The 57,671-nt window shown below is 64.0% G+C and carries 41 protein-coding genes, 4 tRNA genes and 1 pseudogene (1 of these 46 running past the window's edge); 8 read left to right on the forward strand and 38 right to left on the reverse strand.

The genetic code is table 11. The features are described from left to right. The first annotated feature begins 439 nt into the window (after nucleotides 1-439). Both BG22_RS02120 and glgX read left to right on the forward strand, forming a co-directional pair. On the forward strand, nucleotides 440-1,603 hold the full coding sequence (locus BG22_RS02120) for an ROK family transcriptional regulator (RefSeq protein WP_140492676.1): 1,164 nt from the start codon (nucleotides 440-442) through the stop codon (nucleotides 1,601-1,603). Next, nucleotides 1,600-3,912, forward strand: a pseudogene (glgX, locus tag BG22_RS02125) (glycogen debranching protein GlgX); the annotation flags it as partial. The gene BG22_RS02120 and the pseudogene glgX, both read left to right, overlap by 4 nt. 677 nt (nucleotides 3,913-4,589) lie before the next feature. Here glgX and rpsI read toward each other — a convergent pair. The 16 genes from rpsI to BG22_RS02205 form a co-directional block, all read right to left on the reverse strand. Beyond that, complete coding sequence (gene rpsI, locus BG22_RS02130; RefSeq protein WP_094666719.1) at nucleotides 4,590-5,081, reverse strand: 30S ribosomal protein S9; 492 nt, start codon at nucleotides 5,079-5,081, stop codon at nucleotides 4,590-4,592. A 22-nt stretch (nucleotides 5,082-5,103) separates the two neighbouring features. After that, a complete protein-coding gene (gene rplM, locus BG22_RS02135; protein ID WP_140492679.1) occupies nucleotides 5,104-5,553 on the reverse strand; it encodes a 50S ribosomal protein L13 in 450 nt (149 codons plus the stop codon). 462 nt (nucleotides 5,554-6,015) lie between these two features. Then, on the reverse strand, nucleotides 6,016-8,181 hold the full coding sequence (gene malQ, locus BG22_RS02140; protein WP_140492684.1) for a 4-alpha-glucanotransferase: 2,166 nt from the start codon (nucleotides 8,179-8,181) through the stop codon (nucleotides 6,016-6,018). A gap of 191 nt (nucleotides 8,182-8,372) precedes the next feature. Beyond that, a complete protein-coding gene (locus tag BG22_RS02145) occupies nucleotides 8,373-9,110 on the reverse strand; it encodes an AbrB family transcriptional regulator (RefSeq protein WP_258186167.1) in 738 nt (245 codons plus the stop codon). A gap of 9 nt (nucleotides 9,111-9,119) precedes the next feature. Continuing rightward, nucleotides 9,120-9,761, reverse strand: coding sequence for a YigZ family protein (locus BG22_RS02150; protein ID WP_140492689.1), 642 nt, complete (start codon nucleotides 9,759-9,761; stop codon nucleotides 9,120-9,122). Nucleotides 9,762-9,893: 132 nt separating this feature from the next. Then, nucleotides 9,894-10,934 (reverse strand): NAD(P)-dependent oxidoreductase, encoded by a 1,041-nt coding sequence (locus BG22_RS02155; RefSeq protein ID WP_140492692.1) that lies wholly within the window; start codon nucleotides 10,932-10,934, stop codon nucleotides 9,894-9,896. Between the two features lie 101 nt (nucleotides 10,935-11,035). Further along, a complete protein-coding gene (locus BG22_RS02160) occupies nucleotides 11,036-12,418 on the reverse strand; it encodes a CapA family protein (RefSeq protein ID WP_140492695.1) in 1,383 nt (460 codons plus the stop codon). 621 nt (nucleotides 12,419-13,039) lie between these two features. After that, nucleotides 13,040-13,525 (reverse strand): hypothetical protein, encoded by a 486-nt coding sequence (locus tag BG22_RS02165; RefSeq protein WP_258186168.1) that lies wholly within the window; start codon nucleotides 13,523-13,525, stop codon nucleotides 13,040-13,042. Nucleotides 13,526-14,850: 1,325 nt separating this feature from the next. After that, nucleotides 14,851-15,528: a hypothetical protein gene (locus BG22_RS02170; RefSeq protein WP_140492698.1), complete on the reverse strand. Its 678-nt coding sequence runs from the start codon at nucleotides 15,526-15,528 to the stop codon at nucleotides 14,851-14,853. A gap of 226 nt (nucleotides 15,529-15,754) precedes the next feature. After that, complete coding sequence (locus tag BG22_RS02175; RefSeq protein ID WP_140492701.1) at nucleotides 15,755-17,179, reverse strand: hypothetical protein; 1,425 nt, start codon at nucleotides 17,177-17,179, stop codon at nucleotides 15,755-15,757. Further along, a complete protein-coding gene (locus BG22_RS02180) occupies nucleotides 17,173-17,814 on the reverse strand; it encodes a hypothetical protein (protein WP_140492704.1) in 642 nt (213 codons plus the stop codon). The genes BG22_RS02175 and BG22_RS02180 overlap by 7 nt, the downstream gene beginning before the upstream one ends. Beyond that, nucleotides 17,811-18,113, reverse strand: coding sequence for a hypothetical protein (locus BG22_RS02185; RefSeq protein ID WP_140492707.1), 303 nt, complete (start codon nucleotides 18,111-18,113; stop codon nucleotides 17,811-17,813). The genes BG22_RS02180 and BG22_RS02185 overlap by 4 nt, the downstream gene beginning before the upstream one ends. A 4-nt stretch (nucleotides 18,114-18,117) precedes the next feature. After that, nucleotides 18,118-18,333 carry a helix-turn-helix domain-containing protein gene (locus BG22_RS10775; protein ID WP_181163339.1) on the reverse strand — a complete coding sequence of 72 codons (216 nt, stop codon included), beginning with the start codon at nucleotides 18,331-18,333 and terminating at the stop codon, nucleotides 18,118-18,120. A gap of 433 nt (nucleotides 18,334-18,766) precedes the next feature. After that, the gene (locus BG22_RS02195; RefSeq protein ID WP_140492714.1) at nucleotides 18,767-20,239 is read right to left on the reverse strand and encodes a site-specific integrase; all 1,473 of its coding nucleotides are present in this window, start codon (nucleotides 20,237-20,239) and stop codon (nucleotides 18,767-18,769) included. A 210-nt stretch (nucleotides 20,240-20,449) separates the two neighbouring features. Further along, nucleotides 20,450-20,537: transfer RNA gene (locus BG22_RS02200), tRNA-Ser, on the reverse strand. Between the two features lie 153 nt (nucleotides 20,538-20,690). Continuing rightward, nucleotides 20,691-21,632: a DMT family transporter gene (locus BG22_RS02205; RefSeq protein ID WP_140492717.1), complete on the reverse strand. Its 942-nt coding sequence runs from the start codon at nucleotides 21,630-21,632 to the stop codon at nucleotides 20,691-20,693. Between the two features lie 408 nt (nucleotides 21,633-22,040). Between BG22_RS02205 and dinB the strand changes: the two genes are divergently transcribed. Then, a complete protein-coding gene (dinB, locus tag BG22_RS02210; protein WP_140492720.1) occupies nucleotides 22,041-23,315 on the forward strand; it encodes a DNA polymerase IV in 1,275 nt (424 codons plus the stop codon). 149 nt (nucleotides 23,316-23,464) lie between these two features. Here the strand turns inward: dinB and dapC are convergent, their stop codons facing one another. The 9 genes from dapC to BG22_RS02255 all read right to left on the reverse strand — a co-directional run bounded on the left by dapC (nucleotide 23,465) and on the right by BG22_RS02255 (nucleotide 30,703). Then, a complete protein-coding gene (gene dapC / locus BG22_RS02215; RefSeq protein WP_140492722.1) occupies nucleotides 23,465-24,670 on the reverse strand; it encodes a succinyldiaminopimelate transaminase in 1,206 nt (401 codons plus the stop codon). Nucleotides 24,671-24,799: 129 nt separating this feature from the next. Continuing rightward, entirely contained in the window at nucleotides 24,800-25,120 is a 321-nt protein-coding gene (fdxA, locus tag BG22_RS02220) for a ferredoxin (protein WP_094666703.1), read from the reverse strand. Nucleotides 25,121-25,203: 83 nt separating this feature from the next. Next, nucleotides 25,204-26,730 carry an amino acid permease gene (locus BG22_RS02225; protein WP_140492724.1) on the reverse strand — a complete coding sequence of 509 codons (1,527 nt, stop codon included), beginning with the start codon at nucleotides 26,728-26,730 and terminating at the stop codon, nucleotides 25,204-25,206. A 238-nt stretch (nucleotides 26,731-26,968) separates the two neighbouring features. Then, nucleotides 26,969-28,207: a UDP-N-acetylmuramate dehydrogenase gene (locus BG22_RS02230; RefSeq protein ID WP_375137679.1), complete on the reverse strand. Its 1,239-nt coding sequence runs from the start codon at nucleotides 28,205-28,207 to the stop codon at nucleotides 26,969-26,971. Nucleotides 28,208-28,817: 610 nt separating this feature from the next. Next, nucleotides 28,818-28,985, reverse strand: a complete 168-nt coding sequence (gene rpmG / locus BG22_RS02235; protein ID WP_007053013.1) for a 50S ribosomal protein L33 — start codon at nucleotides 28,983-28,985, stop codon at nucleotides 28,818-28,820. Between the two features lie 63 nt (nucleotides 28,986-29,048). Next, nucleotides 29,049-29,122, reverse strand: a tRNA-Met gene (locus BG22_RS02240). Nucleotides 29,123-29,126: 4 nt separating this feature from the next. Continuing rightward, a tRNA-Thr gene (locus BG22_RS02245) sits at nucleotides 29,127-29,198 on the reverse strand. A gap of 1 nt (nucleotide 29,199) precedes the next feature. Next, nucleotides 29,200-29,281: transfer RNA gene (locus tag BG22_RS02250), tRNA-Tyr, on the reverse strand. 342 nt (nucleotides 29,282-29,623) lie between these two features. Next, nucleotides 29,624-30,703, reverse strand: coding sequence for a histidinol-phosphate transaminase (locus BG22_RS02255; protein ID WP_140492731.1), 1,080 nt, complete (start codon nucleotides 30,701-30,703; stop codon nucleotides 29,624-29,626). Between the two features lie 120 nt (nucleotides 30,704-30,823). Here BG22_RS02255 and BG22_RS02260 point away from each other — a divergent pair, with 120 nt between their 5' ends. Then, entirely contained in the window at nucleotides 30,824-32,056 is a 1,233-nt protein-coding gene (locus BG22_RS02260; protein ID WP_140492734.1) for a PLP-dependent aspartate aminotransferase family protein, read from the forward strand. 19 nt (nucleotides 32,057-32,075) lie between these two features. Here the strand turns inward: BG22_RS02260 and BG22_RS02265 are convergent, their stop codons facing one another. From BG22_RS02265 to BG22_RS02305, 9 genes are all read right to left on the reverse strand, one after another. Next, nucleotides 32,076-36,566, reverse strand: a complete 4,491-nt coding sequence (locus tag BG22_RS02265; RefSeq protein ID WP_258186170.1) for a transglutaminaseTgpA domain-containing protein — start codon at nucleotides 36,564-36,566, stop codon at nucleotides 32,076-32,078. Nucleotides 36,567-36,709: 143 nt separating this feature from the next. Beyond that, a complete protein-coding gene (locus BG22_RS02270; RefSeq protein ID WP_140492741.1) occupies nucleotides 36,710-37,777 on the reverse strand; it encodes a MoxR family ATPase in 1,068 nt (355 codons plus the stop codon). Nucleotides 37,778-37,897: 120 nt separating this feature from the next. Next, nucleotides 37,898-39,028 (reverse strand): 3-deoxy-7-phosphoheptulonate synthase, encoded by a 1,131-nt coding sequence (locus tag BG22_RS02275; RefSeq protein ID WP_094666696.1) that lies wholly within the window; start codon nucleotides 39,026-39,028, stop codon nucleotides 37,898-37,900. Nucleotides 39,029-39,249: 221 nt separating this feature from the next. Further along, nucleotides 39,250-40,596 carry a C1 family peptidase gene (locus BG22_RS02280; protein ID WP_140492744.1) on the reverse strand — a complete coding sequence of 449 codons (1,347 nt, stop codon included), beginning with the start codon at nucleotides 40,594-40,596 and terminating at the stop codon, nucleotides 39,250-39,252. A gap of 177 nt (nucleotides 40,597-40,773) precedes the next feature. After that, nucleotides 40,774-42,273, reverse strand: coding sequence for a cell division protein (locus tag BG22_RS02285; RefSeq protein WP_094666694.1), 1,500 nt, complete (start codon nucleotides 42,271-42,273; stop codon nucleotides 40,774-40,776). A 182-nt stretch (nucleotides 42,274-42,455) separates the two neighbouring features. Next, complete coding sequence (locus BG22_RS02290) at nucleotides 42,456-43,133, reverse strand: pyroglutamyl-peptidase I (RefSeq protein WP_094666693.1); 678 nt, start codon at nucleotides 43,131-43,133, stop codon at nucleotides 42,456-42,458. A gap of 150 nt (nucleotides 43,134-43,283) precedes the next feature. Continuing rightward, nucleotides 43,284-44,114 (reverse strand): IspD/TarI family cytidylyltransferase, encoded by an 831-nt coding sequence (locus tag BG22_RS02295; protein ID WP_094666692.1) that lies wholly within the window; start codon nucleotides 44,112-44,114, stop codon nucleotides 43,284-43,286. A gap of 317 nt (nucleotides 44,115-44,431) precedes the next feature. Continuing rightward, nucleotides 44,432-45,421 (reverse strand): polyphenol oxidase family protein, encoded by a 990-nt coding sequence (locus BG22_RS02300; RefSeq protein ID WP_140492747.1) that lies wholly within the window; start codon nucleotides 45,419-45,421, stop codon nucleotides 44,432-44,434. Between the two features lie 14 nt (nucleotides 45,422-45,435). Continuing rightward, nucleotides 45,436-47,064 carry a U32 family peptidase gene (locus tag BG22_RS02305; RefSeq protein WP_181163343.1) on the reverse strand — a complete coding sequence of 543 codons (1,629 nt, stop codon included), beginning with the start codon at nucleotides 47,062-47,064 and terminating at the stop codon, nucleotides 45,436-45,438. Nucleotides 47,065-47,137: 73 nt separating this feature from the next. Between BG22_RS02305 and trmD the strand changes: the two genes are divergently transcribed. Beyond that, entirely contained in the window at nucleotides 47,138-48,055 is a 918-nt protein-coding gene (trmD, locus tag BG22_RS02310) for a tRNA (guanosine(37)-N1)-methyltransferase TrmD (RefSeq protein ID WP_140492754.1), read from the forward strand. Nucleotides 48,056-48,078: 23 nt separating this feature from the next. On the opposite strand, the gene rsmD is transcribed toward trmD, so the two are convergent. The 4 genes from rsmD to BG22_RS02330 all read right to left on the reverse strand — a co-directional run bounded on the left by rsmD (nucleotide 48,079) and on the right by BG22_RS02330 (nucleotide 54,339). Beyond that, complete coding sequence (rsmD, locus tag BG22_RS02315) at nucleotides 48,079-48,729, reverse strand: 16S rRNA (guanine(966)-N(2))-methyltransferase RsmD (RefSeq protein WP_181163341.1); 651 nt, start codon at nucleotides 48,727-48,729, stop codon at nucleotides 48,079-48,081. Nucleotides 48,730-49,246: 517 nt separating this feature from the next. Next, a complete protein-coding gene (locus BG22_RS02320; protein ID WP_181163344.1) occupies nucleotides 49,247-52,264 on the reverse strand; it encodes an ATP-dependent DNA helicase RecG in 3,018 nt (1,005 codons plus the stop codon). A gap of 119 nt (nucleotides 52,265-52,383) precedes the next feature. Continuing rightward, nucleotides 52,384-52,578 carry a 50S ribosomal protein L28 gene (gene rpmB, locus BG22_RS02325; protein ID WP_140492763.1) on the reverse strand — a complete coding sequence of 65 codons (195 nt, stop codon included), beginning with the start codon at nucleotides 52,576-52,578 and terminating at the stop codon, nucleotides 52,384-52,386. Nucleotides 52,579-52,743: 165 nt separating this feature from the next. After that, nucleotides 52,744-54,339 (reverse strand): PLP-dependent aminotransferase family protein, encoded by a 1,596-nt coding sequence (locus BG22_RS02330; RefSeq protein ID WP_140492765.1) that lies wholly within the window; start codon nucleotides 54,337-54,339, stop codon nucleotides 52,744-52,746. A 677-nt stretch (nucleotides 54,340-55,016) separates the two neighbouring features. Here BG22_RS02330 and BG22_RS02335 point away from each other — a divergent pair. From BG22_RS02335 to BG22_RS02345, 3 genes are all read left to right on the forward strand, one after another. Then, on the forward strand, nucleotides 55,017-55,763 hold the full coding sequence (locus tag BG22_RS02335; protein WP_140492768.1) for a LysE/ArgO family amino acid transporter: 747 nt from the start codon (nucleotides 55,017-55,019) through the stop codon (nucleotides 55,761-55,763). A 441-nt stretch (nucleotides 55,764-56,204) separates the two neighbouring features. After that, nucleotides 56,205-57,233, forward strand: a complete 1,029-nt coding sequence (locus BG22_RS02340; protein ID WP_140492771.1) for a PfkB family carbohydrate kinase — start codon at nucleotides 56,205-56,207, stop codon at nucleotides 57,231-57,233. Between the two features lie 125 nt (nucleotides 57,234-57,358). After that, nucleotides 57,359-57,671: the start of an MFS transporter gene (locus BG22_RS02345; protein WP_094666683.1), read on the forward strand. The gene runs 971 nt beyond the window's last position; 313 of the gene's 1,284 nt are visible here — the first part of the coding sequence; it begins with the start codon at nucleotides 57,359-57,361; its stop codon lies off the right edge, out of view.

Genomic DNA, 57,671 nt, shown 5'->3' on the forward strand with positions numbered 1-57,671 from the left:
GACGAGACGATACAGGCATCGATTCGTGCTGATGGCAAGAAACCGCCGTCACAACTCGTTGTGACCTGAGTCACAATATACCGAAGCGATTTTTGCCCTGCATTCGCACAATTCCAACGGCGTTTCATGTGTGATTATGGAATTTTTTTGTTTGCTTTTGTTCAATAAGCCTTATTTTTGAGGTGAAATACGGCTATTATGGTAACTATTGTTCGCTTTTTTGGTATATGAACAGCACTGCTGAGACGATCTGCCCGCAACTTCTATAAAGTGATTTCCGTAAAGTATCGCATTCTTGCGCAATTATCTAAAACGTGTTTAGATAAGTAAGGTATTTCCCTATAAATGCAACGATAAAGACGGACGGCGAACCGATCGTCGCGTCCCCATCTCCGTTATCTTGCAGTATCCATGCCGATCAGCCAATGGAGGCACCGAAATGAAGGCACTGCCGCCCAGCGAAGTCAAGGCGCACAACCGTAGCGCCATCATCGCCTACCTCTACGCGCACCGGCACGTCACCAAACGGCAGCTGGCGGATGAACTCCAGCTCAGTCTTCCCACCGTCGCGCAAAACCTCCGTGAGCTGGAGGCCGAGCACATCATCGGCAGAGGCGACCTCCAGCAATCCACCGGCGGTCGCAAGGCGCAGTGCTACGAATTCAATCCCGACCACCGTACCGCCATCGGCGTCAGCATGGATGCCCACGAACTGCGGCTGCGCGCCGTGAATCTGCACGGCGGCGTGGTGGCACGGCTGAACAGCGTGGTCCCGTACCGCAACACCAACGTCTATTACCAGCGCATCGGCGGCATCATCGACAACTTCGCAGCCGATGTGGCGCGAAAGCACGGATCGGTACTGGGCGCGGCGTTTTCCATCCGCGGCGTCATCTCGCCCGATGGCGCGACGGTGACGTTCGGGCCCATCATGGGCAACACCGGCCTGACGCTGGACACGATGGGCCAGTCAGTACATCTGCCATGTCTGATGGTCCGGGACGCCGACGCCTCGGCCATGGCCGAACTGTGGTTCGACGCCACACTCCGCGACGCACTATGCGTCTACCTCGACCGCAGGCCGGGAGGCGCGGTCATCATTGGCGGAAGGCTCCATCAGGGGCCGAACCAATGCGACGGCGCAATCGAACATATGACACTGGTGCCGAACGGCCGCTCCTGCTACTGCGGGCGACGAGGGTGCATGGACGCCTACTGCTCACTGGAAACGTTGCCGGAGGATTACGAATCCATCCCCGGTTTCTTCAGCGTGCTCGAGCAGGGCGAGCGCCATCACCGTGAGCGCATGAACGAATGGCTCGACTACGTGGCGCAGGCCATCGCGAATGCACGTTCGGTCATCGCCGGCGACGTGATCATCGGAGGCGAAGCGGCGCCGATGCTCGAGGATGACGAGATCGCGGACCTCAAGGCCCGCGTGGCGCGCCGCAGCCCGTTCGGAACGGACCATTTCACGCTGCGCAGGAGCTACTGCGGCGAGGATCAAGACGCCATAGGCGCGGCGTTGCGGTTTGCGCAGCACTATCTTGACGGAATCAGGGGAATACGGGTCTCAGGCCCCACGTCTACAATGGGTGTATGAGAAATCCACCGTTGCATCGTTATGCCACCCGCCCAGGCTTCTACTTCACCGATGACGGTGGCGCAGACGTCGTAGTCCGTTCCGAAACCGCAGGTCAGGTCTGGCTATGCGTGCTGGAATCCATAGATCGGCCCAGCGCCTTCTTCCAGGACTCCATCCGACTATTCTCTGACCCCGGTTCCTCGTTCATCCGCCAGATTCACGAGTTTCCGGTCTGCACACGCATCATCGAGCATCTGTACCTGCGCGAGACCCTGTTCCGCATGACCGGACCGAACTACGGACTGTGGTACGTGCACCTGCCCAAAGCCTGGGACGGCATGCGCTACGGCTACCGCGTGGACGGGGCATGGGACCCCAAGCATGGCGTGCGGTTCAATCCCTACAAGTTCCTGCTCGACCCGTACGGCAAGGGTGTGGAGGGCTCGATGGAGCTCGATCCGGCCGCCTTCTCGTATGCCTGCGAGGTTCAGGACCGCAAGGTGATTGGCTCGGCCTACGGCGAGATGAGCACCGTGGACTCGCTGGGCCATGTGCCAGTGTCCGTGGCCATCGACGACCGTGATATTCACAAGCACGTAGGCGACCCCGACCATCCGCATGTGCCGTGGCGCAAAACCGTGATCTACGAGCTGCATGTCAAAGGCTTCACCGCCAATGCGCCCTGGCTGCCCGAGGAACTGCGTGGCACCTACGCCGGACTGGCTCACCCGATCACCCTCGCCTATCTGCAGAATCTGGGCGTCACATCCATAGAACTGCTGCCCATCCAGGCCAAACAGGACGAGCTGTTCCTGCAGGAGCACGGTCGGCACAATTACTGGGGGTATTCGACCCTGAGCTACTTCTCCCCCGAGCCTTCGTACGCCACCAAGGCGGCGCAGGCCAAAGGCGCCACCGCGGTGCGTCTCGAGGTCATCAACATGGTCCGCGCGCTGCACGAGGCCGGCTTCGAGGTGATCATGGATGTGGTGTACAACCACACCTGCGAAGGCGGCGTGGAAGGGCCGACCATGTGCTGGCGCGGACTGGACGATCTGGCCTACTACCGTCATCAGAAAGCCAATCCGGGGCGTCTGGAGGACACCACCGGCTGCGGCAACACGTTCGACTTCACCAACACGCATGTGGTCACGTTCGCCGTGGATTCGCTCAGGTATTGGGCCAAGCGCATCGGCATCGACGGTTTCCGCTTCGATCTGGGAGTCACGCTGGCACGCCTCAACGGCGAGTTCACCCAGCATCACCCGTTCCTGTACGCCTTGCGATCCGACCTGCTGCTCGGCAACCTGAAACTCATCATGGAGCCTTGGGATCTGGGCAATCTGGGTTGGCGCACCGGGCAATTCAGCATCCCGTTCGCCGAATGGAACGACCGTTTCCGTGACACGGCACGCACGTTCTGGCTGCAGGATGTGGACGGCAGCACGGACTTCGGCCGAACGAGCCTGCAGGAGATGGCCACGCGACTGTGCGGTTCGGCGGATCTGTTCGCCACCGATCCAGGCCGTGGAGCCACGGCGTCCATCAACTTCGTCACCTGCCATGACGGGTTCACGCTGACCGATCTGACCCGATACAACTCCAAGCACAACGAGGCCAACGGTGAGAACAACAACGACGGGTCCTCGGTGAACCATTCGGCCAACTTCGGCGTGGAGGGCGTGACCGACGCGCCGGAAATCATCGCAGCGCGCGAACAGGCCGCCATGAACCTGACCGGCATGCTGATGCTGTCGCTGGGCACGCCGATGATGCTTGCGGGCGACGAATTCCGCAATACGCAGGACGGCAACAACAACGCCTACTGCCAGGACAACGACATCACATGGATGAGCTGGGATTGGCTGTACTCGCCGCATAAGACGCGCGAGATGCGCCGACTGGAGACGGTCTCGCGTCTGGTCTCGCTGCGCAAGTCGCTTGATTTGTACCATCACGAGGACTTCTTCACACGTCTCACCCAGCTGGGCCTGTTGAAGCCGTCCGACCGCGTGAAGTGGTTCCTGCCGGACGGCACGCCCCCCAAGGAAAGCGACTGGTTCGATCTGGGCGTGCGCAGCTTCACCATGCGGCTGCTGTCCAACAGCGAGGTGGATGTGTGCATCGTGGTCAACGGCGTGGCCGAGGACCGACAGTTCCATCTGCCGTCGGACAGCAAGTGGACTCCCAAATGGTGTTCCGCGGAAATCAATGGACGCTGGCCGGCGCAAGGCGATCGGGCGGCGGAGAACGAGACGTCCGAGGATATCAGCGTGTGGATGCAGCATGTGCAGAACGCCGATGAGACGGTACGCCGACTCGCCGAACAGGCACGGACACAGGAGGAGACCGATCGTCGGCTTCGGGCCGGCTCTAATGCCAGTGCCAGTAACGGAGCCAGCTCCGATGATCGGGGTGATGCCAGTGCCATTCCCGACGATGTGCTCACCACCGAGTTCGGCGTGGTGTCGGCACACGGTGATGATGGCCAGCTTCCCAGCTTCCCTGTCTCCGAACCGGGTTCCGGTTCCGACGCCGTTCCCGGTTCCACCGCGGATGCGTATCAGGCGGCGAACGCGGGCAGCAATGCCAGCACTGATGCCGAATCCCTCGCCGAACACCGCACCATGCAGGTGACGGACGCGCTCCGTGCCGTTGGGCGCGCCGCTGCGGCAGCGGTCAGCGACGATGGAATCGGGCAGATGCCGGGCTTCCAGCGTTCCTCTGTGGATTCTGCTACGGATTCCGTTTCCGGGGCCGGTTCCAGTCTGTCGGGTGACGGGTCGGTCGCCCCCTCCGGAACGTCTGCCGCCGAAGCCGGCACGGGGACCGGTGCCCAGGCGAACGATGTCGGAACGGTCTGGACCATGCCTGCCCTCAGCATCACCCTGATGAAGCAGGTGTGACACTTCCGGGCTCTCAAATACCCTCAGATACAAGGAACCCCTCGCGGATAAGTCCACGAGGGGTTCCTTGTGCTCGGTAGAACGCAGTCGAAGCGAAATTAACGCTTGGAGAACTGCGGGGCGCGACGTGCCTTGTGCAGACCAGCCTTCTTGCGCTCCACGACGCGGGCGTCGCGGGTCAGGAAGCCAGCCTTCTTCAGGGCGGCGCGGTTGGCATCACGATCGATGGCGTTCAGCGCACGGGCCACGCCGAGGCGGATGGCGCCGGCCTGACCGGTGGTGCCACCACCGTCAACGAGGACGATAGCGTCGAACTTGCCTTCGAGCTTGAGCAGCACGATCGGGGAGTTGACCTCACGCTGCAGCAGCTTGGAGGGGAAGTACTCCTCCAGGGTGCGGCCGTTGATGGTCCACTTGCCAGAGCCCGGAACCAGACGAACGCGGGCGACAGCCTCCTTGCGGCGACCGGTGCCGTAGCCCGGCTCGATCGCGGAGGTGCCGGTGCCAGCGCCGGCGTTGGTTTCGGTGGTGTAGTTGGTGAGCTCCTCTTCGGTCTCGACAACCTGGGAGTCGTTGGTGTTTTCAGCCATGATTCTTATCTCCTCTCAGGTTTCACTTGGCCTGCTGCGAGACCTGAGCGATCTCGAAGACCTTGGGCTGCTGGGGGGTGTGCGGGTGCTCGGCGCCGCGGAAGACGCGGAGACGGTCGAGCTGGACCTTGGCCAGACGGTTCTTCGGCAGCATGCCCTTGACGGCGGCCTTGATGATGCGCTCGGGGTTCTTCTCGAGCAGCTCGGCGTAGGAATCACGGCGCAGGCCACCGGGGCGGCCGGAGTGCACGTAGAGTTCCTTGCCCATCTTGTTGCCGGTGAGAGCAATCTTGTCGGCGTTGATGACGATGACGTAATCGCCGAGATCAGCGTGCGGAGCGTAGGTCGGCTTGTTCTTGCCGCGCAGCAGGGTAGAAACCTGGGTGGCGAGACGGCCGAGCACGACGTCGGTGGCGTCGACGATGTACCAGTCGTGAGTCAGATCAGCTGGCTTCGGAGTGAAAGTTTTCACTGGATTACCTTTTCTATTCATTGTGTTCCGGGTTTTCAGCTGCTTGACGTGTGCTTGGTCACAGCGCGCATCCAAGAAGCATCGAACCTCTTTATCCGTGGGCTCCCTGAAAGTCCTCGGTGGCGAGTGGGAAAGCGCTTTGAAGGACCCCTTAGGGAAACACAACAATCCACTAGTATATCGCCGGGCTTGACATACGGCAAAGCGGCGTGGTGCGCCGAATTTCGCGATGCATCATCTCGGTACCGGTCATGGCCGCAACCACGACAGCCATACCCCGGCCGCTCACATCGACTTTGACTTGACTCGGCGCAAGAAACTCCCGCGAAAGCGTGCCACAAAAGCAGCGCCCGGATGTCCCTCGGACATTCCGGGCGCCCATGGTACTTGTCGGATGACCGTCAAACACCAATCAGTCCCGGCGACCATCACCCCGACACCGTCACCAGACGATGCACGGTTTCAGCTGTTGAAAATCTCGGCGAAGCGCTGGGCGCCGGGCGTGTCGAAGAGCGTTTCGAGCGGCACCACGTTGCCCTTGGCATCGGCCAGCGGGATACGCCAGTTCGGGTACTCGTTGTTGGTACCCGGCTGGTTCTGCGCGCGCTTCTCCCCCACCGCATCGGTGATGGAGGCGGCCAGCAGCTTGCACGGCGATCCCTTGAGCGCGCGGTACAGCGCATCGACGATCTCCGCCTCGTGCTGCTCACGATGCTCGGCGAATTCCGGATCAAGGTAGCCCTGCTCAACCAGCATGGCCAGCATGGCATCCTGCTCGGCCTTGGCGGATGCCTCGAATTCCTCGGCCGGACCGGTCAGCAGGCCCAGACGCTCACGAATCTTGACGTGCTCGAATTCGAGGTAGCCGGCTGCCGGCGGCAGGTCGTGCGTGTTGACGGACGCCAGCGCGTAGGGACGCCACTTGACCGGCGGACGGAACACGCCGTCACGCTGCTCGAACCATTCCACGGCGCAGCCCAGAATGCCATGGCTGGACAGCGAATCGGACACGTACTCGGGCACGACGCCCAGATCCTCGCCCACGACCACGCCATTCGCGCGGGAGGCCTCGATGGCCAGAATGCCGAGCATGATGTCGGAATCGTAGTAGACGTAGCCGCCGTCGGTGGCGGGGTGGTTCTCCGGAATCCACCACAGGCGGAACAGTCCGAGGATATGGTCGATGCGCACCGCACCGGCACGGGCGAACATGCCGTGCACCATGTTGCGGTATGTCGTGTAGCCGGTGGCCTCCAGATCGATGGGGCTCAGCGGCGGCTGGCTCCAATCCTGGCCCTGCTGGTTGAACATGTCCGGCGGGGCACCGACGGTAGCGCCCTTGGCGAAGCGCTCGGGATGCCACCATACATCGGCGCCGAGCGGATGCACGCCCACGGCCATGTCGGACATCACGCCGATGCGCATGCCGGCGTCCTTGGCCGCCTGCTGCGCCGCGGCGAGCTGATCGGCGGCGACCCATTCGAGCCAGCGATAGAAGTCCAGAGTGTCCGGGAACTGGGCCTTGAGGTCGGCGACCTCGGGGGACTCACGGTTGTACTTGCGCTCCCAGTTGTCCGGGTCCGCGGTGGGGGCTCCCCACTTGTCGTAGCACAGGCACCATGTGGCGTACGCCTCCAGATCGGAGCCGCAGGTCTGCTTGAACGACTCGAACGCCGCCTGACGTTCGGCGGAGCGGCCGGCCTTGAAGATGATCCACAGCGCATGCATCTTCGTGCGCCACATGGCATCGCGGTCGATGATCTGGGCATCGCCGTTGAGCGGCTCGGCGTCGGCGTGCAGTCCATCCACCTCGGCCTTGGCGTCTGCGGCGAGCGTGGCGTACTCCGGCAGCGACTCGGGGCGGATGTACGTGAAGTTGACCAGACGACGGCTCACCGGCAGGTACGGGGACGGCGTCAGCGGGGAGACGGGCTCGGCGGCATGCACCGGATTGATGAGCACGAAGTCGGCACCGGTCTTGCGCTTGGCGTCCACCAGCAAGTTCTTGAGGTCCTCGTAGTCGCCCACGCCCCAGGAACCACTGGAACGAATCGAATACAGCTGCGCCATCCAGCCCCACAGGCTGCCGCCCTTCATCGGATCAAGCAGTTCGATGTGGTCCGGGGCGCTGATCAGCGTGGCGTCCTGCACGCGGTCCGACACCCTGACGTGCAGCGTGTGATAGCCGACCGGAAGATCGGCGGGGATGATCAGGGCCGCGGTGGAGATGAACGTGCCGTCAAGGTCGTAGGCCTGGGAGCCATCCCCCGGGCCGACTTCGATGGCGCCCTCGTAAGGCTGGCCGTTCTCCAGCGTGATGGTTGCGGACGGCACGTCCAGAATGCCGGTATTGACGTAGACCTTGCCCTCCTTGCCCGCGATGTGCAGCACCGTGGGGGCGACCAGCCGGCTGTGACGCTGGTTCAGGATGCGACGGATGGCGGTCTCTTGTGCGGTTTCGCTGCTGGCATCGATGCCCAACGCAGCAAGCAGGGCTACCAGAACATCATCGGCGATCTCGTGGTAGTCGTGACTCATGCCCACATAGCTGGTTCCTATGCCGACCAATTTGGCCAACCGAATCAGCGGACGGGCCAGACGAACTTCACTCTCGGTACGCTCACTCATAGCCCCCAGTCTAACGCCGACCGGTTACGCCACACCGTATTGAAGGTAAAGCGACACGGCCAAATCAGTACGTTTCAGCGATGCGCCGCCCATATTGATGTCCGGATGACGAACACCGGGTAAACGGTCACGTAACCAGTCAGACGCCACCCGCTTGCCAGCCACTCGCCAGCCAAAGCGTCCGGCCGCGGTCACGCGCGGCGGCGACGCTCCACGGCGTGACGAACCTCCGCCGACGGGTCATCGGCAAGTTTGTCCAACATGGTCTCGGACACGTTGGGGTTGAGCGCCACGGCACGCCGCACCATCGAGGACAGCACCGCAGGGGCGCCCTCCTCGAGTTCGGTGCCGAGCGAGCCGAGAAAGTCAAGCGTTTCAGTATCCACCTCAGGGTTCTGCGCGCCCTCGAGGCGCATCTTCCAGCTGGTGCGCTTGTTTTTGAGCGCCGTATCCCTTACGGCGGGCACCGGGTCCTTGGTCAGGCGGCCCACCAGCCAGTTCTTGTCGTCCGTATTGGCGGCCACGGCTTCGCGCACGGCGGCCTCGGGGTCGGTGGAGAGCTTGACCAGCACGTTCGGGAACGGCATCGTGCTCGCCAGGAACACTCGATCCTCAACCGGGGTGTGCGGGTTACCGGCCACGGCCTCGAGCAGTGCGGTGGCTCGGGAGAACGCCGCCTGATCGGAACGGTCCGGCAACGGTCGGCGGGCGAATTCGGAGAGTTCCGCCGGGTCCGTGGAGTGGCGCAGACGCTCGTACGTGGCGGTCAGCGGTTCGAAATCGGCAGTGGACTCGGCGGAGCCGGAATCGGGCTCAGCCGCAGACGAGGCCTCATCGTTGGCGGACGCGGGCGTGCCGGACTGCGGTTCGGGAATCGGGGCGTCGGCGATGGGCGTGACGGCGGATTCGTTGGCGTTCTGGTCGGTCATGGTTCCAGCTTAATCGAGCGGTACGGGGATGTTGACCATATCCACCGGTTCCGGTGTGACGGCGGCGTTGAACGTCTCCCGCACCCGTTCCTCGAACCGTTCGGTCCGTTCGGCGGGCACCACGGCGGTCAGCCGGATGTCGGCCGCGTACTCCTCGGCCTCCTGCCGTCCATCGATCTGGGCGAGAATCTGCTGAAAACGGGCCAGTTGCGGGTAGTCGAGGCGGACGCGATAGCGGCGGGCGGTCATGATGCGCGCCACGCGCGCGGTTTTCATCGCCATCGACGCGGCGGACGAGTAGGCGCGGACCAGTCCGCCCGAGCCGAGCAGGATGCCGCCGAAATACCGGGTGACGGCGATGACGCAGTCGGTGGTACCAGATTGCTTAAGCACGTCGAGAATCGGCTTGCCTGCAGTACCGGAAGGCTCGCCGTCATCGCTCATGCGTTCGGACAGGCGTCCATCGGCACCGCCGCACACGGCTGCGTACGCCACATGACGGGCCTTGGGATGCCGCTCACGGATGGCGGCGACGAATGCGAGCGCCTCGTCGAGCGTATCGACGTGGGCCGCGTCGCCGATGAATTCGGATTTCTTTTCGACCAGCGAGTCATGGGCCGGCTGATCCGGCGTGTTGAGAATGGTTTGCATGTTGGGCTTCGTGAGTGGGTGTCCGGGGTGTCATGTGACGGGTGGACGGAGTATGCGGATGCTGGCTCGGGCTGACGGCTGTGAAGCGACGGCCGGTGCGCCGGCGGGACGGGATGGGCGGAACGCAGTGGGTCAGTGTTCGGAGACCACGACGTTGAGATCGTCGCCGGCGAAATAGGCGCCGATGCAGGCGACCATCTGACGGGTGAGCTCACGGAACGCACCGTCGGTGCGCCAGCCGACATGCGGGGTGAGCACGATGCCGGGGATACGGCGGAGCGGGTCGTCGGCGGGCAGCGGCTCATGGTCGTAGACGTCAAGGGCGGCCGGGATATCGCCCTGCTCAAGGCGGGCGAGCAGTGCGCCGGGGGCGATGACCTCGGCGCGGGCCGTGTTGATGAACAGCGTGCCCGGTTTGAGATGCGCGAGGTTGTCGGCCGTGATCAGGCCGCGCGTGGCCCCGTCGATGAGCGGCAGGTGGACGGAGACGACATCCGAGCCGGCGATGAGTTCGTCGAGGTCGTCGATGGGCGTGGCCCCGCTTTCGGCGAACCGCTCGGCGGGCGTGTGGCCGGTCCTCCATGCCGCGACATCCATGCCGAAGGCGCGGGCGATGCGGGCGACGGTCGAGCCGATGCCGCCAAGGCCGATGATGCCCAGCCGACGGCCGGCGAGTTGGAGGCCGTCCATGTGGGGGCCGGCCCAGCCTCCCTCCTTGATGCCGTGATCGAGTTCGCCGACGCGGCGCACCAGCTCGAGCAACAATGCAAACGTATGCTCGGCAACCGCGTTGTCGCCGTAATGGACGGCATTGCAGATGCGTACGCCAAGCTCGCGCGCGAGGGCGAGGTTGATGTAGCTGGCCACGCCGGTGCCGGAGAAGACGATGCAGCGCACCTCGCCGCCCTCGCCGCCGCGCACGCCACCGGACAGACGTCGCAGCAGATTGTCGGACAGGTGCGGGCCGCCGTTGATCATGACGGTCGCGCCGGCGGTGCGCTCGGCTATGAGATCCTCATCCTCGGTGAAGTCCTGATACAGCCGCACGCGCGCCACGTCCTTGAGTGCGGGGAGTTGCGCCTTGAGCGGTCCGATCATCGAGTCGAATACCGCGGGCATCACCACCAGCGGCAGATCCGTGCGCTCGGGCTGGGTTTCGTAGATCTCGGTCATGCCCACCACATTAGGCGTGCGGCGGGAGAAACGAGAAGCCACCTCGACTCGGTGACTGCGCCGTCACCGTCACGGCGCGAAGTTGCCGACGCCATCGATGGTCACTTCGTGCCGGACGAGGCCGTCTGCTCCTGGGTGATGTTCCATTCGCGCACCACGTTCTGGTCGGCGCCCATGGAGTAGATGACGTTCCAGATGCGCTGCCGTATCTGGGCGTCGTACGCCTCGTCCCAACAGACGCCTATGGGATGGTCGCTGGATATCGGGCACCATTGGTAGTTGCCCTGATGCACGTTGGCCGTGGGCACCCAATCGATGCGGTTCACGCGCCAGGAGCCTTTGACGCCCTTCTTGCCGGCGAATTGGATGCGTGCCGTGACGCCCTGGTTGTTGACCAGCGTATCGGGCGTGTTGGCGGATTCGGTCACCGCATTGCCAAGTCCATAGATGATCCAGGTGTTGTTGTAGTGCTCGATGGGCTGCGCACAGTGGCATCCGGCACCGTAGATGACGTCGAACGCACCGGTGTCGGCCAGTTCGTGGGCTTCGGAGATCTGCCAGGAATCGGCGTAATCGAGGTATTCCTGCACCGAGTGCATGGCGATGGCCACGACGTCGGCACCTTGTTCGCGCGCCTTGTTGGCCTTGTCCACCGCGCGCTGGATGTCCGAGTCATGGTTCGGATCGCCGTCCTCGCGCAGACGGTCCACCTGCCAGTCGTAGTCGGCGGTCATGCCGTTGAGGGAGACCGTTCCGGTCACCAGTCCCAGTTTGCCGCCGCCGGTGGGTGAATCGATGACCAGCGGTTTGGTGGAGTCGGCTTCGGTCTTATACGAACCGGTCTGCGCGATGCCGTCCGCCTCAAGCGTGTCCCACAGGCGCGCGATGCCATCCGAGCCCTGGTCCCACGAGTGGTTGGTGGCGTGCGTGCAGGCGTTGTATCCCACGCGCTTGGCGGCGTCGGCCACTTCCGGGGGAATGTTGAAGATCGGGTAGGCGGCGTAGGGACCGCCGCGCTGTGCGATGGGCGTCTCGAATTCGCATACGGCGATGTCCGAGGCTTGGATGTACTGCTTCATCGGCTCGAACAACGGGTCGAAGTTGAATGCCGTGCCATCCGTGGCATTGGGGTTGGGGCCCTGGAAGTGGCTCCACAGCCCTTCATGGAAGAGCAGGTCGCCGTTGACGAGCAGGGCGATGCAGTCGGTATCAGGGCAGTCCGGGGAGTTGCCGTGATGCTCGGCGACCGGCTTGGGGGTCGCCTTCGGCTTGTCGATCGCAGTCTGCGAGGCTGCGGTGTGGCCTGCGTCTGAGTCGGTGCCGGCTTTGGAGTCGCCATGGGTGGCGAGCCAGACGCCGACGCCCAATGCCGCCGCGAGCGCGATCACGAATACCGCGATCACGGCCACGATGCCCGTATGCGCTCGTGCGTATGGCTGCGGACCGCCCGCGCGATGCTGCCCGCGTCCTCTGATATGGCTCATAGCCCTGCCCCTTCGCCTGATCCGTCGGATTCCATCCGTTGCGTCCGGTACCGGCCGTTACCGGCCGCTACCGGCCAGTACCGGTCGCGATGCATCCGATGGTCACTCCTGTCTCTCTGATATGTAGACTACCGCTGGGTATTGCCGTTGGCGACGGTCTTGTCTTGTCGGCGACGCGACGATTGGTCATCGAATCGTCGGCCGGGACAATCGCCGGAACCGTCGAATTACGGGGGCACCCCAAATAGGCGTCCTGCACTCGGAACCAATGGAACATGCACGGCATACGACTTATACGACGCAGTACATCGATGTATCGCATACGCAACGCGATTCGTGGTTTCGCTGCCGCGTTATCGACGTGCCGTTGGCACGATACCGCTAGAATGGCTGACTGGAGGCGGACGGACAATGGCGTACCTCCGGCTCCGCTACACGTCGAACGGCGGTGTGACGCTTCGGCGGTAGCGGAGGAGCCGTCCGCTTAATAGCACTTCAAATCAATCCCCGTTGATTGCGCACCCCCGTCATCATTGGCACGGGGCGAGTTTTCCGGGGCATCATTGCTGCCGCGCATTGTCGCCACCGTGATGCGCGATGGCGACAATGCGCGCGACGTCCTCAGCCGAGATCAGCGAACTGGCACATCCAGCGGGAGCCAATGAATTTGAACCGCAGATTGACGCGGATGTCCTCCTGCCCGATGGTCATGAACACGGCCATTTCCAGCGTCTCCTGACTGATGATCATACCGTCCACCAACGTGGGCACGGTAGGAAGATAGCAGAACCGGGCCTTGGTCTCGGGATGCGTGATCATGTGCGCATCCAGCAGATATTGCATGGTACGCAGGCGTTCGAGACACGGCTGGGTCATGGCGCGCTGCAGCCGGTCCACACTCAGCTTGCCACGGACCGCGTCGGTGGATGTGCATGCGATGCGGCACGCCGCCAAGGCCATCGCATGGCATTCCTGCGCATTGAGACCGCCGACGAACGTGGGCTGGATGTGATATCGGACGGGACGATCGGACAGTTCCACGACGATGAAGCCGTCGTAGCCGGGTAATGGGTCATAACGGCGGTAGTTGAATACGAAATATTCCATGGCGGTGAATCCCCCTTGATCTTCAGGTATGATTCATCCCCCTCGCGCGAACCATACCCCCTAACAACAACATGAACGGTCCGCCAAGTCAAACGTCCCAGCGCGCCGAGTTGCTCGCGGCCACGCCGGTTTCCGGTCGCGGACCTCCTGTCACCTTCCGAATCGATGACCGGTAACGGCGCTGGCCCAGGGAATTCCCGGTTCACGTACCGGATATCCTACCGATAATGTCATGTGCGGAAGCGATTTGCAGACCGCCGGCCCCTCTGGCCGAAGATGCCCAAAAACATTGGAACGGCGCCGTTCTCCGCGCAAAACAAAAGGGTTCCGAGCTTTCACCCGGAACCCTAGTCGGCGGAGTCAGAGGGATTCGACACCGACATGCCGTGAGGCATTGGAAACATTGGCTTCATGTCATTCGGCGAAAACCCGTTTCCACCTTATTTACCACCTAACACGCCGAAAACGATGTTCAATCGTGCGTCGCCATGCACCCATGATAAGCCATTGCCACCTCGTCGCACCCCGTGGGGAGAGTACCCGGGGTATCCGTGGCGGCCGCTGCGACTCTGGCGCTGCCGCCGGATGATATGACGGGCCATTGTGGGAAAAACGTTCGCGCTCGCCGGCGTGCCACACACGTCGGGCGAACGGCGTGGCTCCGGCTGTCGCCTACAGGCCGAACCGGCTCCAGTCCTCCACAAGCCGATACCGGGTCGCATCGAACGCGAACCGATCCGATACGCCGTCTCGTTCCACGATCTCGTCAGCCCCGACAGCACTCGCCGACGTGCAAGCCATACCCCTATTCGGTCGATCATGAGGGCCGATGGTACGGCGACGCCCCACCTCCGTCAGATCGTCCGAATACTCCACGATGGTGAACCGCGCCAACGGCAGCGGCGCCGCCCTTCCATGCGCATCGCGCCAACGACGACGACAACGCCCGCAGCAGAACACGGCGCGCGCCGAACGCACCGGGCGCCAACGCCGGCACCACGGGCACCACAGAAAACGAACAACGATCATCCGGCATCCTCCCATCGCGTGCGGCAGCAGCAAAAGGCGCCCCCGGGGAGGGTGCCCCCGGGTCCGCTCGCCGGCCGCATGGGGTCTGGTTTCTCGCGCAAATGCCGTCCGGGCGGATGTTTTGAAAAGGCGTTACAGCCTCGATGTCGGTCACGACTCCATCCGCCCTGCGCGGGCGTGACGTTTCGTACACGTGCCGATTCGTGAAGCATTCGCGGGCGGAACCATTGTCCGAGCGGCCATCGCGAATGGCGGGGAGGGAGTCCTCCACCCACCCATATGGAGACGACGGCGAACTAGCGGTTCTCGATCCATTCGGCGGCGTCGGCGCAGTCGTTCAGCCAAGGGGTAAGGCTTCGTTCGCACTGTCGCGTGATCCGTGCGAGCTCGTCGGAGCCGCACAGGTCGAACACGCTCGCAGGTTCGATGGAGGCGATTGTCTTGGACATCGCGCCTTCGTCTCCGTCAGCAGCGGTCAGACCTGCCGTGAATTTCATTTCGAGCGGCTGGAAGGTGGACGCGAACAGCAGGCGCACGCCTCCCAGCGCGTAGGACGTGAAGCCGGGCGAATGCCGGGCGAACAGCGGGCGGTCACAATCGCCGTCGGACGTGTATTCCGGGCGTACGAGGTCCAGCGGCGGCTTGATCCCCGGATTATCGGTCTCGAAACGCTGGACGACGACGATGAGGTCCGTGAGCCATGTCAGCAGCGTGGGGGTCGTCTTCGCGAGCTCCCGGAGGCGGGCGGAGTACAGGGTGCCGGATTCCGGCATGGGGTCGCACATGCCGGCGAGCGTGCATGACAGTTGCTTGCGGTCGTCGTCCATCTCGATGAGGAACATCATGCCCCATTCGGGAAGGTCGCTCTTGAACACGGTTTTGGGGTTGTCGGCTCCCGAGAAGAACTCACAGTTCCAATCGACGTATCCGGGGATGTGCCTGTAGTCCGTAGTCGTGTTGTCGTTGTTGCTCATGATTTAGTCCTTTCGCTGAGGGTTGGCGAGCGCGACTGGAGCATCGTGTGATGCCGGTTCGTGCTCGCCGGCGATTGTCTAGCTCTAGACCGCTAGACATGTTGGAATTATTGGGTTTCGGGGGTCTAGACAGTTTTCTAGACTTCTAGACTCCCGTGGTGTCTAGAACTAGACAGCCGGTTTGTCTAGCGTCGGTTTCCCCTTGCGGGAGTAAGTGTCTAGTGGTCTAGTGTCTAGAATCCGGTGTCTGCGCCTGTGAGGGTGATATGGCCCATATCTGTGAGCCGGCCCTTTCTTCGGTCGTGCCGATGCGGTCCGCCTCGTGCATGCGTTCTATCGTGGCGTAGCAGTCGGCGGCGGGTATGCCTGTCCTCTTCTGCACTACGTAGCCCTTGAGTCCTTCGTGGCCCTTGTCGTACCTGCCGAACACGGTGCATATGCGTGCCTCGTATCGTCGGAAGTCGCGCTCGGCCTTCTCCCGGTCGGCCTGCTCCCGCGCCTCGTCGCGGGCGGTGAACTCGTCGGCGAGCGCGTCGCGTCGTTTTCCGCGCATCGTCTCGCGGCCGGATCGGATGCATTGCTCGCGGAACTCTCGGGATCGTTTGACGATATACTTTGCGCGCGCCCAATCATCCTCGCTCACGGTGAACTCGGCTCCGGGCCGTTGCTCCATGATGGCGAGCAGGCCGGCCGTCTTAATTGTCAGGAACAGGCTATGGCCGTCAAGCCCGGCCGGTCGTGTACCGTGCAATCGGTTCACGGCGTCCTCGTCCACCTCGTCCGCAACGCAGTCCGGATAGTCCAGAACCCGGATTGGGTACGCCGGCGATCCATTTTCGTTGAGATCCTTCCAGTAGCTGCCGGCCTGATACAGGGCGTTAAGTTCCATATCGGTCGGCTGGACCGCTTTCAGTTTGGCCGGATCGAATCCGAACGTGCTCTCAGGTGCCGGGGGTTTGTGGCCTTTGGGCGGCGCGTCGGGGTCGCGGGTGTTAGCCCACGCAATCCGCTGTGGCAAGCCGGTGACATCCTCGCGCGTCAGGATGTCGCTGTTGCCGGGCTGGACTCCCGTGATGAGCCCGAGGCGGTACCCGTAGGCCACGGCGCGCAGCCGCTTGGCCTCGCTGACATTCTGTCCTCCTAGATTTTCGCCCGACCATGCCGATGTAAGCGTGCCGAGCAACGTGCTGCCGGATCGCCCGATTGCGGCGCCCAGCGACGTCACCTCGGCCACGTCGAGCAGGGCGCGACAATTGACGCATTTGAGGGTCGTGCCGGCGTCCCGCTTGTCGTCGTCCTTGTCCGGCATCAGATCGCGCCGGGCGAAAAGCGTGGTGAGTCCCTCGCCAGAAACCGGGGTCGTTGTCTCGGCTCCCAAATCGTCCCTGACGAGTTTTTCGGCAGTGCTCACTGCGGTGCCCTTGCCGTCCGACGACATGCCGACGAGGGCAACGAAATAGTTCAGGCTTCCATACCGGCTGCCCACAAACGCGGGGATGACCACATTGGGCGGCGTCACCACCGAAACGCGTGTCAGCGTCGCCTGAAGCACGGCCCATACGCCCGCCCTTTCATGGCGCGCCGAGTCACGGATGAATTGAACTCGCCCCGATGATGTCCAAAACTCATCGTCGTTTTTGAACGTCAGCATGGAATTCCTCCGGTCATCGCTTTCGCGTAGTCGTCGGCGAGCGCGTGCGCCGCATCGGCCCACACGCCACATGCCGCTTCGCCAACCTGCACGATGGGCAGAACGGCGCGCGCGGCGTCGGCGGGGAATCCGGCCGGGAATTTGGGGCGGACCGCTGTGACTTCACCGTGGCATTCACCCAAGCACAATTCAATGCGTCCGCGCCGGTCCTCGAAAAGTCGTCTCACATAATCACGCTCGGCCGAGTAAGCGAGCACGCGGCAGTCGTCGAAACTGGACGTGACAGGCGGTAAGGGAATGCGTCCGACTCCCGGATGTGCGGTGGCGGCGAGCGCGACGGCAGTGGAAGGCCGTGCAAGCCGGATCGCGGCGGACGTAACCATCGCGTCTCCGGCAAGGGCGGGCAGCGTGGCGCCCTGCGGCAGCCACGTTGTTGCAGCCCACAGGACGCTTCTGCGTACAATCAAGCCGCCGGCGGGATAGCAGACGCCGGAGAGCAGTTCGGCGGCCGCGTCCATCACGTTGATCAAAGTATTTGGACGTTCATCGGAGATGCGGGGGAGGAACACGTGCGCTGCGTTAGGGTCGGCTGCCGGCGCGCTCGCCGGCTTGATGTTCTTATGCGTGGCGGTCATTGCGCCGCCTCCAGTCCCAGCTCGCCGAGTGCGGAAACAAGCGCCTCCGTTGCGCCAAGCTGCGCGTCGGTCACGTCGAAGGCAATCGCATAGTCTTCGCCGTCCGGTCCGACGAGCGGGTGTCGGTAGATGACGCGCCCGCGATTGCGCGCGTCCTCGATCTCGTCGCCGCGAAGCGGCTGGACACCGTTGACGAAGCACCAGCCGAACAACAGGCCGACGGCGAGTTCCTGATCGTCCGCGAACTTCAACGGCTTGGCCGGCATGGCATCATCCGAAGTTCCGTAAATCTGGGTCATGCGGTCACGCCTCCGCAAACTCTCGGAGGCTCTTGGACGTGACCAAGATTCGTGACCCGATCTTGCGCGCCTTCAGCTTGTTCTCGCGCACCAGCTTGCGCACCGTGCGCGGGTCGCGCAGTCCGAGATACGCTGCAGCCTGACTCAAACTGACGAGACCGACTCGCGTGACATCCGCCTCGGTTTTCGGCGTTTCGGGCACACGTGGACTACTGTTCATGATGAACCTACCTTTCCAAATCTGTCGGGCAGTTGCTCGACTCAGGTTCTCGGACGTCCGGTGTTGCCGCATCGGGCGTCCTTTCGTTTTGTTTTCACGTCTTGTCGCGCGGTGTTGCCGCACCGCTCGACAAGACATGTCCCACGCTACACACCGCGATGCGTTGCATGCCGCGTTGCAGCACCTCGCGGCGCAGGTGGAATGTGGATAACTTTTCCAACCGCCCCGAAAAATGAACATTTTACGTGTTCGATTTCGTGGCGGTATCGGACCTTCTAGGAACTGTCCGTACCCCAATAGCCCCTAAACACGTGGCGAACACATGTTCGACGGCACTCAGATTCGGATGTGGATAAGACGCGCGCGAATATCCGAAAACCATTCCGCGCACGGCGTGTCGCAATAACGCGACGCGCACCCACCACACGCGGACTCACAGCAGCGCCTCCAGTGTCACGGCGCGGATCGCATCCGGCAAAGCGGCGACGATAGCCGCACGCTTCGTGGTATCCAGCTCGCGCAGCACTGTCACACGCGCATCTAATGACAACCCAGCACTGGCGCCGGCGAGCGCGGCAGCATCGTTGTCATCGGCATCCCGTCCCGGCCCGTCGGCCGTGGCGTCCGATCCGGCAGCGCTCGCCGACGTGCCGGCCTGCCCGGTCTCGTAGTCGTTCATCCTTGCCATAACATCGTTCATGTGGCCCTCTCCGGTGACCTGATAGCGTGAGGCGACTTCCATGCTCACGTGCCGGCCCTGCCGCATGATCTCGGGTACAGTGGCGCCCATTTCGGCCATGCGGCTAAGGCAGTCCTTACGTAGGTCGTGCGGGCGCATCGTCTCCAGTCCCGGTACCTTGAGGCGGGCGTCTGCGAATTGATTCCTGTAGTTTTGCGGGCTTAGCATTCTGCCGGTCCGCTTGGAGGTGAATAGCGGCGCATCAGGGTCCGTGATCCCGTGGGAGTCGATCCAGTCGGCGAGCGCGTCGGCGAGCGCCTGCGTCATGGGCACGTCCGCTACGCTTGAAACGGTCTTGGGCGTGGTGATAACCGTCTCGTACCTGCCGGTCTTCGCGTTCCTGACGCGCTGGACCTGTTGCCGCACATGTATTTTCATCCCTTTGATGTCGATGTGCTTGAGGCAAAGGCCCAGCGCCTCGCCCTCGCGCAGGCCGGTACTGTCGCAGACGCGCGCCACCATCCGAACGTATTCGGGCAGTGCGTCCAGTAGGGCGTCGAGCTGATCGCGGGTGGGGCGTACCGGCGTATGCTTCACGGGCGGCTTGCCTACCCTGATGCGGCACGGGGATATGGGTATGAGCGTGTGGCCCTCGTTGTCGATGGGTTCCGTGGCGGCGCTTCTCAACATGGTCTGGAGATGACGGTACACGTGCGCCCTGCGGTTGCTCAGGTCCGCGTCGGGCCGGGCTGTGGTGAACGAGTCGAACCAATCCTGCACGTCCTTCGGCGTGATGTCCACTAACGCCATGTCACCGAAATACGGCAGCAAGTACAGGTCAAGCGACTCCCGGATTTTTTGCCTGCTCGTTTCTTTCAGGTCCGAGCCGTCCGTCTTCTTGCGGTGTTCCACCCAGTCGGTGGCGAACTCGCGGAACGTGATCCCCGCGCGCTTCTCCTTGGCTTGCTTCAGCTTCTCAGGCATCCACGTGCCGGCATGCACGGCCCTAAGACTCTCGTTCAGCCACGCCTCGCCATCCAATGTGCGATCCAGCGGGAACAGCTTGGAGGTGCGTTCAGGCAGTCTCAGGTCTGGCCACTTGCTGAAAGCCCACAGCGGCGTTACGAACGAGTACTCCATATACTCGTACGTCTTGCCGTTGCGCCTCACGTGCTTCGCGGTGCGCTTGCCTTCGCTTGCTCGTTGTCTCTTGCGTGGACGCGCCATGATCGACCTCCAAACCCCTAGGGTGGGAAACGGTTTGCACCCCGTTTCATTTACCTCCTTAATTACCACCCCCCGTGTGCAAAAACATGCGTCGTCATGCACCTCCACGACAACCGCCGGCGAGCGCTGGAAAGCCTTGAAACCGTTGAAATACCGCCGTTTCCAGCATGAAAAAAAGGGATTCACGGTTTCCCGTGAACCCCTTGATCGCGGAGTCAGAGGGATTCGAACCCTCGAGCCGCGGAAAGCGACTAACACCTTAGCAGGGTGCCCCTATCGGCCACTCAGGCATGACTCCTTGTTGCATTCAAGCGCAACAGCAAGATACTGTATCACACTTTGCGGATATGACGCGCCCTGAACACCGACATCGGTCAAATTGATGTCGACGCAAGCCGTCGCACACGCCGGCGCAACGGCGACATTCCATATCCATCAGGCAGACATATGCCTACTTGGCAGGCGCCGCGTCACCGGAGAAGGTGATGATGACCGCGCAAATCACCAAAGCCACGCCGATAATCTCGCCGATGTTCGGAATCTCACCGAACGCCAATCCCACAGCCACCGCCATGGCGGGATTGATGGACTGCATCACCGAGAACGCGCCGGACGTGGTGCGGCGCAGGGTGATCTGTTCGATCACATAGGGAATGAACGACGCCATCAGGGAAATCACGAACAGCAACGCCAGCAGCTTCAGCGAACCGCCGGGCTCGAGGGCCCATGTGGCTGTGGATTTGGGGTGAATCACATGGCTCACGGCCGGTACGGCGAGGAACAGCGATTGCACGACCCAACCGATGGTCACCGCGATGCACAGATTGTCCAGCGAATTGCCGCCGGATGCCACGCGACGCCCGGTCACGATGTACACGCCCCACATCGATCCGCCGATGAGAATGGCGATCAGACCCACCGCAAACGTGCCATTGCCGGACGGATTGGCCAGGGAGACGCCGGCAAGCAGCACCACGCCGACCGCCGCGATACCGATGCCCAGTCGTTCGCGCCAGCTGCGACCGGTGATGACCGCCACGGACAGCGGTCCCATGAATTCGATAGCGACGGCGATGCCCATGTCCATATTGCTGATGGCCACGTAGAACATCGTGTTCATGAGCACCAACGAACATCCGAGCAGTACGACGAGCCCCCACGACCGGGCGCTACGGTGGAACAGTCGTCCACGCTTGGCGGCGCTCCACGGCCGCCGCCATGCAAGCAGCAGTAACACCATGAATCCCACGCGATACCACACCGAATACAACGGATCGAGCTGGGTGAACGCCAGCTTGGCGATGGCCGTGGCGAGGTAGATCACCAACGCCTCACCGATCACGATGAGCACTACGGGGACACGGTTGAGGAGATCGATAACTGCCTTCTTCATGCGCCTCACGCTACTCGGGACATCGGGACAGCGTCCCGCAAACGTGGAACAAGCCGGAATATGGACATGGGCGCGAGACGGAAACACGGGATGCGGACGCGGGGCATAATCGTGGGCATCGGACGTGAGCGTGGATACTGGGGACACAGGTTTGCGATGCGGGTGCAGGCTACGGGTTTGGATGGGATATGCATGCGAACCAGACGCATGATCATAGGACGCGAGCCGAGTCCGACGCCGAGCAATCGACGGAAAGCGCCCGCACTCCCGCCTGAACATCGGGTTCCGACACTGGCCAACCAACGTCGTCAGCCACCATCGTTCGTCGCCATCGTTTGCCAACACCGGCCACCGACATCGCACCGAGGCGAGCCCGCCGATCATCATCCACCTTCTACAATGGAATCCATGAGCACCGCACCAAGACTGGCCGCCGCCAAGCGCAATTGGGGGCACGACGAAACCGGGTGCACGGTGCTGCACATCGACATGGACGCCTTCTACGCCTCCCTGGAGGTCGCCCGCCGACCGGAGCTCAAAGGCAAGCCGGTGATCATCGGCACCGGACCGCGAGCGGTGGTGTCCGCGGCAAGCTATGAGGCGCGTCGCTATGGCATCAATTCGGCGATGCCTGCCGCACGCGCGCACCAACTCTGCCCGAACGGCGTGTTCCTGCCGGTGGATATGCGCTACTACCGCATGATGTCGAGCCGCATCATGCACGAGGTGTTCCTGACCGTCACCGATCGATTCGAACAGGTGTCGGTGGATGAGGGCTATATGGACGTTTCCGGCGCCTTGCTGGCGTGGAACCGACCAAGCGACATCGGCGCCTGGGTGCGCCGTCAGGTGGCCGAACGGTTCCATGTGACCTGCTCGGTGGGCATCGCCTGCAACAAACTTGTGGCCAAGATGGCCTCCACCAACGCCAAACCGGACGGCATGCTGCTCATTCCGAAAGCCCGTTCAGCCGAATTCGTGCAGATGATGCCGTTGCGCGGCATTCCCGGTATCGGCCCATCGCTGGAGAAACGACTCAACGCATGGGGCGTGAATTCGGTGGCCGATTTGGCTCGGATGGACGAGACGACGCTGGCTCGGGCCACCGGTTCGACGGCGGCCGCCCACGGATTATGGATGGCCTCGCATGGCATCGACCCTCGCTCGGTCACGCCGATCCGGGAGGAGAAATCGATCGGTTCCGAACGCACGCTGCACACCGACACCCGCGACATGCGCGTGGTATGCAACCTGTTGCGCTCGGCATGCGACGAAGTGGCCAGCACCCTGCGGCGCAAGGGGCTGGTGGCCCGTACAGTGACCGTCAAACTGCGGTTCGCGGACCTGAGCTATCAGACCCGCTCTCTGACGATGGAACGACCGACCGACACCGCCGGCGTGCTGTACCCCGAATGCGTGCGGCAGCTGAAGATCATGCTCGGGATGCCGAGCGCAGCCGGGCCGGACGCCCTGCTGCCCAAGACGATACGACTGGCGGGCATGAGCGCGTCATCACTCAGCGAGGCCGCGGCCACCGCGGTGCAGCCGTCGCTGGACGACATGCTTGAGGAGGCCGCCGACGTGCAGGGGCGGACCTCACAGGCGCGACGGCACGACGCCGAAGCCGCGCTGGACGCGGTGCGGCGGAAGTTCGGGTCCAAGGCCGTCCAGTTCGGGGCGTGAGCCGCACGGCCACACCCCGTCACATCGACGCGGCGGTACCGGTCCGGTCAGGCGGCCACACCTTGACGCCCATATCACAAAACGTTGACGACCCTGCCCCTCGGCCTCGCTTCGCGATCCGAATCCCGGCAGAGGCGGCAACAATATGATCAACGAACTTCTGACGCAGGATGCTCGGCAAGGCGCCGGCATGCCGCACGGATGGCCTCATCAGTGGCGGTGGCGGAGAATCGCAGATGCGTCGCATCGTTGTAAAACTCGCCGGGGCTTGGAATGATGCCGATCTTGGCGAGCGCGGCCATATCCTTCCAGCAATCGCCGGACTTGGCCCTGACCCACACATACAGCGCGCCGGAAGGCATGGACGCCTGATAACCGTAGGCGTTCAACGCATCGACCAGCGCCGCGAGGCGGCCACGATAGCGAGCCCATTGCGCATGGACCGAGGCGGCGTCCCTGAGGCCAGCGGCCATGGCGGCCTGAACCGGACCGGGAATGATTTCGCCAATCTGCTTGCGGTATTCGGCCATCTCGCTCACCAGACGGTAATCGCCGGCGATGAGGGCCGTGCGGTATCCGGCCATGTTGGATTGCTTGGACAGCGAGTACAGCACCAGGATGCCATCGGCCGACCCCTCGCACACATGCGGGTTCAGCGCGCAGGGCGTGGCGGACAGGCTGAATGCGCCCGAGGCGGCGGCAGGCTCGTTGGACTCGGATACCGGCGCGCCCCCACGCGAGCCACGCCAATCCATCAGCGCATAGCACTCGTCGGAAAGCACCACCGCGCCGATACGGCGGGCCGCGGCCACGATGTCCGCAAGCCAGTCGGCGGAGATGACCTCGCCGGTGGGGTTGCAGGGCGAGTTGACCCAGATGGCCTTGACGCGCGGCACATGGACCCAGGATTCGACATCCGTCACGTCATCGACCTTGAGCACGGTGGCGCCTGCCAGTTGGGTTCCGATCTCGTAGGTCGGATAGGAGACCTTGGGCTGGACCACCACGTCGCCCTCACCGAGATGCAGCAGCGAGGCCATGAGCGCCACCGCCTCCTTGGAGCCGACGGTCGGCACGACGGCCGCGTTGATGGCCTTCAGGTCCACGCCACGCATGGTGCGGAACCAGGAATCGATGGCGGCCTTGAGCTCGGCCGTCCCCACGGTGACGGGATAGCCGTGAGCGTTCGCGGCATCGGACGCACCGGCCAACGCCTCGCGGACGGACTCGGGGACCGGGTCCACGGGCGAGCCGACGGACAGATCAATCATGCCGCCCGGCACCGCCTTGGCCGTCGCCTTGAAGCCGGCGATGCGAGACCAATCGTACGGGGAGGAATATGTGTGGAAGCCCATGGAAAACCTTTCTCCTTGCAATCCGTTCCACGATACGACGAACCCCCGGCCTTATGCAGCCGAGGGTTCGTCAGCATGTGTGATGGGCGCGGCGAACTACCGCAAACTACCGCGAATTACCGCGGACGCTCACTGGTTCTGCGGCGGCAGAGCGGCGACCTGCTCCGGGTCCTTACCGATCGGACCGTGCGCGGAGGCACCGCCGAAATCACCGACCTCGGCGAAGAAGTTGGCGGCGGCGTCCTTGTACCAAGCCCACTCGTCCGGCAGGTCGTCCTCATAGAAGATGGCCTCGGTGGGGCACACGGGTTCGCAGGCGCCGCAGTCGACGCACTCGTTCGGGTTGATGTACAGCGAACGCGAGCCTTCGTAGATGCAGTCCACCGGGCATTCATCCACGCAGGCCTTGTCCTTGACGTCCACGCAAGGCTGGGCAACAACGTATGGCATGGAATCCTCCTTAAATCACGCTGCGTACCAGCTTAGGCTCGCGGTAGGACGCTGCACGCGGCAGTCCGCAGCAACGCGCAGCCTCAGCCGTTGACGGCTTTGTCGGTTTCGGCGGACAGCGTATCGCTTAGGTCGCCCTTGCCAAGGCGGGCGTGCCAGTAGCCGTAGCCAAAGTAGATGGCGAAACCGACCACGAGCCACACGATGAAACGCACCCAAGTGAGCACGGTCAGGTTGAGCATGAGCCACAGGTTCGCCAGACCGATCAGGATCGGAATCCACGGGTTGCCAGGCATCTTGAAGGTGCGCGGCAGGTCGGGGCGCTTCCTGCGCATGATCGGGATGGAGATGGCGACCAGCGTGAAAGCCGACAGCGTGCCGATGTTCACCATGTCGGACAGCACGCCGATGTCGAAGAACGCGGCGACCAGCGCCACCACCACGCCGACACCGATCTGCAGGCCGGCCGGGGTGCCGTGCTTGCCGGTCTTGGACAGGCTGCGCGGCAGCAGGCCGTCACGGCTCATGGCGAAGACGATGCGGGTCAGGCCCAGCAGCAGCACCATGACCACAGTGGCCAGGCCCAGCACGATGCCGAAGCTGATGATCTTGGCGGCCCAATTCGCGCCGACCAGCTCGAAGGCGGTGGCCAGCGACGGGCTGTCCTGCTTGGCGAGGTCCTTATAGGAGACCATGCCGGTGGTCACGACGGCCACGAGCATGTACATGACGATGATGAGCGCCATGCCCACGCCGATGCCGAGCGGCACGTTCCTATGCGGGTTCTTGGTCTCCTCGGAGGCGGTGGCGACCACGTCGAAGCCGATGAACGCGAAGAACACCAGGGCCGCGCCGGACAGGATGCCGGGTACGCCGTAGATGGACGGGGTCATGCCGGTGGCCCACTGCCACAGCGGCTGCCCCCACATCCCGGCCACGGCCGCGGAGCTCTGCACGGTGTCGGCCGGCTGGCTCGGCGGGATGAACGGCGTGAAGTTCGAGGCCTTGACGTAGAAGAAGCCGACGATCACCACGAAGAACACGATGGCGATCTTGAGCACGGTCATCGCGCCGTCCACGCGTGCGCCGATCTTCGTGCCGAACACCAGAAGCACCGTGAAGAACGCGACGATGATGATCGGGGCGACGTCGATCGAGAACGAGCCGACCGCGATGTTGGTGTTGAGATTCCAGCCCATGAGCCGCATGAAATCGTTGAGGTACACACCCCAGTATTTGGAGATCACGGAACCGGCCATGAGCATCTCGAGGATGAGGTCCCAGCCGATGATCCATGCCATGACCTCGCCCACCGTGGTGTACGTGAAGGTGTAGGCGGAGCCGGCCACCGGAATCATCGAGGCGAACTCGGCGTAGCACATCACGGCCGCACCGCACACGATGCCGGCGATGAGGAAGCTGATGATCACGGCCGGACCGGCGTGGAAGGCAGCGGCCTGCGCGCCCACGGAGAAGATGCCGGCGCCGACGGCGACGGCGACGCCCATAATGGACAGATCCCACCAAGTCAGGTTGCGCTTGAGCTTGCGGCCCTCTTCACCCGTTTCGGCAATGGTCTGTTCGACGGATTTCGTACGGAACAGTTGCATAACAGCCTTTTCTTCTCGTTGTATGCACGCTCAGTGAGCGCAAAATATCGAACAACGAGTATAGAGAAGGCAATGTGACTTGTCTATTACCAGTTAACGCTTCGGACTGATTCCCCGGTCCAACGACCTGGCTTCTTGGCTGTTTGGCTGTCGGACCTCGACGGACCTCGACGGTTCAGTGTCGGATTTCGTACATATACGGTACGAAATCCGACAGTCATGCGTCGAGGTCCGACAGTCAACTGTCGAGGTCCGACAGCACGCCTACGCACACCGGTTCGGGGACCAGCGTGACGCCGAAATGCTCCTTGACGGCCCGCTGTACCGCGCGCGCCAGCGTCTCGACGTCCGTGGCCGTGGCTCCCCCGCGATTGGTGAGGGCCAGCGTGTGCTGGGTGGACAAGCCGGCGGATGCATCGTCGGCGACCCGGTATCCCTTATGGCAACCGGCGTGGTCGATGAGCCATGCGGCCGACGTTTTGACGCCAGGCGTGCCGTCCGGCAACACGGCCGGGAACCGCGGGGCGTCCTCGGGCAGCGCTGCCGCCTCATCGGCGGTCAGAATCGGGTTCATGAAGAACGAGCCGCAGCTGTGGCGGTTGCGGTCCGGAACAGGCAGTCCGTCATTGCCCAAGGCGATGCCGGCGGATTCGTTGACCGAAGCCAGTCGGCGCAGGTCGGCAAGGATATTGGCCTCGCGTTTGGTGCCCGCCATGGCCGGCGACGTGTACCGGGTGGGGTCCTCCAGCATGCCCTTGGCGGCACGTACCTTGAGCACAGCCTCGCGGATATCGGCGGTGGCCATGCGGTCGCCCACCTCGACGCCGAGCGCCTTGGCAAGCTGCCCATACCCCACCGTGCCCTCGGCGGAATGGGTCAGCGCGAAGGTGACGGAGAGCACCACGTATCGCGGCGTCGGGAAGAACCGGTCGGCCGGCCTGGCCGGAGCTGCGTACATGCTGGCCTTGAGCGCGGAATAGCGGTAGCCGAATCGGAGGTCGGCCGGGGTGAGGTCTCGCGTGGTCTTGGTCTCGCGGTCCCACACCTCCACCGATTCGACCGAGGTGGCCACCTCCTGGCCGTATGCGCCGATGTTCTGCACCACGGAGGCGCCGACCGTGCCGGGGATGCCGGACAGTCCTTCGACGCCTTCAAGCCCGAGCTGTACGGTGAAGGCCACGAAATCATCCCAGTTCGCACCGGCCTCGGCGTTGATGTGCACCGTGCGGTCACTGCCCTCGACGGGCGCGGCCTCGTCCGGCACGGTGATCTGACGGCGGGCATCGCGCACCACCACGCCGCCGAACGGCTCATCGGAGACCAGCAGGTTCGAGCCGCCGCCGATCACGACAAGCGGCAGGCCCTTGGAGTCGGCGTCCTCGACGGCTTCGATGAGGCCCACGCGGGTGGTCGGTTCGACGAAATGGGCGATGGGGCCGCCGACGCCCATGGTGGTGATGTCTGCAAAACTGGTCATGTTGCTCATCCTACTTGGTTCCTGAGGTGAGCGGGTAGAGGTGGACGGGTACGACGGATCGTTGACTGTTGACGGTGGACTACTGACTACTTATCTGCTGACGGTGGAGGTTGGGGCATACGTTGCGCGACACGCTCAAGGCCGCTCGGCCGAGCCTACGGTCGCGCAACGCATACCCCAACCCCCACCTGCCTGATTAGCTTGGTTTCGACTTCGGTTGGTTTCAGCAGCGACACAGGTGACGGCTGCAGGTATTTTGCGCATCCCGAGAAGGGTTGCAGGTGAAACGTGTCTGTTTGTGGCCTCAGAAAGCCAGTAAACAGATACGTTTCACCTGTTATCCCCATTAACGTGCTCTTTCTGCCTGCATCCAAGGCCGTAAACAGACACAAAATGTCTGCGGCTCAGCTCGCCTCACGCCCAATCACGCCGGCAGGGCATCTCAGAGGGCCATAAACAAGCATCTTTCCCCTGCACCCCTTTCACGAGCCCCGATGCCCGCACTCATGTTACAGATATTTCGTGTCGATAAAGCAGATGACCACCGAATGGGGCGCAGATATGCAAAAACCCGGCCTGTTGGGGCCGGGTTTTGAAAGTCTCTACGCGATCAACGGGTCTCGCGGTGCACGGTCTGCTTGCCGCAGCGCGGGCAGAACTTCTTGAGCTCGAGACGATCGGGCGTGTTACGACGGTTCTTGGTCGTAATGTAGTTGCGCTCCTTGCACTCGGTGCAGGCCAGCGTGATGCCCGGACGGATGTCGGCGCTCTTAGCCATTCTCATTCACCTCTGTGTTCTTAGGTCTAATGGGTGCGCCCACCTTCCAGCGGGCGCTATTTGTAGCGAGGAAGAGGCTCGAACTCTTGACCTTACGATTATGAGTCGTACGCTCTAGCCAGCTGAGCTACCCCGCCAGAGAGCCCCGAGTGAGAATTGGACTCACGACCTCTTCCTTACCAAGGAAGTGCTCTACCACTGAGCTATCGGGGCGTGGCGGATAGTGGATTCGAACCACTGAAGCACGAAGCGGCTGATTTACAGTCAGCTCCCTTTGACCGCTTGGGAAATCCGCCAGTCTGTTTCCTTACTTGGTCCGGCCTCTTGGCTTGACCTCGTCAGGCAACTTGGCTATTAAAGCAAGAAATCCGCAGCCGCGCAAGTCGGCCTCACGAAACCGCTGATTTTCGTTGCAATTCCGGGCTTTTATCGGCGTGTCGTTTTAGGCTTCTCAGAGCCATCGTCGACCGAACAGCCGGCATCAGCCGTCGCGGGCCGTGCGACACCGACCATCATCGGGTGCCGCCTGCCGCCGGCTGACGTCGCGCGGCCACCGATCGACGTCAGCATTCACCGCCGATGTCGCCAGCCACCGCCGACCAACGGCCGCGACGACCCATCGGCCCGTCCTCGGCCTATCAGAAACCGGCCGCCTTGAGCTTGGCGCACACCTCGATCACCAGATCGTTGGCCTCCACCTCACCGATGGAGATGCGAATGCCCTCACCCGAGAACACGCGCGTGGAGAGCCCGGCCGCCAGGAACTGCGCGGCGGCCTCGTCGGTCCGCTCACCGAGCGGTAGCCAGAAGAAGTTCGCGTACGGCTCCGGGAAGTCCCACCCCTGCTCCTTCAGGGCGGCGACCACGCGGTTGCGCTCGGAGACGATCGACTTGACGCGGTCGGTCAGCTCGTCATAGGCATCGAGGCTGGCGAGCGCGGCGGTCTGCGCCACATCGGTCACACCGAACGGCAGGGCCACCTTGCGCATGCCTTCGATGACGTCGGCCGGGGCCACGCCGTAGCCGATGCGCAGACCGGCCAGACCGTAGGCCTTGGAGAACGTGTGGGCGACCACGACGTTCGGATACGCGCGGAACAGATCCATGGCCACGGACGTGTCGGCGTCGGTGTTGAACTGGAAGTAGGCCTCGTCGAACAGCACCAGCACGTCCGAGGGCACGGCCTCCATGATGCGGTGGGCATCCGCGGCGGACACCGACGTGGAGGTGGGGTTGTTCGGGTTGTTGACGATCACCAACCGGGTCTTCTCGTTGACGGCGGCGATGATGCCGTCGATGTCGTGCGAGCCGTCCGGCAGGTTGGGCACCTGAACGCTGGTCGCGCCGGCGCCGGTGACGATGATCGGATACGCCTCGAAGCTGCGCCACGGGTAGACCACCTCGTCGCCGGGGCCGGCCACAAGCTGGACCAGCATCGTGATGACCTCGGTGGAGCCGCAGCCCAGCACGACGTTCTCCGGCTTGACACCGATTTCCTGAGCCAGACGCTCCACCACGGCCCAGCCGCGCATGTCCGGGTAACGGTTCAGATGCGGCAGCGCGTGATGCGCGATGGCGTCCACCACGCTGGGCAGCGGGTCGAACGGATTCTCGTTGCTGGAGATCTTGAAGGAGCGCTGGCCCTCGACCTTGGGAGCGGGCTTGCCTTGCTTGTATGCGGGAAGGGTGTCGATGATACTGCGATGTCTGTAACTCATGGCCCCATCCTATACCCCTATACCGTTTTCCAATAATCCGCTCTTAAAGCCCGGAATAGCACTGTTTTCGGGCGATTACCCGCACTTGCGCGCACCGGAGGGCGCTGGCAAGCTGGACGCATGACTTCAGATCTCGTGCATCATGGACAATCCTTCGACGACCAGCCGCTCGGCTTCGGCACGCTGGCCATCCACCTCGGCAACGGGGTCGACGCCGAAACCGGCGCGATCCGCCGCCCCATCACGCTGGCGAACGCCTACGCCCTGCCCTACGACCCGTCCGACATCAACTGGTCCAGCTCGGACGTGAACCTCTACACCCGCAACGGCCACCCGAACCAGCGGTATCTCGAGGAGAAGCTGGCCCGCCTCGAGGGCGCGGAGGACGCCGTCGTGCTCGCCTCGGGCGTCGCCGCGCTGGCCGCCACGTTCACCACGTTCCTCAACCGCGGCGACCACGCGATCTTCTCGGACACCACCTACATCGCCGCCTACCGTCTGCTGAACCAGATCCTGCCGGAGAAGTACGGCATCGAGACCTCCATCGTGGACACGTCCGACCCGGAGAACGTGCGTGCGGCCTTGCGGGAGAACACCAAGCTGGTCCATATCGAGACGCCGGCGAACCCGACGTTGAAGGTGTCCGACATCAAGACCATCGCCGCGCTGGCGCACGAGGCCAATCCGGACATCCTCGTCTCGGTGGACAACACGTTCAACTCGCCGTACAACGTGCGCCCGCTCGATCTGGGCGCGGACATCGTCATCGAGTCGCTCACCAAGTACATCAACGGCCACGGCGACGCGCTCGGCGGCGCGATCGCCACCACCAAGGCCCGCACCGACCAGATCCGCTTCACCGCGCAGGTGAACTTCGGCGGCATCATCTCGCCGTTCAACGCTTGGCTCATCAACCGCGGCTCGGTGACGCTGCCGCTGCGCATCCGCCAGCACAACGCTTCGGCGCTCGCCATCGCGAAGCATCTCGAGTCGATTCCGTCCGTACGGTTCGTCTCGTACCCCGGCCTCGAATCGCACCCGCACCATGACGTGGCCGTAAGCCAGCTGGCCCGGCCTGATTCCGGCTTCGGTGGCGTGCTGGCGTTCGGTCTTGACACGGACCATGATGGGCACAACCGGTTCGTCTCCAAGCTCAACGTCATCACGTCAGCGGTGTCGCTGGGCCATGACGAAAGCCTCATCGTCTTCCTTGGCGAGGACGACGAACGCCAGTACCTCTACCCGCCCGAATTCCACCGCGGGTTCTTCCGCTTCGCCGTGGGCCTCGAGGACACCGACGACCTGATCCGCGACATCGACCATGCGCTGGTCGAGGCCGGATTCGAGGTGTGACAGGCGGCATTGGGGACCACTAACGGGGGGACCGCTTAAGGAAGGTCCGGAACCGCGCGGCTAGGCCGGTGACCGGTTCTGCCTTTCCTCCGAAACGGGCGGCTGCCGCGTTTCGGGCGGCATCCCGGATGAAATCGGCCTGATCTGGGTAACGTTTGGCCAGTCCGGCGGCGACGTCCAGATCAGTGTCGGCGGTGCTGGGTTTGGCGGCCGGGCGTGCGGTTTTGAGTACCTCGTGCCATACGGTCTGCCACGCCGCATCGATCAGCGTTCCGTCATCAGATTGCGCCTCGGCCCGTGCGATCGCACGCAGCACGCGGCGGCGTCGCATCCAACGCCACAGACGTGGCACGCCCCAGACGCTGCCCACCGCGAGCGCCAACGCGAACAGGCCGAGGAGGACGCGGGCCCACACCGGCCACGTCATGATGTCCGGCAGCGTCAGCCGCCAGCCGCCGGCCGATGTGGCGCCGGAGGCCGCATCCTGCGAGGTATCGGTCGCACCGTTCTCATCCGCGGCATCGGCGGAATCATCATTCGTGGATTCGTCAGCGCCGGCCGCATCATCGGACTGGGCGTTCTGGTCGGACTGATCGGTTTCGGTCGATGATTGATCGCCGTCGGACGTGGACGAGGAATCACCGGACGCATCGGTGGAGTCGGATGCGGAATCGGACTTGGCGGACCCGTTGTCAACGGTCGCGGGCGTCACGTCGAACGGCACCCAGCCCACGCCGTCCATATATGCCTCGACCCAGGCGTGCAGCTGCTTCGATTTGACCGTGAAGTAGCCGTTCGCGTCGCGATCCTCGACGCCGGCGTTGTACCCGAGCACGATTCGGGTGGGCACTCCCATCGCGCGGCCCAGAATGGCGAGCGCCGAGGCGTAGTGCTGGCAGTAGCCGGCGTGGCCGGTCTCGGAATCGAGGAAGTCGTCCACCACCTCGAGGTTGTCGCGGCCGTCGCCGTCCGGCGCGTTGAGCGAGTAGGTGAATCCGTTGTCCGGGTTGGTGAAGTACTCCACGAGCCAACGCATCACGCGCACCTGATTGTCGTAGCTGTCGCCCGTGATGGGCACGCCGGCGGCCTGAGCCTGGTTGATGACGGCGCGCACGTTGGCGGGCAGGTCCTTCGGCACCGACGTGTACCGGCTGGCGTGGGCGCGTTCGTCACTGATCGAGACATACCGCTTCATGCGTTCGGAGGCGGGGTTGGACTCGCTGATGGACCCCTTGACCATCGAGTAGGCGCTCAGTCCGGAGTTCATCCCGCTCAGCACGCCGACGACGCGACCCTCCCACATGTTGGCACCGTAGAACTCGCTGACATGCTCGCCGTCGTCGCCGTTTATGGAGGACTGCGTGGAGACGTCCCTGAGCGGTACGGCGATCGTCACGTTGCCGTCGGCACCGAAGCCGAGCACGTAGTCGTCCTTGCCGAAGCCGAACTGCTTCACGACCGTGTCGTTGAACACCACGCTGGTGGGTACGGTGGCTTGTGAACCGTCCAGAAGCATGACCCCACCCCCGCTGAAGCTGCCGGAGCCGAGCCGCCATCCGTTCGGCCCGACCATACTGCCGTCGGCGTTCAACGTGGCCTTGATGACAAGGAAATCGTTGGTGCTGTCGCCGTGGATTTCGGCCAATCCTGTGTCGGCGAGGTTACGACGCGCCTGATACCAGGCCGTCATCTCGTCGGCCGTGGTGCTGCCCTCATCCAGCAGACTGCTCTCGGCGGCCTTGACCGTCGTAAGCTGGCTGAAACCGGACGAGCCGGTGATGGGGGTGAGCGCGCTTCCGTACGCCATGTATTCGATATCCGGCGAGGTGCCGGTGGTGCGGTTGTATACCGTACCGTCCTGATAGAGCAGCCAGTCGTCGCCGACACCGTTATCAAGGTAGGAGACATTGCCGGGGACAGGCAGGAAACGCGATTTCAGCGAGGCGATACGCACGTCGGCATTGACCATGTACTGTTCGAGCGAGGCCGAATTGGTGAGCGCCACATCGTAACCGGTATAGCCGAGGGCGGCCATGTACGCGCCCAGCGGGTTCATGACCATGCGCTGCCTGCGGGTGAGCTCGTCGTCGCTGTCGCGGCCGAGCTGGATGCCCGAACCGTAGAGGCCGGCGTCGAGCGCGAATTCACGATCGTAGCCCCACGAGTCGCCGTCGAAATTGTCCAGCGTGGTCAGACGCAGGTACAGGCGTCGGTAGGCCCGGTAGGTGAAGACCGTGTCGTCCGAGCCGGCGGCGATGTTGCGTTTGAGGTCGATCATCGGGTTGACGGTGTTCGAGGTGAACATGCCGCCGCCCTCGCCGATCGACAGCGGGACGCGATAGGCCAGATCGGCGGCGGGGCCGGTCAGCGGCAGGGTGACTGCCGCGGCGAGCAGCGCGGCGATGACCGGGGTGGTGCGGAGGGCGAGGGAGGCACGACGACCCGCCACCGATTGCGGTGGGGTGATTCTGGAGGCGAACCGGCGCAAAGGCGACCGTCCGCCATCGGACCGTTGGATGACGGGACGCCGAGCCTGCTGAGTTGTTTCGGGCGACTTGGGCGACTTGATGTCCGTCTCGGCCGTCTCGGTTGTCTTGGATGCCTTGGATGTCCGGGCCGGCGCCCCGGTCCGAGTCCGAATCGCCCGGGGCAGCCGAATCTCGGCGGCCGCCCGCTGCGGCCGGGCCGCCCAAAGCGCCAGGGGAAGCGCGATCACCACGAGGCCGATGGCCCAGAGCGGCGCGATATGGCCGACCAGCGCGTAGTCCGCGGCGAGTGCGGCCACCGGCAAGACCACCATCGCCGGCCGCACCGGACGGAAGGCGAGAACAAACCGAATCAGTATGGTGACCCCCGCCACCAGCAGGATGAGGAACATGTCGCTGGCGGGGGTCACCTTAAGCGGCGGCAGCTGAAGGTTGAGCTGATTGAATCCGTCCTCGACAACGCCGACGAACAGTTGCCAACGGGCAGTGAGGGCCGCAAACGGACCGTCTGCAGCGGTGGACGCGGCAGATGCGGCAGATGACACGGTCGTCTCTGCGGACGACGCGGCTGCCCCCGCAGACACCCCACCATCCTGACCGGCAGCCGTCCCCTGCGCCGCGATATGGGCCAAGGCGTCGCCGGCCACCGAGCGGAGCCGGATGACGGACAGCACCACCGTGACGATGAGGGTCAGCACCGTGTACCCGAGGCATCGCCAGACCGGACGGGTGCTCGGACATCCCGGATGCGTTCGTGTTCGTCCGGCCGCAAGCCCCTCAGCGACACCCGTTTCCACAGCTGCGACCGCCAACAGCGCGGCGGCGAACCATATCCATAGACCTGTGGGCGCAATCAGCCCGCTCACGCCCTTGAGCGCCACGCCGAAAAAGGCAAGCAAGGCCAGTATCTGCGCGAGAGCGGATGCATCGGCGAACTCGCGCCGGCGGAACACATCCCCCACCGGGACAATCCCCGCAGTGCCGCTGCCCGCATGCGCCCAATCGCCGGCTATGGTGATATGCCGATATGCCGGACTCGACTGCGGAGCCGATGGATCGAGCGCGGTCAATCGATCGGCGATCGGCGTGTGCCGCAGCGCACCCAGCAACGGCTGGTCGGCGGCCGCGTCGCATGCCAGCACCCGCACAGGTCCCTGTCCGTTCATCGCAATGCGCGCGATGGCGGCGGCCCGCGCGGCGGGCGCGGCCGTATCACCAGCGGACTGTTGTTCACTATGGGCATGGCGGCTTCCCAACGCGCGCGACCGCGCGCGGCCCGACCGGCCGTCAACAATCACTCCCCCACTCGGCCTGACGGCGGCGAGGAACCGTTCGACGGCGTCGATGCCCTCGAATGTCTGAACACCGTCGGTCACTACCAGCCGTTCTGTGCGACCGTTCCGTGCAGCCGACGCCCACGGCAGCAAGGCCGCGACTGCCGAATCCAGTTGCTCTTCAGACACTTCGACGGTGTTGAGGACCAGCAACGCCGTGGTGCGGACGTCGCGACTGGATTCGCGCGTCATCAATTCACCCCGGTGGGCGGTGTGCCGCCAGGAGATGAGCTTCAGCGGATCGCCGGGGGCATAGGCGCGCACGCCTCCGGAATGGTCGGATTGACTGGAGCCCACCTGCCGTTTGTCCACCGCCGCGATGCCGGATTCGCCTCGTTCGTCGCCGTCCGGCAGCACCAGTGTCTGGCCGTCGCTGGGAACGACCTTGCGGGCCGCGACCAATCCCAGCGGCGAGACCCAACGCGCCACCGTGCTCACCGTGACGTACCAGCCACGCCGTTCAGGCACGTCGCCCCTCAGGCGGGTCACCACGTTGCCATGGCTGTCCCGCTGCTCGATCTGCCGTGCGAGCCGCGCATCACCGATGGGGAGTAAGCCGAACCATTGCAACCCGGTAAGCACCAACGCGATGACGAACACGACCGTCAAGGCGATGGCCGCATCCATCAAGGTGCGGTCGTCCAGTAACAGGCCGCCGAAGCATGCGCCCGCCGCCGCGGCGAGCAACACCAAGCCGCCAACGGTCGGACGGATCAGGCCGTGGCGAATCGGCCGCACGGACCGCACCGACTTCGCAGGCCGCAGCGTTCGATGTTCCGAATCCCGCGTAGCCGCTTTCCTGTGCGGCCCGCCGTGCCTTGCGCGCCGCATCGTCACACCCGAGGAACCGGTGTGGACGCCACGATATCGGCGATGATTCCGCGCGCGCGGTCAAGGGAGGACGAGCCGTACCCAGCATCCTCCAGAACAAGCCGGTGGGCGAGCACCGGGACGGCCAACGATTGCACGTCATCGGGCAACACATAGTCACGCCCGTTGATGAAGGCACGCGCGCGGCCCATCGCGGCCAGATGCAGGCTGGCGCGAGGCGACGCACCGTACCGGATGCCGTCATGGGAACGGGTGGCGCGAATCAGGGACACCACGTAATCGGCCACCGGCTTGGCGAGCGCGACTTTGCGGACGGCGGCGCGAATGGCCGTCGTCTCGTCGCCCGTGCAAATCTGGCGCACACGGTCCAGCGGACGGGACCAGTCCGCGGAGGTGAGCATCGCGGATTCCGCCTCGGCCGACGGGTAGCCAAAACTGGTGCAGGACATGAACCGGTCAAGCTGGGCTTCGGGCAATGGGTACGTGCCTTCAAGCTCGATCGGGTTCTGGGTGGCGATGACGAAATACGGGTCCGGCAGCACATGGGTGATGCCATCCACACTGATCTGCCCTTCGCTCATGGCTTCGAGCATGGCGGATTGGGTTTTGGGATTGGCGCGGTTGATCTCGTCGGCGATGACGATGTTGGCGAACAGCGGGCCAGGATGGAACTCGAAGTCGTGGGTGTCCTGCGAGTAGATGCTGACGCCGGTCAAATCGCTGGGCAGCAGGTCCGGAGTGAACTGGATGCGGTGCGATTCGCCGCCAATGGCCTGTCCCATGGCTCGGGCGAGTGTGGTTTTGCCGACGCCCGGCACATCCTCGAGCAGCAGATGACCGCCCGCCGCAAACGTGGTGACCACCAGATCGATGATCTCACGCGAACAGGAAAGGGAACGCTCCAGCGCTTCGGCGAGACGGACGAGAGTCGACGGATCGGCAGCATCCACCGCATCGGCAGCATGGGATGAGCTGGCCAAGCCGCCGGATGCAAACGAGCTTGCCGATGATCCGGACGGCGGCGTAAACGATGGCGGCGTTGCAAACGGGCGAACGGATGCGTCGTTCATGACGTCCTCTTTCATAGCGACTTCAATCCATTACCCAGTGTACGTGCGGCGTCGTGCGACTCACAACGTCCTCGCTACCAGCGATATTACTTCGCCGCCGCTGTGGATACGGTCGCGGCGTCAGCGGGCGCGACGGGCAGTGACGGCGTCGGCCAGAGTATGCAGCAACTCGTTGGTGCGCTCCCATGGAATGCAGGAGTCGGTCACGGACTGGCCGTACACCAGCTGATCGAGCGGCGCGGGCTTCTGATGGCCGCCCACGAGGAAGCTTTCCATCATGACGCCGGTGATGCCCTCTTCGCCCTCGGCCAGACGGGCGGCGATCTCCTCGACCACCTCGGCCTCGCGCACCTCGTTCTTGCCGCAGTTGCCATGAGCGGCGTCGATGACCAGACCGTGCTCGCTGGGGCCGGATGCCTTGGACGCCTTGAGCGCTTCAAGCGCCTTGCGCACGGACTCGGCGTCATAGTTCGGGCCGGAGCTCGAGCCGCGCAACACCAGATGGCAGTCCGGGTTGCCGCGGGTCTCGGCGGAAATCACACGGCCGTCGAGGTTGATGGACAGGAAATGATGCTCGAATCCGGCGGTGAAGCAGGAGTCGGCGGCGGCCTTGATGGAACCGTCGGTGGAGTTCTTGAAGCCCACCGGCATGGACAGACCGCTGGCCAGCTCGCGATGCACCTGGGATTCGGTGTTGCGCGCGCCGATGGCGCCCCAGCTGATCGCGTCGCAGATGTACTGCGGGGTGATCGGGTCGAGCCATTCGGTGGCGATGGGCAGGCCGAGGCTCAGCACATCGGTGAGGACCCTGCGCGCAAGCCACATGCCCTTGCGGATGTTGAAGCGGCCGTCCAAATCGGGGTCGTTGATCAGGCCCTTCCAACCGATGGTGGTGCGCGGCTTCTCGAAGTACACGCGCATCACGATGACGAGGCGGTCCTCCAGCTCGCGCTTGACCGCGGCCAGTTTCTCGGCGTACTCATGTGCGGCCTTGGGATCATGGATCGAGCAGGGGCCCACGATGACGAGCAGACGGTCGTCGCGGCCGTTGAGTACGTCGCGAATCTCCTGACGCGAGTGCAGCACCAGCTCGCTCATCGCATCGGTGAGCGGCTGCTCCTTGAGGAACGCACGGGGTGCGGGAATGGGGTCGAGCTGACGGATGTTGATATCGACCGTCTCGGGAAAGACGGCCTGCTCCCCCAAACGACGTTCGTCCTCGGAACTATCCGGACCACGAAGTGCTGCCATGCCGACTCTCCTCTCCTGTATTGACGCATCGATAGGCATACAAAGGCGTAAGTCTACCTGTGGACGGATGGATATGGAAAAGCCCGACCGGTTGGTGGACGCGGTCGGGCGGGGATGGATGGGCTGGTGGCCCCGAACCGCGCCTGTGGAAAGCCCACCGGGCTTTCCACTTAACGGCGCGTCGGCTCAGGCGCGCTTGCGTGATTCCGGCTACGTCGGAATCACGCAAGCGCGCCCATCGGATCCCACGCGGGGAGCATGGTGGCGGGCTCTTCTAGGGCGGCCTGGTATTCGGCGGGGAGCATGGACTTCGGGACGGCGACCTCGTAGACGTACTCGGTGAACCAGTCGTCGGACATGGTGAAGTAGCCCTTGTCGGCGATCTTGGCGCCCCAGGAGTTCTCCACGCGCCAGCGACGGGTGGTGGTGCCGTCGTCGGCCACATCCACGCCGGCGAAGGCCATGGCGTGATTCATCGCGGAGTCGCCGAAGCGCACGCGGGCCTCCTTGTCGAGGTCGAAGTCCACGTCGTAGACCTTGCCGTACTCGAACAGGTCGGTGGCCCACGCGCCGTTCTCACGGTCCATGAACGGGCCGCAGTCGGCGCCGAACCACACCGGGATGCCCTGCTCGACCAGGATCGTGCGCACGCAGTCCTTCATGAACTGGTTCGGCACGTTGAGGTATTCGGTCGGGTCGCCGCCGGCCACGTTGCCCAGATGCTCGATGCCGATCTTCTTGCCCTTGGCATGCTCGGCGCGCGGATCGTCCACGAGGCACACGTAGTCCTCGAGGCCGGCAGGACCCACATACTTCTTCCAAAACTCGACCGGCGTGATCTCACCGTCACGATGGAACTCGCCATCGGCGTCGGTCCACTCCCAGTCGAAGGAGACCGGCGGTTCGCCAAGGTGGATGGTAAGGATGCGGTGGCCTGCGGCGGTGGCGTCGGCGATGATCTCGTCCGTCTTGGCCTGATCGCCGGCGGCCTCATACAGGTGGGCCACGGCGGTGTGCAGCATGTGACGCAGCTGGTTGTTCATCGCGCCGGTGTTCTTGGAGGATTCGGTCTCCGGGAACAGGTCCTTCGGCACGGCACCGTACTTCTTGTACACGTTCATGGCCATGGTCCACTGGCCACCGTCGCCCATGACGTCGGCGAGCAGGTGCTGCATCAGGCGGGAGTCGGAGGGCTCGCCGGCGGCCACCAGCGCGGCCACATCCTTGAGGAAGTAGTTGACGCGCTCGAGCTTGTCGTAGTACATCGCGTAGTTCTGGGAGAACTCGAACTCCTTGAGGTTCATGTTCTTCTTGGCGATGAAGCGGGCCACGTTCAACGAGCTGAACAGCCAGCAACGGCCGGAACGGTCCTGATGGGTGGCCTCGCCGTTGTCCACGGTGGTGGAGAAGCGACGCTGCAACAGGCGGGCGCGATCGTAGTTGCGGGCCACCTTCTCGATGCCGGCGGCGGTCACCGCGTTCATGGCCAGGCGGCTGGTGCCGTCGGCGTCGAATTCGCCACGCAGTGCGTCCAGCGCTTCGCCGGACAGAGGCGTCAATTCACTCATGTCTGCTCCTTCTTCGGATTGCGTGCTTGTGGCACGAAAAACGCATGCGGCACCTGGCCCGAAGGCTCAGGTGCCGCATCTTGCCGTTAGTAGTCTAATCGACGGCTTGTCATTCGCCGCCGGCAGAGGCCACCAGTGCAGCGACCGTTGAAATCCGCAACCGTGACCCCGACGGAATCAGTGGTTCTGGTTCTGGGGAATGGCCTGAGTGGGCTCTTCGCCCTCTTCGAACTCATGCTCACCGTGCTGGGAGTGCGAAGCCTCGGCATCGGCTTCGACCTCGGTCGGCGCGTCCGCTTCGCCGGGCACCGGATTGACGACGGGCAGCGGCACGGGAGCGACCGGCTCGTCCGTCTGACCGGGCTGCGATTGGTCCTGCGGAGCCGGCTGGGACGCGGGCTGAGCGGCAGGGCCTCCGAACGCAAAGCCGGCGAACGCCTGGGAGAACATCGCCTTGAGCTCGGACACACGCTGGGTGATGGCCGCCTCGCGCTGCTGCAGCTCGGTGATGTGCTTGGACAGGCCATCCAGCTCGCTCTGGGCTGCCGCACGACGCTCCTCGACCTGGGCATCCGCGTCCTCGCCGGCCTTGCGCACGATCTGCGCCGCCTGCTCGTCGGCCTCCTGACGCTTGGCTGCGGCATACGTATCCGCCTCCTCGCGCGTGGTCTTGGCCTGGCTGACCAGCTCGTCCGCCTCCTTCTTGGCGGCCGCGCGGCTCTCCTCGAGATGCGCCAGCAGCTCATTGACCTTCTTCGTGGCCTCGTCCTGCTGGGCGGCGATGTCCTTACGGATCTGCTCCACCTCGGCGTTGACCTGACTCATCGTCGTGGTGCGGCTCACCTCGGCCTCATCGGTGATCTCCTGCGCCTTGGCCTTGGCCGTGTCGGTGATCTCGCTGGCCTTGCGCTGGGCCTCGGTCATCATCTTGGAGACCTGTTCGCGCACATCGGCGAGCTTCTTGTTGGCCTCGGCGAGGGCGGCCTCGATCTGGTCGTTGGAATCGGACTTGAGCTTGGCGATCTCGTCGTTGGCGCTCTTACGCAGCTCGGCAACCTTGCGCGTGGCCTCCGCCTTCATGTCCGCGATCTCGCGTTCCTGCGTGGAACGCTCGGAGGCGAGCTTCTTGTTGTGCTCCTCGCGGGCGTTGCTCAGCTCGAGCTCCACGGTCTGGCGCTGCTCGGCGACGTCCTTGGCGGTGCGGTCGCGCAGCTGGGCGGCGTCCTCGTTGGCGGAAGTGGTGACCGACTTGGCCTGATTGGTGGCGTTTTGCAGGATGGAGGTGGCCTTGGCGTTGGCGTCATCCACGATGTGCTTGGCATCCAGCTTGGCATTGTTGATCAGCGTCTCGGCCTGAGCCTGAGCGCTGATGCGGGTGGACGAAGCGTCCTGCTTGGCGCGTTCGAGCAGCTCGGCGCTGGTCTGTTCGGCGGAGGCGAGCATCTGCTGGGCGTTCGCACCGAGGGATGCGAAGGTGTTGCCTTCGGGCTTCTTGTTCTTCTCCTCCTGAAGCTGCGCCTGCAGCTGCAGGATGCGGTCGTCGTCCGCCGCGATCTGCTCGCGCATGCTGGCCAGCGTCTGCTGGGCCCGGTTCAGGCTCTCCTGGGTGGCGTCGAACGCCGCATCCACCTTTTCCTTGTCATATCCTCGCAGCACCACCGGGAAACGATCCACCATGGCTGTATGTTCCTTTCGCCCAACACATGCGCCCCTTGGCGCGTACTCATGCACTGTAGCGCATAGTGGAGCTGTACCGCGCCATGCGTTGTGCAATCGTTACAATGCGTGCGAACCGTGTTCTATTCCCCGCCCACGACCCCGGTGACGGACCGGCGTTTCCTAGTTTTTCAGACGATGCGTCAGGCGATGAGGATGTCGGCGTTGGAGGGCTTGAGGTAGTAGCGCACCGTCTCGCGTACCACGTCGCGGCCGGCGGCGATCTGCTGGTCCAGCGGCAGTCCGTGCTGGCTGGAATGGGCCGGGCCGACGAGCGGGAAGCTCACGAATCCGCCGAGCACGCGGTCCTGCGTGGACATCCAGTTGAGCAGGTTGTAGAACAGCGAGTTACACACGAAAGTGCCGGCGTCCGAGCTCAGGGTCGCGGGAATCGAGTCGATGGTGAAGTCCTTGAGGATGGAGCGCAGGGGCAAGCGCGTCCAGTAGGCGGCCGGGCCGTCCGGGTCGATGGGCTCACGGCGCGGAATCACGTTGTCGGCGTCCGGCCGGGCCGCGTCCATGAGGTTCGTGGCGCACCGCTCGAGCATCACGCTGCGTGCCGCATGCTTGAGGCCCGTGGCGATGACGATGTCGGGATGGACGGCCTCAATCGCCTCGAGCAGCGTGGGCCACGCCTTGGCGAAGCTCACCGGAAGGCTCACGGCATGGATGGTCACCTCGACACTGCCGAGCGAATCATCCGGACCGGACGGGTCGCCCAACCCTTGGGCGGCCAGGGCCGTGGGCACTTCGTAGGCCGGATTAACCTCCACACCGTCGTAATGGTCGAATCCGGACATCACCACATTGAGTTCACGCATAGCTTCCAGTCTAGCGGCTCCGGCGCGGGAGGCCAGTATGCGGCACCAGGCATCGCCCGGCGTCCGCGCCGGAAGTTCGCTGATTATAGTGCGACTCCTCTTGTCAGGAGGCCGAAGACAAGGGGCCGGGCACCCCTCCGACGCGGCATGCTAGCGCAGCTGGCCGGCGGCTTGGGCGAGCAGGGCATGCATGCGGGCACGGGCCTCCTCCTTGGGATCGCGGCCGAGCAGGTCCTCGGCGATACGCTCGGCGGTGGGGATGTCCGCCAGCGTGGTGATCTTGAGGTTGGTCTCCGAGCCGCCCACGATGGCAACCGGTTCATCCGGCAGGTAGTCCACCACCACTCGCGTGTCGTCGGTGGGATGGAAGTCCGGGTCGGCGGCCGCCAGCTCGTAGGCGTGACGAATCGTGGAGAAGCGGAACGACTGCGGGGTCTGCGCACGGTAGGAGTCCGCGCGGTCCGGCACCGAACGGATCACCTTGAGATCGCCCAGATCCTGCGTAAGCAGGATGGTGTCGGTGGAGGCGTATGCCACGGTGGCGGCCTTGAACTGGTCGAGCGCGTCAATGGACCCATCGATGGCGGACTGCGCCACGAACGGACGGACGGCATCATGGATGAGGATCTTGGCATCGTCGGGAATGCCGGCGGCCGCAAGCGTGTCGAGCGCCGCAGCGGTACTGTCCACGCGTTCGGCGCCGCCGTCGATCACGACGCGGACCTTGCTGTAGCCGTATTCCCCGATGAGCGACTCGACCGTGTCACGCACCTTGGCGTTGACCACCACCACGATGTCGCTCACGCGCGGGCAGCGCTCGAACGCTTCGATGCTCCAGCACACGATGGGCTTGCCGCCCACGGAGACGAGCTGCTTGGGGTTGTCCGGGTCGAACCGGGTGCCGAATCCGGCCGCAAGCACCACGGCCACCACCGGCACATGCTGTGCCGGCAGGACCGGCGACGGCTCCGATTGCACCATAGGCGTCTGCGGAGTCGCCTCGGAAGCGTCCAACGAAGTCGCCAACGATGCGGAAGTCTCTGATTCTCTCTGCGTCATAATGCCTCACCGTAGAACGTGCCCTCGAATGGTGTGAGCAAGCCCACACCATTCTGCACGGAATTTCCTTGACCGATCAGCGATTGCAGGCGCCGAACGACCGTATTCAGGCACGCCGTATCCGAGCACGCCGCGCCGCCGGCCAATCGCCGATGGCACTCGACCGCGAACCGTCTGCCATCGGAAGAGCACTGCGGAAATCTCGGCTGTATCGGGAAGTCTGGCCGTATCGGGGTGCCTCAGGAGCGCACGATCAGGGCGAGCATGCGCCCCTCGTGGGTCTTGCCGGCGAGCACGGCGCGGCGGTGGGAGTACCACAGCGGGTTTTCAAGCGTGCACATGCTGTGGTCGATCGCGCCGATGCGTTCCGCCAGCGAAGCCGGCCCCTCGCCATCCGTGCGGCACAGTTCGGCGAGCTCCACGTCCTCCTCCAGATATTCGGTGGCGGCGTGGACGCGCGGCATGGAATCGACGACCTGATGCACGCCGGCGAAGGCCAGATCGATCATCGCGGCCTCGGCGATGTCGATGCCCGCACCGCCGAAACGGGTCTCGGTCTTGGTCAGGGGGAAGCGCTTGACGAACGTGTCGGCGATCTCGTCGCCCACCTCGTAGCAGTCGCCGCAGATGCGCGGGCCGAGCGTGGCGATGATGCGGGCAGGGTCGGCGCCCTTGGCCGTCATCAGTTCGACGGTTGCACCGATCACCCCGCGTTCGAGGCCTCGGCGGCCGCAGTGCGCCGCGCCGATGATGCCGGCGACCGGATCGGCCATGAGCACCGGCAGGCAATCGGCGGCGAACATGCCCAACGCGATGCCCGTCTGGGAGGTGACCTGACCGTCCGCCTCCAGCACCGTCGCTGCCGGAACGTGTTCTTCGGACTCCTTGGTGCCTGAGGCGTCGAATCCGAACGGCGCATTGGATTCGTAGGTCTCATCGATGTCCACCGCCACGGCGGAGTGCACTTGGGAGACGAGCGACAGCGGCGCGCCGACGGCCTCCTCGAGGGCCATGCGGTTGGAACGCACGGCCTGCGGGTCGTCGCCCGCCTTGCCGCCGAGATTGAGGTTGCCGTAGTCGCCGGTGCTGAGGCCTCCGAGACGGGTGGTGTAGACCACGGTGACGCCCGGCGCAAGGGCGATGGGGATGGTCACCGGAATCGGGCGGCCCTCCGGATCGGTGGAGCTGATCGCGTTGGAATCGAGAATCTCATCAGTGTATTCGGCCATGTCGCTGGTCCTTCCTATTCGGCCTTGAGGGTGGGGCGCTTGGTGCGCGAGCGGATGGCGGCGTTGATCGGCACCGGATGCGGGCACGGCATCGAGAAGACGTGTGCGGGGTTGTTGATGGCGGGCACCGGCACGCCGTCTGCATCCCTCAGACCGCCATCCGGCACGGTGTAGGCCAGCGGCTGCGCGCCCGGTAACAGGAATTCGACGTGCTGGCCGGGCTCGATCTTGTTGCGGCTCATCAGGGTGACGCGGCCGCCTTCGTCGGCGCTCCAGCTCAGCACCTCTCCGACCACCATCCACGAACGGAAGTAGGCGGAGCGGTCGGTGTTCTGCGTAACCTTGTGCTCCGGGTAGTAGAAGCCGGTGGAGTAGTCGCGGTGCGCCACCTTGTCGGGCTCCTCGATCAGCCATTCGGGCAGACTGACGTGCGGCGCCGGGCGAACAGCCGCATGCTGCCAGTCGGTTTCGATGGCTTCGGCGGCCGTGTTGGACTTGCGTCGGGTGGAACGGGCGTGATAGCTCAGGTTATCGGGCTCAGCCAATAGTCCGGACTGCGAGCGGCCTGATTCCTCGGCTCCTTCCTCGGTTCCGGCCGGAGTCGGCTGACCAGCCGATTCGACGCCGGGCCGCTCGTAACCGTCATCCGCCACTCCGGCGAAGGCCTTATCCGCATTGCGCATCACCTGATCCTGACCGAACTCGGCGGTCGCCTCGTCGTAGTCGGGGTCGGACGGACGGATCACCCGGTCATGGAAGGGCTTAAGCACCGTGCCGTCCGCGGATTCGAAGCCGCGCTGGACCATGTACTCGTTGACTGCGGTCTTGTAGGCGTTGGTCATCGCGGCGATGTAGTACGCGCTTTTCGCACGCCCCTCGATCTTGAGGCTCGTGGCGCCGGAGTCGATAAGGTCGTCCAGATGCTCGAGCATGTTCATGTCCTGCGAATTGAACAGGTAGGCACCGTTCTCGGTCTGCTCGATCGGGAAGTACTGGCCGGGGCGCTTCTCCTCCACGATCGAGTACTTCCAGCGGCACGGCTGGGCGCATTCGCCATGGTTGCCATCGCGGCCGGTAAGATAGTTGGAGAACAGGCAGCGGCCGGAGAAGGCCATGCACATGGCACCGTGGACGAAGCACTCGATGTCGAGGTCGTCGGGGATGTTGGCGCGGATGTCGCGCACGGCCTGCAGGTCCATCTCGCGGGCCAGCACCACGCGCCGGGCACCGAGTTCGTAGAAGGCGTTGGCGGCCTGATAGTTGGTCACGCCCGCCTGGGTGGACACATGCAGTTCGAGGTTCGGGGCCACCTGCCGGGCCATGAGCATCACGCCGATATCCGAGACGATCAGTGCGTCCACGCCGGTGTCCTTGAGCTGGCCGACGTACTCGCGCATGGCTTCGATCTCGTTGTTGCGCGGAAGCACGTTGCAGGTCACGTATACGCGGGCGCCGTGCTCGTGGGCGTAGCGCGCCCCCTCCTCGAAGTCCTCGAGGCTCAGGTTCCTGGGGGCCGAGCGCATGCCGAAGGCCTTGCCGCCGCAGTAGACCGCGTCGGCGCCGTAGTCCACGGCCGTCTTGAGGCCGCGCAGGTTGCCGGCCGGGGCCAGCACCTCGGGCTTCTTTCGTGTGGGGAGGTTCATCGTCGTATTCATCATCGCAATAGTGTAGTGATGGGCGTGTAATGCGGGCGGGCCTACCGTTAGGCTGGAGCGCATGAAGATCGATATCGTGAGCGTGTTCCCCGAGTATTTCGACGTGTTCGGGCTGAGTCTGATGGGCAAGGCGCAGGCAAAGGGCCTGCTGGAGGTCAAGGCGCACAACCTGCGCGACTGGACCCATGACGTGCATCATTCGGTGGACGATACGCCGGTGGGCGGCGGCGCGGGCATGGTGATGAAGCCCGAGGTCTGGGCCGAATGCCTCGATGAGCTGCTGGGGCTGGATGCGCCCGACGCGTGCGCCGGAGGCAACGGCGAAACCGACGCGGTTACCCCACAATCCGGTCCGGAACCTGGATGGGAACCGACGGAAACTTCCGCCTCTATGTCGCAACCAACCACCATTCCGGCGAGCGATGCCCCGGTGCTCATCTTCCCGAACCCCTCCGCACCGCTGTTCACCCAGCGCGACGCCACCGAGCTCAGCCATGCCGGACACCTGCTGTTCGGGTGCGGACGCTACGAGGGGTATGACGCGCGCATCCCCGACTATTACCGCGCGCAGGGCATCGACGTACGCGAATATTCGATCGGCGACTACGTGCTCAACGGCGGCGAAGTGGCCGTTTCCGTGATGGTGGAGGCCATCACCCGTCTGATGCCGGGGTTCATGGGCAATCCCGACTCGATTGTGGAGGAATCTTACACCGGCGAGGGCGCGTTGCTCGAGCACCGGCAGTATACGAAACCCGCCGTGTGGCGCGGCCTGGCTGTCCCGAATGTGCTGCTTTCCGGCGATCACGGCAAGGTGGATCGCTTCCGCCGCGACGAGGCGCTGGCCCGTACCGCCGAGATCCGCCCCGACCTCATCGAGGCGCTGGACTGCAAGGCGTTGGACAAAGCCGACCGTAAGACCCTGATGTCGCTGGGCTGGGAGGTCTCCGCCGCCCATCCGCGCCGGTTGGCCGACTGACCTGATGTAACAGGGCGTATTCCTTACCTTCGGTCTCCTTCGCTGTTCTCATTGTTCTTGTCGCCCGCGCCGTCCGCGTCGCTTTCTCCGTCCTCGTCGTCCTCAGCAATCGGCTCGATGTAGAACACAGCAGTTTCGCCGTAGTTGCGGCTTTCGGTGATCTCCCAACCTTCGGGCGCGGTTGGGGCGTCCGAGCGGACCGATCGCTCCAGCATAATCACCGTATGGTCGTTGGTGGCGCTGCCTGCGGCCAAATCGGCGAGCAACTGGTTGCAGGACTCGGTCTCATAGGCATACGGCGGATCGATCATGATGAGATCGAACGGCTCGCCGAATCCGCCTGCCACGGCTTCCGCCTTTTTGGCCAATACGCGGGCCTTCAGGTCAGTGGTCCACGAACGGTTCCGCTGCAATTGGGCCAGCGTCTTGGTGATGAGGGCCGCGGCCGGTCTGGAGGATTCCACGGCCACCAGCTCCCGCGCCCCGCGGCTCAACGCCTCGATGCCGAGTGCGCCCGTACCGGCGAAGAGGTCCAGCACGCGGGCGTCATCCAATACACCCCATGAGTCGAGATGGGAGAAGATGGCTTCCTTGGTGCGGTCCGTGGTGGGACGGGTGCCGGTTTTGGGGGTGGCGAGCGCCACACCTTTGAATCGTCCAGAAATTACGCGCATGCGTACCAGCCTAGCGGCTGCCCGGCATCGTCGGCGTTCATAACATCATCGGTGCGCACAACATCATCGACCGCTCATGGCATATCGCCCGTGACCTTCGTCACTCGTCAGGCCCTCCGACACCTATCTGCCTTGCAAGGGGTACTTTTCCCCTTCGCCCCGGAGCTATCTGCGTTGCAAGGGGTACCTCGCGCGCCAAACCGCGAGTATCGGCCGTGCCATCGCAACGCCGTTGTACGGTTTTCCGGCTCGGTCTACTTGAGCACCTACCCCTTGCAACGGAGATAGCTCTCCGCACAACCGGTGTACCTACCCCTTGCAGACGAGAAAGCCTGATCGCAGTGGGCAAATCGTAGGAGACAGCCTCGAAAAGACCCTAGTAGTCCATCTCTTAAACGATTGAGAGTTTCAGCTTTTTCTCTCCCCAGTCAGCTTTGCTGACAGCCCCCCTCATCAGCGAAGGCCGATACCACTCAACAATTGCGAGACGGACCACTAGGAAGATCTCGGAAGACCGTCAGCTGGAGGTCAGGAACGTCTCGTTGCCCCGGGTGAAATCGAGCACGGCCCCCGCCAACTGGACCTCGCCCGCCAAATCGGGGTCGCCAGCCAGCAACCGTTCGGCTCGGACGCGGGCGTCGGCGATCATATCGACGTCCTTGACCACGCGCAGCAGTTTGAGACTCGATTTGCCGCCGGATTGCGCATCGCCCAACACATCACCGGCTCCGCGGAATTCCAAGTCGGCTTGGGCGATCTCCGCGCCGTCCAGGGAATGATGAATCACTTCGAGCCGCTGCTCGGCCGTCGAACCGGGCTCGGCGCGGGAAATAAGGAACGCCCACGAATTGGTGCCTCCACGTCCCACACGCCCGCGCAGCTGGTGCAACTGGGACAGCCCGTACCGATCGGCATCGAAGATGACGATGCAGCTGGCCTGCTTGACGTCCACACCCACCTCAATCACGGTAGTGGACACCAACACCGGGGTCGCCCCGTTGGCGAAATCGGCCATGACCTGCGTTTTGACGTCGTCCTTGTCCCGGCCCGTCAGTGTGGCGAAGCGGATGCCGGCGAATTGCGGCAACTTCTGGAGCCGCCCGGCGATCTCCTCCACCGAATGCAACGGCGGACGCGCTACCGTCTCGCCATTGTCGTCGAAGGTCTCATAGGGGTCCTCGATGCCGACCTCCCCGGCCCGCCCGCGGCCACGCGACGAACGCGAGGCGCGCGCGGACGTGCCACCGGCCTCGGAGCCGGCGTGCGAAGCGCCTTCGGCCGAACCGTCGCCGCTCTCCTCCATGTCGATGCGCGGGCAGACGATGTACGCCCGCTCCCCCGCATCGATGCGCGTGCGGATGTGGGCGAACATGCGACCCATCGTGTTGGCGTCCGCCTCGTTGACCACCACGGTGCGAATCGGTTTGCGCCCGCCTGGCAGCTCGGTGAGCCAGGAGATGTCGAGATCGCCGAACCACGTCATGGCGGCGGTGCGGGGGATGGGCGTGGCCGTCATCACGAGCAGATGAGGCGTGGTGCCGTCGTCCGATTTGGCGTTGAGGCTTTCACGCTGCTCCACGCCGAAACGGTGCTGTTCGTCGATGACCACCAGCGCCAGATGCGGGGCCTGGAAGGTTTTGGAGAACGCCGCATGGGTCGCCACGATGATGCCCGGCGCGCCCGACGCCGCTTCGGCGAGCGCTTTGCGTCGTGCGGCGAGCTTCATGCCACCGGTGAGCAGGGTGACGGGTACGGCTGGGGTCGCTGGAACGCTCGCGGACTTCCCTGCAGTGTCCGTGACTCCCGAATCGGATTGGGGGGCTGATGTATTCGCGATGCCCGTGGTTTTCGCGGCACCCGCAGCATCCCCAGCACCCACAGCCTCCGAGATACCTGCAACAGCCGCATCGGCATCACGCAAACGCGCCAGCATGGCTCGGATCGTCTTGTAATGCTGTTCCGCGAGCACCTGGGTCGGCGCCACCAGCACCGCCTGATACCCGGCGCCCACGGCCTGCAGCATGGCGGCAAGCGCCACCACGGTCTTGCCGGAGCCCACTTCGCCCTGCAGCAGTCGTTGCATGGGCCAGTCGCGGGCAAGGTCGGAGGCGATGTCGTCCACAACCTGCCGCTGACCGTCGGTAAGAGTAAACGGCAGCGACGCGATGAATCGGTCGCGCAGGTTCAGGGCTGGCGTATCAGGCGATGCGTTCGCGGGCCGGATGGCGGCGCCGGCGCCAATCCCGTCCGCAGCGCCAGAGCCCGCATCGGCGTCAACTGAATCAACCGGAGCGTTTTCCAATCCGACGGCGCCAGCAGCGGTACCAACACCAACCGCTCCGGCGACAGCGCCGACGACATTCAGCGGACATGGATGCGCCGAGGATTTATGGGCATGCAGGCGGGCCCTCACCAGCGAGGTCTGGGAGATGAAGGCCTCCTCATAGCGCAAAGTCTCGATGGCCTGATCGAACCGGTGCTTGGTGCTCGGATCGTGGATGGCAAGAAACGCCTCGGCACGGTGCATCAGCCCTTTGGCCACACGGATGTCTTCGGGCAGAATGTCAGGTATGGCGCCGGACGACGCGGCAGCGGACCCGGCGACCGAATCGGCGGCCTGACCGGCAACGGCGGTCTGCGCGGAGGTGGACTCCCCCGGCTGAATGGCGATGACCTCGGTGGAGGGGGCGACGAGTCCGGATTCGCTGGAATCGGAGCCGGCCGCGGAACCACGCACTCCCATCATCCACAACAGGTTCAGGATCGTCTCATGGATATGCTCGGAGGAGATGCGCGAGCTGGCGTGGTAGACGGGTCGCGGGCGGCAGACTCGCGCAAGCCCTTCACCTACGGTGTCGGCGTCGTATTTGAGCGCCGGGGAGGGCGACTCGTGGATGGACCGCCTCGCTTGTCCGTTCGGCTGAGCAGGCAATTGGCCGGTCGGCAGACCAGCGGGGACCGGGCCGCCGTCCGGAGCCGGCCCAGCGGCAACAGGGCCAGCAGCCGGAACCAATCCTTCGGCCACCGCGAACTCATCTTGCCCCGGAGCCATTACGCCGCTGACGGTACGTCCGGCAGCAACGGCCGGCATCGTGGGCGCCACGGTGAGAATGTCGGGATGCGTGAACTGAAGCTGTCCCATGTATTCGCCGGGCATCCCGGAGATGACCACGACCGAGCCGGCGCGCAATCGCATGCTCACCCAGTCCACATAGGACTTGCGGTAGGAGAAAAAGGTGAGGCGTGCCAGACCTCCGGCGACACGACGCGACCGGGCGAAATCCGTGTCGTCCACAGTGGCTTCGAGCCGGTACCCACGTCGCGCGTTCATCGGCACCACGCGCAGATCGCGGATCGTCGCGGCGAAGGCCATGGTCTGACCGATTTGCGCCTCACGAATGGCCCGCAGCGGCACGGGATCGGTGACGCGGAACGGATAATATGTGAGCGCATCACCCACAGTGACCACACCCAGCGATTTGAGCGCGGAAACCCGGCGCTTGTTGGTGATCAGCGCGGCAAGGGCGGTGTCCATGGTGATGCTCATAGGGCACCATTGTATGGCGAGCGTCCGCAGATACGACAGAACCCGCCGAGCCGAAGCTCAAGCGGGTTCCGAAGGACGCTGATGCGTCAGGTACGTTAGTACGCGATTCACGCGGCCACGCGCTGAACCTTGCCGGCCTTGAGGCACTTGGTGCACACGCGAATGTGAGTGTTCTCACCATCGATCGTGGTGCGCACAGACTGCAGGTTCGGGCGGAAGCTACGCTTGGTACGACGATGCGAATGGGAAACGGTAAAACCGGTCTGCGGACCCTTACCGCACACTGCGCAACGAGCTGCCATGATGGACTCCCTTAAACCTTGATTTGTCAAGTCTTTTCCGTGTCCAACCGGCGGTATTACCCGACATGCCGAACACACAACTTCACAAGAATACAGCTCAATACCGACAACCGCAACTCTTGCGTGTATCATGCCGAACCAACGCGCCGGAGCGCGCAAGGCACGTCACACCAACGCGGCCACCACGGCGGCGGCACGCGCGAACTCCTCCGGCGTGGTGTACGCATAACTGAGCCGCAGCGCGTTGTCGCTCTCGAAATCGTAGATATCCCCCGGATTAAGCAGCACGCCGCGTTCGAGCGCCCGCTGGAACAGCCTCCCCATGCGCACCGGCTCGTCGAAGGTGAGCCAGATGTAGAATCCGCCGCCCGGCGTGTTCCAGTGCGCGCGCCCCGCGAATAAACGGTCCAGCGTCTCCAGCGCCGCATCCCGCCGACGGCGCAGCTCGCCGCGCAGCGTCTCCAGATACTCCGCATACATCCCCGAAGTGAGGAACCGCGCGAACACCCACTGGTTCAGCGTGCCCGCGCCGTAATCCATCTGCATCTTGACGTCGGCCAACCGGTGCACGATGCGCTCGTCGGCCACGATCCAGCCGATGCGCAGACCCGGGGCCAATGCCTTCGACGCGCTGCCCACGGTGATCACCATGCCGGTGTCGTCGAAAGTTTTGAGGGATGGGGGCACGTCGCCGTCGAACACCAGATCCTGATACGCGCAGTCCTCGATGATGGGCAACCGACCCGCCACGCATGCGTCGATAAGCATCCGTCGCCGCTGCGCAGACATGGTGATGCCGGTGGGATTGTGGTTGGTCGGAATCGTGTACAGCACCGCACCGCCGGAGGCCGACCGGCCCGACACGCCCGTCCGCCCTACCTGCGACGACGCCCTCACAGAGACGGCGGATGCGGCGGCCCCGGAAACGATGGCCGGACCCGCAACGCCCGACGACCCCAACGAACTCGAGACCGCCCGGCCCGACACGCCCGACCACCCCAACACCTCGCCCAGGGCCCCGACGTCGATGCCCTGCCCATCCATCGGCACGCCGGCGAGCTTCATCCCAGCCGACTGGAACACCTGCAGTGACTTGATGTAGCTGGGCGCCTCGGCCACCACGGTGGAACCGGAGGAGAGCAGACTCACCGAAATCATCTGCAATCCCTGCAATGCACCCGACGAGATGAGCACCTGCTCGGGCCGGCACTCGACGCCCCAATCCCGCATATGGACGGCGATCGCCTCACGCAGAACGTCAAGGCCCTCGGGCGGCGGATAGCCGAGGGCGTCGATCTCCTCGGCCGCCTCGTGCGCCACGCGTCGCCACATCCGGCGGGGGAAGAGCCGCGGGTCGAGCTCGCCGGTGCCCAACCGCGTCTTGGTCGGGTCGAATTCATACCGATTGATGGCCTGAATCGTGTCGTTGTTCGCCTTGAAGAAGCCGGAGGAGACGTAATCCGCCCAGTCGGGCGCGCCGGAAAGCATCAACGACCATGTGTTGCTTATGATGCGCGTCCCCGCGCCATGCCGCCCCTCAACGATGCCGTAGTCGGCGAGCTCCTCGATGGCCGCGATGACCGTGGACCGGTTCACGCCGAACGCCTCGGACAGCGCGCGTTGGCTGGGCAACCGCGCACCGATCGGCCAGGCACCGGAGGCGATGCGCTCGCACATGAAGTCCACGATCTGACCGGTGACCGGGCGGTCGGCGGTCCGGTCCGGCTTCCAATCGATATGCAGCGGTGCGATGCGCGCCATAACGCCCTCCTTCCGGTGCGGATACCATGGGCCAATCATGTAGCCCGGCATCCAGCCAACCTGACCAGCCAGCCAACTTGGTCAACTAACCCGACCAGCCAATCTGATCGGCCAACCCGACCGGCCGACCGACAAACCAACCCGATCGGTCGATCAACCTGATCGACCAGCCGACTCCCACCAACCAGCCAGCCGTGCCACACACCCAACCCGGCAGGTCCACCCAGCCCGCACGGCCCGGCCAGTGGCCGGCCGATCGGCACAATGGTCGAGCCAGACGAAGAAAACCGCCGCTGACGCGGCGCGCGGGCGGCCGATTGGTGCAGTGATCGAGCGCACAATCAGACGGCCAATGCGTCCAACAGACCGGGCGTGCGAAATCCACCAAACGCACCCACATCCCGCACATCCGCCTTACGATTCAACTCATTTGCGCATATTTGGCTGGGTTACATATGCCATGCTTGGCTGGTTGCCAAGTGTAGCCAATTCCTTACCATAGGTCAATGGTATTGGAAAGCAGCGGTTTGCGGGAACAACGATTCACCACAGCACCGCGTACTGGAGCAGTGTTTGGTTGGTTTGGCTGGATAGAGGCCGACCAACCAAACCACAGATGAACGAACACGCGAACCAACGCAGAACGACACGCGCAGCACAGAAGACGGAGGCCGAACATGGGTCTGTATATACAGGGACTGACGATGGGGCTCGCCTACATCGCACCGATCGGCATGCAGAACCTGTTCGTCATCAACTCGGCGCTGACCCGCACCCGCCGCAACGCCCTCATCACCGCGCTCATCGTCATCTGCTTCGACATGGCGCTGTCGCTGTCCTGCTTCTTCGGCATCGGCGCTTTGATGCAGACCCACCCGTGGCTGGAGAACATCGTGCTCGGGCTGGGGGGTCTGGTGGTGATCCGCATCGGACTGGGGCTGGTGCTGCCGAGCAGGAAGGCCGGGAAGTCGGACGGAACCGGCGCCCATGGCACCGGAGCCAACACCATGACCGGCGCCGGAGCGCACGGCACCGCAGCGACCGCAACCGGCACAGCCGCCTTCGGCTCATCCGCGGCCGCAGCAACCGCGCAGGTCCCGGACAAGCACCTCGGCGCCCGCGGCCTGTTGAACACCATCGGCACCGCCTGCGCCGTCACCTGGTTCAACCCGCAGGCCATCATCGACGGCACGTTGATGCTCGGCGCCTTTGCGGCCACGCTCAACGCGCAGCAGACCGCCCCGTTCATCACCGGCGTCGAGACCGCCTCGATGCTGTGGTTCTTCGGCGTGACGCTGCTCGTCAACGCCTTCGCCCACAAGTTCAGCCCGAAGATCATCGACGTGCTCAACCGAGTGTGCGGTGGCGTCATCACCCTGTATGGCGTCAAGCTGCTGGTCGACTTCGCGATCGCGGTGTTCTGACGCACGCCCGGACTGACGCCCAACCGGACCGGCGTCCGACCTCGACCCCAGACAAGAAGACCATCACTTCAGCGCGCGAATCCAGTGGCCTGTCCCCACTCCAGTGGCCTGTCCCCACTCCAGTGGCCTGTCCCATTAATAATTAAGAGCTTCAGCTTCTGCCCCCCCCCGGTAAGCTTCGCTGCCAGCCCGTCGCCAGAGGGCCAATGCGATTCAGACAATTACGAAACAGACCACCAGCCAAGGCAATCCAACACCCCCGCCCCGACCGAAAGACCGCCACCCTGAAATCCCCCTGAAACACCGGTAAACCAGACGCTTTACCCAATAAAACCCGGCGGTTTGTCCATTCCGTAGCCGCAGACCTCTCATATAATTTCGAGTAGAGGCGGCAGGAGCGAAGAAGCCCTGCACACTCGATTGGCAACGAAGGAGGCTGCGATGTTGGATCTGCGACGTGGCATTGGCACCCATCAGCCCCGTGTGATCTCACTGGGACAGGTCTGGGTAGACATCATGATGAATGTGGACGAGGTGCCCCCGGAAGGCGGGTTCGCCGTGGCGGACCACCCCAAGCCCTCGATCGGCGGCAGCTACCGTGTGCTCGAGGCGGTCAGCCGCATGGGCGTCGAGGCGGAGCATGCGGGCATCCTCGGCAACGGCCTGTGGGCCCACTTCATCCGCCAGTCCTTCCAGGACAACGGCATCACGCACATCGGCCAGGACCGTTTGGACGAGGATTCCGGATTCCGCGTGGTGCTGCGGTCCGAATCAGGCAAGAGCGACTCGGCTACGAAGACGTTCATCGCCTCGTACGGGGCCGAGGCGCACGGCGACGCCAGCACGTTCGCCATGCTGGAGCCGCAGGAGCACGACGTGGTGCACATCAGCGGCAACACGATGATGGACCACACCGCCACCGGCGTGGACGGCTTCCTGCTCAGGGCCGGCACCGACCCCGCCACGCGCGACTACACGCTGGTGATCAACCCCACCAATACACTGCGTCTCGTCAACGACCACATGCTCGAGGATCTGGTGCTCGCACGGCCGATCTGGTCCTGCAACCGTCAGGAGGCGATGACGTTGGCGGAACGCCTCGGCGCTCCGATCGACGACAGCAAGGTGACCATCGGCGGCGGACTGGACGACTTCATGCATCAGCTGTGCGACGGCCTGGGCTCCACGCTCAGGGCCCCGCTGGTGGTGCGCGTCGGCTCGCGCGGCGCCTGGGTGCGCGAACCCGGCGGCGAAACCATGCATCTCGAGGGATTCCCCACCAAGTCGGTGCACACCCGCTCGGCCGGCAGCTGCCACACCGGCGTGATGTGCGCCATGCTGGCCGAGGGGCGCGGGCTCGCCGAAGCGGTCAAGGTGGCCAACGCCGCCACGTCCGTCGCCATCGCGCACAGCGTCAACGGCATCCCACAATGCCCCGACTACGACGAGGCCGTGGCGCTGCTCAAGTAAGCCCCGGCCTTAGCCCCGGCATCAGCCCGGCATTGTTCATATTCCGTTCAACTGAAACGGCGTATAACCCATATCCTCCGCTTTTACGATTGATTGCAGTCGTATATAACGAGGAGCATACCTATATGAGCGCTGCCAGCATCGCGCCGTCATCGGCGAATGCCAAACTGTCCGCACGCGAGAAGAAGTGGATCGTCTACGATGTGGGCAATTCCGCGTTCGTGCTGCTGTCCACCGCGGTCATCCCGATCTACGCGAAGTCGCTGATGCCCGCGGACGGCAACATCGTGTCCGCGTGGGGCTACGCGCAGACCATCGCCTCGCTCGTCATCGCGCTGCTGATGCCGCTGCTTGGCTCCATCGCCGACGTGCAGGGCATGAAGATCAGGTTCTTCCTGGGCTTCTTCGGCACCGGCGTGGTGATGTGCTGCGCGATGG

Source organism: Bifidobacterium sp. UTBIF-78, from assembly GCF_006408945.1.
In the GTDB taxonomy this organism is placed as follows: Bacteria; Actinomycetota; Actinomycetes; order Actinomycetales; family Bifidobacteriaceae; genus Bifidobacterium; species Bifidobacterium myosotis.

Coding starts and splice junctions, on each gene's coding strand:
- BG22_RS02230 (WP_375137679.1), bottom strand. CDS start 28,207: ATGACCAGTTTTGCAGACATCACCACCATGGGCGTCGGCGGCCCCATC.
- BG22_RS02160 (WP_140492695.1), bottom strand. CDS start 12,418: ATGAGCCATATCAGAGGACGCGGGCAGCATCGCGCGGGCGGTCCGCAG.
- BG22_RS02275 (WP_094666696.1), bottom strand. CDS start 39,028: ATGGCAGCACTTCGTGGTCCGGATAGTTCCGAGGACGAACGTCGTTTG.
- BG22_RS02195 (WP_140492714.1), bottom strand. CDS start 20,239: ATGGCGCGTCCACGCAAGAGACAACGAGCAAGCGAAGGCAAGCGCACC.
- BG22_RS02305 (WP_181163343.1), bottom strand. CDS start 47,064: ATGAACCTCCCCACACGAAAGAAGCCCGAGGTGCTGGCCCCGGCCGGC.
- rpmB (WP_140492763.1), bottom strand. CDS start 52,578: ATGGCAGCTCGTTGCGCAGTGTGCGGTAAGGGTCCGCAGACCGGTTTT.
- BG22_RS02155 (WP_140492692.1), bottom strand. CDS start 10,934: ATGACCGAGATCTACGAAACCCAGCCCGAGCGCACGGATCTGCCGCTG.
- BG22_RS02225 (WP_140492724.1), bottom strand. CDS start 26,730: ATGCAACTGTTCCGTACGAAATCCGTCGAACAGACCATTGCCGAAACG.
- BG22_RS02295 (WP_094666692.1), bottom strand. CDS start 44,114: ATGGTGCAATCGGAGCCGTCGCCGGTCCTGCCGGCACAGCATGTGCCG.
- rpsI (WP_094666719.1), bottom strand. CDS start 5,081: ATGGCTGAAAACACCAACGACTCCCAGGTTGTCGAGACCGAAGAGGAG.
- BG22_RS02280 (WP_140492744.1), bottom strand. CDS start 40,596: ATGAGTGAATTGACGCCTCTGTCCGGCGAAGCGCTGGACGCACTGCGT.
- fdxA (WP_094666703.1), bottom strand. CDS start 25,120: ATGCCATACGTTGTTGCCCAGCCTTGCGTGGACGTCAAGGACAAGGCC.
- BG22_RS02175 (WP_140492701.1), bottom strand. CDS start 17,179: ATGCTGACGTTCAAAAACGACGATGAGTTTTGGACATCATCGGGGCGA.
- BG22_RS02255 (WP_140492731.1), bottom strand. CDS start 30,703: ATGAGTTACAGACATCGCAGTATCATCGACACCCTTCCCGCATACAAG.
- dinB (WP_140492720.1), top strand. CDS start 22,041: ATGAGCACCGCACCAAGACTGGCCGCCGCCAAGCGCAATTGGGGGCAC.
- BG22_RS02330 (WP_140492765.1), bottom strand. CDS start 54,339: ATGGCGCGCATCGCACCGCTGCATATCGATTGGAAGCCGGACCGGACC.
- trmD (WP_140492754.1), top strand. CDS start 47,138: ATGAAGATCGATATCGTGAGCGTGTTCCCCGAGTATTTCGACGTGTTC.
- rpmG (WP_007053013.1), bottom strand. CDS start 28,985: ATGGCTAAGAGCGCCGACATCCGTCCGGGCATCACGCTGGCCTGCACC.
- BG22_RS02340 (WP_140492771.1), top strand. CDS start 56,205: ATGTTGGATCTGCGACGTGGCATTGGCACCCATCAGCCCCGTGTGATC.
- rsmD (WP_181163341.1), bottom strand. CDS start 48,729: ATGCGCGTAATTTCTGGACGATTCAAAGGTGTGGCGCTCGCCACCCCC.
- BG22_RS02145 (WP_258186167.1), bottom strand. CDS start 9,110: ATGACCGACCAGAACGCCAACGAATCCGCCGTCACGCCCATCGCCGAC.
- BG22_RS02185 (WP_140492707.1), bottom strand. CDS start 18,113: ATGACCCAGATTTACGGAACTTCGGATGATGCCATGCCGGCCAAGCCG.
- BG22_RS02270 (WP_140492741.1), bottom strand. CDS start 37,777: ATGAACGACGCATCCGTTCGCCCGTTTGCAACGCCGCCATCGTTTACG.
- BG22_RS02285 (WP_094666694.1), bottom strand. CDS start 42,273: ATGGTGGATCGTTTCCCGGTGGTGCTGCGAGGATATGACAAGGAAAAG.
- BG22_RS02300 (WP_140492747.1), bottom strand. CDS start 45,421: ATGGCCGAATACACTGATGAGATTCTCGATTCCAACGCGATCAGCTCC.
- BG22_RS02180 (WP_140492704.1), bottom strand. CDS start 17,814: ATGACCGCCACGCATAAGAACATCAAGCCGGCGAGCGCGCCGGCAGCC.
- malQ (WP_140492684.1), bottom strand. CDS start 8,181: ATGAGTGAGCGTACCGAGAGTGAAGTTCGTCTGGCCCGTCCGCTGATT.
- BG22_RS02150 (WP_140492689.1), bottom strand. CDS start 9,761: ATGCAAACCATTCTCAACACGCCGGATCAGCCGGCCCATGACTCGCTG.
- dapC (WP_140492722.1), bottom strand. CDS start 24,670: ATGGGCTTCCACACATATTCCTCCCCGTACGATTGGTCTCGCATCGCC.
- BG22_RS10775 (WP_181163339.1), bottom strand. CDS start 18,333: ATGAACAGTAGTCCACGTGTGCCCGAAACGCCGAAAACCGAGGCGGAT.
- BG22_RS02205 (WP_140492717.1), bottom strand. CDS start 21,632: ATGAAGAAGGCAGTTATCGATCTCCTCAACCGTGTCCCCGTAGTGCTC.
- BG22_RS02260 (WP_140492734.1), top strand. CDS start 30,824: ATGACTTCAGATCTCGTGCATCATGGACAATCCTTCGACGACCAGCCG.
- BG22_RS02120 (WP_140492676.1), top strand. CDS start 440: ATGAAGGCACTGCCGCCCAGCGAAGTCAAGGCGCACAACCGTAGCGCC.
- BG22_RS02335 (WP_140492768.1), top strand. CDS start 55,017: ATGGGTCTGTATATACAGGGACTGACGATGGGGCTCGCCTACATCGCA.
- BG22_RS02170 (WP_140492698.1), bottom strand. CDS start 15,528: ATGAGCAACAACGACAACACGACTACGGACTACAGGCACATCCCCGGA.
- BG22_RS02320 (WP_181163344.1), bottom strand. CDS start 52,264: ATGGACACCGCCCTTGCCGCGCTGATCACCAACAAGCGCCGGGTTTCC.
- BG22_RS02290 (WP_094666693.1), bottom strand. CDS start 43,133: ATGCGTGAACTCAATGTGGTGATGTCCGGATTCGACCATTACGACGGT.
- BG22_RS02165 (WP_258186168.1), bottom strand. CDS start 13,525: ATGGAATATTTCGTATTCAACTACCGCCGTTATGACCCATTACCCGGC.